Origin of the sequence: Aquimarina atlantica (assembly GCF_000626715.1) — a bacterium.
GTDB lineage: Bacteria > Bacteroidota > Bacteroidia > Flavobacteriales > Flavobacteriaceae > Aquimarina > Aquimarina atlantica.
Genome location: NZ_AQRA01000009.1, coordinates 230,687 through 288,357, shown reverse-complemented (window position 1 = coordinate 288,357; position 57,671 = coordinate 230,687). Strand labels below are relative to the sequence as shown.

At 33.8% G+C, this 57,671-nt stretch carries 38 protein-coding genes (2 of these 38 running past the window's edge); 12 read left to right on the top strand and 26 right to left on the bottom strand.

Translation table 11 applies throughout. The features are described from left to right. The 11 genes from ATO12_RS20560 to ATO12_RS20510 form a co-directional block, all read right to left on the bottom strand. Window positions 1-105, bottom strand: the 5' end (the start) of a protein-coding gene (locus tag ATO12_RS20560) for an OmpH family outer membrane protein (protein WP_165583427.1). The gene continues 402 nt to the left of window position 1, outside the view; only the first 105 of its 507 coding nucleotides appear in the window; the start codon lies at window positions 103-105; its stop codon lies off the left edge, out of view. Window positions 106-698: 593 nt separating this feature from the next. Continuing rightward, a complete protein-coding gene (locus ATO12_RS20555; RefSeq protein ID WP_034245922.1) occupies window positions 699-1,199 on the bottom strand; it encodes a hypothetical protein in 501 nt (166 codons plus the stop codon). A 134-nt stretch (window positions 1,200-1,333) separates the two neighbouring features. Next, window positions 1,334-1,792, bottom strand: a complete 459-nt coding sequence (locus ATO12_RS20550) for a COG2426 family protein (protein ID WP_034245919.1) — start codon at window positions 1,790-1,792, stop codon at window positions 1,334-1,336. Window positions 1,793-1,910: 118 nt separating this feature from the next. Further along, window positions 1,911-3,674: a hypothetical protein gene (locus ATO12_RS20545; RefSeq protein WP_034245915.1), complete on the bottom strand. Its 1,764-nt coding sequence runs from the start codon at window positions 3,672-3,674 to the stop codon at window positions 1,911-1,913. Beyond that, window positions 3,667-5,901, bottom strand: a complete 2,235-nt coding sequence (locus tag ATO12_RS20540; protein ID WP_034245912.1) for a DUF4175 family protein — start codon at window positions 5,899-5,901, stop codon at window positions 3,667-3,669. The genes ATO12_RS20545 and ATO12_RS20540 overlap by 8 nt, the downstream gene beginning before the upstream one ends. Further along, window positions 5,898-7,202 carry a BatA domain-containing protein gene (locus tag ATO12_RS20535; protein ID WP_034245910.1) on the bottom strand — a complete coding sequence of 435 codons (1,305 nt, stop codon included), beginning with the start codon at window positions 7,200-7,202 and terminating at the stop codon, window positions 5,898-5,900. Before ATO12_RS20535 ends, ATO12_RS20540 begins: the two co-directional genes overlap by 4 nt. A gap of 1 nt (window position 7,203) precedes the next feature. Then, window positions 7,204-8,100, bottom strand: a complete 897-nt coding sequence (locus ATO12_RS20530) for a DUF58 domain-containing protein (RefSeq protein ID WP_034245907.1) — start codon at window positions 8,098-8,100, stop codon at window positions 7,204-7,206. 27 nt (window positions 8,101-8,127) lie between these two features. Beyond that, window positions 8,128-9,129 (bottom strand): AAA family ATPase, encoded by a 1,002-nt coding sequence (locus tag ATO12_RS20525; RefSeq protein WP_034245906.1) that lies wholly within the window; start codon window positions 9,127-9,129, stop codon window positions 8,128-8,130. Between the two features lie 10 nt (window positions 9,130-9,139). Beyond that, window positions 9,140-9,760 carry a DUF4159 domain-containing protein gene (locus ATO12_RS20520; RefSeq protein WP_034246018.1) on the bottom strand — a complete coding sequence of 207 codons (621 nt, stop codon included), beginning with the start codon at window positions 9,758-9,760 and terminating at the stop codon, window positions 9,140-9,142. Window positions 9,761-9,895: 135 nt separating this feature from the next. Further along, window positions 9,896-11,212, bottom strand: coding sequence for a TldD/PmbA family protein (locus tag ATO12_RS20515; protein ID WP_034245904.1), 1,317 nt, complete (start codon window positions 11,210-11,212; stop codon window positions 9,896-9,898). 32 nt (window positions 11,213-11,244) lie between these two features. After that, window positions 11,245-12,885 carry a TldD/PmbA family protein gene (locus ATO12_RS20510; protein ID WP_034245901.1) on the bottom strand — a complete coding sequence of 547 codons (1,641 nt, stop codon included), beginning with the start codon at window positions 12,883-12,885 and terminating at the stop codon, window positions 11,245-11,247. A gap of 604 nt (window positions 12,886-13,489) precedes the next feature. On the opposite strand from ATO12_RS20510, the gene ATO12_RS20505 reads away from it, so the two are divergent. The 6 genes from ATO12_RS20505 to ATO12_RS20480 all read left to right on the top strand — a co-directional run bounded on the left by ATO12_RS20505 (window position 13,490) and on the right by ATO12_RS20480 (window position 19,743). Then, window positions 13,490-13,963 carry a DUF983 domain-containing protein gene (locus ATO12_RS20505; RefSeq protein ID WP_316932938.1) on the top strand — a complete coding sequence of 158 codons (474 nt, stop codon included), beginning with the start codon at window positions 13,490-13,492 and terminating at the stop codon, window positions 13,961-13,963. After that, window positions 13,960-14,592, top strand: coding sequence for a Crp/Fnr family transcriptional regulator (locus ATO12_RS20500; RefSeq protein WP_034245898.1), 633 nt, complete (start codon window positions 13,960-13,962; stop codon window positions 14,590-14,592). Before ATO12_RS20505 ends, ATO12_RS20500 begins: the two co-directional genes overlap by 4 nt. A gap of 70 nt (window positions 14,593-14,662) precedes the next feature. Further along, a complete protein-coding gene (locus tag ATO12_RS20495; RefSeq protein ID WP_034245896.1) occupies window positions 14,663-16,402 on the top strand; it encodes a SulP family inorganic anion transporter in 1,740 nt (579 codons plus the stop codon). Window positions 16,403-16,466: 64 nt separating this feature from the next. Further along, window positions 16,467-17,882 carry an MBL fold metallo-hydrolase gene (locus ATO12_RS20490; protein ID WP_034245894.1) on the top strand — a complete coding sequence of 472 codons (1,416 nt, stop codon included), beginning with the start codon at window positions 16,467-16,469 and terminating at the stop codon, window positions 17,880-17,882. Between the two features lie 136 nt (window positions 17,883-18,018). Next, window positions 18,019-18,381 (top strand): rhodanese-like domain-containing protein, encoded by a 363-nt coding sequence (locus ATO12_RS20485; RefSeq protein WP_316932937.1) that lies wholly within the window; start codon window positions 18,019-18,021, stop codon window positions 18,379-18,381. 99 nt (window positions 18,382-18,480) lie between these two features. After that, window positions 18,481-19,743 (top strand): NAD(P)/FAD-dependent oxidoreductase, encoded by a 1,263-nt coding sequence (locus tag ATO12_RS20480; protein ID WP_034245892.1) that lies wholly within the window; start codon window positions 18,481-18,483, stop codon window positions 19,741-19,743. A 67-nt stretch (window positions 19,744-19,810) separates the two neighbouring features. On the opposite strand, the gene ATO12_RS20475 is transcribed toward ATO12_RS20480, so the two are convergent. Further along, window positions 19,811-20,122, bottom strand: a complete 312-nt coding sequence (locus tag ATO12_RS20475) for a monooxygenase (protein WP_051575986.1) — start codon at window positions 20,120-20,122, stop codon at window positions 19,811-19,813. Window positions 20,123-20,147: 25 nt separating this feature from the next. Further along, window positions 20,148-20,525, bottom strand: coding sequence for a hypothetical protein (locus ATO12_RS20470; protein WP_034245889.1), 378 nt, complete (start codon window positions 20,523-20,525; stop codon window positions 20,148-20,150). 110 nt (window positions 20,526-20,635) lie between these two features. On the opposite strand from ATO12_RS20470, the gene ATO12_RS20465 reads away from it, so the two are divergent. From ATO12_RS20465 to ATO12_RS20450, 4 genes are all read left to right on the top strand, one after another. Next, a complete protein-coding gene (locus ATO12_RS20465; protein WP_034245886.1) occupies window positions 20,636-20,995 on the top strand; it encodes a winged helix-turn-helix transcriptional regulator in 360 nt (119 codons plus the stop codon). A 135-nt stretch (window positions 20,996-21,130) separates the two neighbouring features. Then, window positions 21,131-22,336, top strand: coding sequence for an imelysin family protein (locus tag ATO12_RS20460; RefSeq protein WP_034245883.1), 1,206 nt, complete (start codon window positions 21,131-21,133; stop codon window positions 22,334-22,336). Between the two features lie 99 nt (window positions 22,337-22,435). Then, window positions 22,436-23,854, top strand: a complete 1,419-nt coding sequence (locus ATO12_RS20455; RefSeq protein WP_034245880.1) for a di-heme oxidoreductase family protein — start codon at window positions 22,436-22,438, stop codon at window positions 23,852-23,854. 2 nt (window positions 23,855-23,856) lie between these two features. Next, window positions 23,857-24,963 (top strand): imelysin family protein, encoded by a 1,107-nt coding sequence (locus ATO12_RS20450; protein WP_034245877.1) that lies wholly within the window; start codon window positions 23,857-23,859, stop codon window positions 24,961-24,963. A 96-nt stretch (window positions 24,964-25,059) separates the two neighbouring features. Here the strand turns inward: ATO12_RS20450 and ATO12_RS20445 are convergent, their stop codons facing one another. After that, window positions 25,060-25,470 (bottom strand): hypothetical protein, encoded by a 411-nt coding sequence (locus ATO12_RS20445; RefSeq protein ID WP_034245874.1) that lies wholly within the window; start codon window positions 25,468-25,470, stop codon window positions 25,060-25,062. A 353-nt stretch (window positions 25,471-25,823) separates the two neighbouring features. On the opposite strand from ATO12_RS20445, the gene ATO12_RS20440 reads away from it, so the two are divergent. After that, window positions 25,824-28,760, top strand: coding sequence for a DUF4132 domain-containing protein (locus tag ATO12_RS20440; RefSeq protein ID WP_165583426.1), 2,937 nt, complete (start codon window positions 25,824-25,826; stop codon window positions 28,758-28,760). Between the two features lie 288 nt (window positions 28,761-29,048). On the opposite strand, the gene ATO12_RS20435 is transcribed toward ATO12_RS20440, so the two are convergent. The 9 genes from ATO12_RS20435 to ATO12_RS20395 form a co-directional block, all read right to left on the bottom strand. After that, window positions 29,049-33,485, bottom strand: a complete 4,437-nt coding sequence (locus ATO12_RS20435; RefSeq protein ID WP_034245868.1) for a T9SS type A sorting domain-containing protein — start codon at window positions 33,483-33,485, stop codon at window positions 29,049-29,051. Window positions 33,486-33,494: 9 nt separating this feature from the next. Continuing rightward, entirely contained in the window at window positions 33,495-35,594 is a 2,100-nt protein-coding gene (locus tag ATO12_RS20430) for a fibronectin type III domain-containing protein (protein ID WP_131248873.1), read from the bottom strand. Further along, window positions 35,584-40,284, bottom strand: a complete 4,701-nt coding sequence (locus ATO12_RS20425; RefSeq protein ID WP_131248872.1) for a hypothetical protein — start codon at window positions 40,282-40,284, stop codon at window positions 35,584-35,586. The genes ATO12_RS20430 and ATO12_RS20425 overlap by 11 nt, the downstream gene beginning before the upstream one ends. Before the next feature lie 327 nt (window positions 40,285-40,611). After that, window positions 40,612-46,299: a fibronectin type III domain-containing protein gene (locus ATO12_RS20420; protein WP_034245852.1), complete on the bottom strand. Its 5,688-nt coding sequence runs from the start codon at window positions 46,297-46,299 to the stop codon at window positions 40,612-40,614. Between the two features lie 3 nt (window positions 46,300-46,302). Beyond that, window positions 46,303-48,843 carry a TonB-dependent receptor gene (locus ATO12_RS20415; RefSeq protein WP_051575984.1) on the bottom strand — a complete coding sequence of 847 codons (2,541 nt, stop codon included), beginning with the start codon at window positions 48,841-48,843 and terminating at the stop codon, window positions 46,303-46,305. 302 nt (window positions 48,844-49,145) lie between these two features. After that, complete coding sequence (locus ATO12_RS20410) at window positions 49,146-50,930, bottom strand: YfiR/HmsC family protein (protein WP_165583425.1); 1,785 nt, start codon at window positions 50,928-50,930, stop codon at window positions 49,146-49,148. A 41-nt stretch (window positions 50,931-50,971) separates the two neighbouring features. Beyond that, entirely contained in the window at window positions 50,972-53,680 is a 2,709-nt protein-coding gene (locus ATO12_RS20405; protein WP_051575982.1) for a TonB-dependent receptor, read from the bottom strand. Window positions 53,681-53,813: 133 nt separating this feature from the next. Next, on the bottom strand, window positions 53,814-54,248 hold the full coding sequence (locus ATO12_RS20400) for a response regulator (protein WP_051575981.1): 435 nt from the start codon (window positions 54,246-54,248) through the stop codon (window positions 53,814-53,816). Between the two features lie 2 nt (window positions 54,249-54,250). Next, window positions 54,251-54,655, bottom strand: a complete 405-nt coding sequence (locus ATO12_RS20395; protein ID WP_034245850.1) for a response regulator — start codon at window positions 54,653-54,655, stop codon at window positions 54,251-54,253. A 356-nt stretch (window positions 54,656-55,011) separates the two neighbouring features. On the opposite strand from ATO12_RS20395, the gene ATO12_RS20390 reads away from it, so the two are divergent. Next, window positions 55,012-56,025, top strand: a complete 1,014-nt coding sequence (locus ATO12_RS20390) for a metal-dependent hydrolase (RefSeq protein ID WP_034245848.1) — start codon at window positions 55,012-55,014, stop codon at window positions 56,023-56,025. 96 nt (window positions 56,026-56,121) lie between these two features. Here the strand turns inward: ATO12_RS20390 and ATO12_RS20385 are convergent, their stop codons facing one another. The 3 genes in view from ATO12_RS20385 to ATO12_RS20375 are tightly spaced (at most 31 nt apart) and all read right to left on the bottom strand, a layout consistent with a single transcriptional unit that may run on beyond the window. Continuing rightward, window positions 56,122-56,781 (bottom strand): SCO family protein, encoded by a 660-nt coding sequence (locus ATO12_RS20385; RefSeq protein ID WP_034245846.1) that lies wholly within the window; start codon window positions 56,779-56,781, stop codon window positions 56,122-56,124. Window positions 56,782-56,785: 4 nt separating this feature from the next. Beyond that, window positions 56,786-57,352 carry a toxin-antitoxin system YwqK family antitoxin gene (locus ATO12_RS20380; protein ID WP_034245844.1) on the bottom strand — a complete coding sequence of 189 codons (567 nt, stop codon included), beginning with the start codon at window positions 57,350-57,352 and terminating at the stop codon, window positions 56,786-56,788. 31 nt (window positions 57,353-57,383) lie between these two features. Beyond that, window positions 57,384-57,671 carry the end of a YHYH protein gene (locus ATO12_RS20375; protein ID WP_034245841.1) on the bottom strand. 510 nt of this gene lie beyond the right edge of the window, so 288 of the gene's 798 nt are visible here — the last part of the coding sequence; the start codon falls outside the window, past its right edge; the stop codon is at window positions 57,384-57,386.

Sequence of the window (57,671 nt, the reverse complement as noted above, 5' to 3'; positions counted from 1 at the left end):
AACGATATCATTATTAGAAGATCTGGAGAAATAAAATGTTATAAAAACTACTATCAATAACAAGACGTTACATATCAATAGAAAAATTGTGTGAATCTTTTTCAATATTGTAAATTTTTATTTTTAATGTATTAAGCTTATTTTTTTAAAAAGGGCCAAAACTACCATATATATAATAACCTGCCAATATCTATGACAAGAGATTATCTCTTGTTTTTTTTTAAAAAATGTATGTTCGAATACTGTAGTTCTTATCATAACTTTATGAGATTATAATTAAAAATCTACACATCAAACCTTTATGGTTTAGTCAAAAAATATTTATTAAATAAAAAAGCAATTTGCCTTTTCTTTTTATTGCTATATTTCTTTTAGACTTTACATAATGTTTTACATTTAATAATCTTTGACCTCTATTCTGAGTACAATATTAATAGTTCCCAGTTCCATTTTTCGGGACTGGGTAAAAAAAAATTAAAATAATTTTGAAAAAGAAAGATGAGTAGCTTTTGGGGAGTAATTAAAAATCAATAACCAATTCAATATCAGCTCAAAACATGAAAATTTTCAAAAGCCTATCATTATAAAATTAAACTCCTCTTATGGGTTATATTCCAGATCTTTCGATTTAGTCATTTCTAAAAAACTAATGGGTCCTGTTAAAAAAGAGTTTGTTTATCTACAATTGTTATATTTTTTCATCTTACCGAGTTTAATGTATTTTCCATAAAAAAATATAGCTTCTGCATTTCCTTTTTACCGGCCTGTCTTCCTAAACGACCAGCAAAGTAAAGTACAAACCAGGTTATAAGAAGAAAAAACATAGTGAGTATAGAAAATAAATACGATTTATCCAGGCGTATGTTAACATACATCCAAACCAGAGCACCAATAAATGATGTTGCCACTACAAAATGCAGAAACATAAAAAGTGTCCATACTGTAGGGCTGGGACCAAAAAGTCCTTTAAGCTTTGGTTGGTTTTCACCTACTTCATAAATTTCGAGATGAAGTTGTGGTGACCAGAAGTGTTGTTCTTTTTTAGGAATTCGTATAAAAACATGATGGTCTACCCGACTTACTTTAAAATCCTGACAAGTCTTTCCTGTTTTTTTAAAAGCTTCAAGCGCTTTTTCTGAAGGTATATCTAAATCCTGAAAAAACCGGGGACGTAAAACAATATCATTTGAGATTTCCATAGACGCATTTAAGTATCAATGTTACTATATTTTTTAATTTCTATTACTGATTTTTATCAGTTTTAGAAAACTCAATATGAATCTATTAGCACTATAACATAAAAATCCAGATGGTATGATTGTAATATAACCGTTTAAGAGATTCCTTTCATAGTGAGTAATGTCGTTACCCAAACAATAACAGAAGAGAAAAATATACCTACGCTATTCGCAATAAAAGCTTTTCGTTTTTTAACTTTAAATAAATACGTAGCAATACTTCCTGCGTACACACCTGTACCAGGAATTGGAATCATAACAAATAAAAGAAGTCCCCAAAACCCATGTTTTTGAATTTTACTCCCTGATCCTAACTTAGCTCTTCGTGCTACATATATCGCAGCTTTTTTATAAGATGTCCATCTCAATAAATAGGTATTCATCCTTTCTAAAAAAAACATCATTAAAGGAAATACCAATACATTGGATAAAAAACATAATACAAATACCAAATAGATATTTAATCCACTAAGCATACCATAAGGAATCCCAACCTTAGCTTCGCCAAAAGGGGAAATACTCCACAAAACAGCTATAACAATATCCTTAATCACAAACAATTTTTCTTACAGCCTGCAAAGGTAACGTTCTAAATGGTTTGTACCATAATTTTAAATCTTAAAAAAGGTCTAAATTAGCATTATAGTCCTAATTTTAACAATAAAGCTCTTTTTACGGTTTCAATAGCTTGGGTTCCAACCATAAATACCCGGTACATAATAAAAATAGAATATAAAAACCTAAAAGTGGTATCGGTCGTATTGTATGATTCTGGAGTATTTTATTCTTCGATGATTTTTTATAACGCCTCTTATTTTCTTCAATTGTTTTATATAACATTAGTGACTTCCAACTAGAGGTATCCGCTACAAAATATTTAAACACTTTTGTTGTATCCTGTTCTACAAATTGGGTATTCCATCCAAAATCTCTTGGATAAGTAATCCCTTTCCAGAGGTTTACTATATCAATATCACTACGCATCGAAATACTGTATTCCTTACTGGTTTTGACTATTGGTTTTGGTATTGATGTCCTTACCTCAAAATTAAAAGGGTGGTCTTTATACGCAATTATTGATGTTGTTCCCCACTCTATCTGTGGAGTTTCTTTTCTACTTAAATTAGTAATGAGTTTAGACCATATTTGTTGATAAGCAGTGGTATGACCATCTAATACTAGCTCATATGTATTTTCTAATACTGTAGTTCCAACTCTACCCTTTCCGATGTATTTGTATCCGGATATGATTTTGGTATTAGGTTTAGTATGAATATGCTGCAACAGAAATTCATCTTTAAAAACAAAAGCATGTTTAGAAAGCTTAAGTTTTGTTTCATCGTCTAATCGGGTTTCTGTGTTTTTTTCTGAAGTAAAATTAAAAGCCCCGAAACCTTTTGAAGTTCTAAAAAAATTAGAATCTGGCTGAATAAAAATACCCAGGCCATTTTCTTTTACCGAACTCTCTAAAGCAGTACGTGATGCTCTTCCCAGGTTTCTTAATGAATTGGCATCAATAATAACAAGATCAAAAGATTCTAAATTCTTTTTAGAAAAAGCTCCCATAGGCATTCTTTCCATATTAAAATACTCGAACTTATATCTTCCTTTGGTGATCTGACTCCTTACTAGTACTTGGTGTCCCATTTCTGCCAGATAATTTTTAAGATACTTAGTTTCAAAAGTGGGAAAACCATTTACCACTACTATTTTTAAGGGAGTAGAATGCTCTACAATTAAAGGTATAGGGTCTGTAGATAAAATTTTCCCTAAACTATCTTTTTCGATCAGTGAAAAGAGATAGTCTCCTGTTACATTAAGATTCGTTGTGAATTCAAATTTTTGTTGTTCTGCATATCGTAAAGAAACAGAATCTAAACCTGCTCCTCCCGGCCCTTCTAATATAAGTCTATTTCCTTTTTGAGGATTAGCATATAATCCTCTAAACACCTGTTGTTTACCAACCGTATTTTTATAATCATAGGTAAACCTAATTATCCCAGAAGGAGTCCTTCTTCCCAAGTAATTAACATTATAATTATCTAATTGCCATAGATCATAAGGTTTCACACCATACCCCAATACAAAAACAGAATCCAGAGTGCCTGCACCTTCAAAAATAGGATGATTAGCCTGGTACTTATATGATTTTAGTTTTTTATGAATTCTAGTTAGGCTATCTAATTGTTCTTTATCATAGCCTTCGGTAAGCAAAACCATTTTAGCAGTTGTAGTATTAGCAGTAGAAGTTGCAGGTTTTAATGCTATGATAGCAAGCGAGATAATTGCCAAAAGGGCTATTGCTATTTTTATCCAAAATCTAGGTTTCCCAACCTGAGGCCATTCTTTCCATATAAAAACAAACCACAGTATTATCCCACCAATACCGATTTGCCATATCCAGTTCTCATTCAAAAAAGTTACTTGATCAATCATGAATTTGAAGCTCTTTTAGTAGTAATTCATTAATCTCTCCTGTTAATACTTTCTTTTTAGATGGATTGGGTTGCAACTCGGGAAGCGCATAAAATAAACCTCTTTGTACTTCGATCAAAATTGAAGTTGGTATAACTCTATCTTCGGTAATCTGTTTTAACCGTTGTAAGGTTTTTAAATATTTCCCCGGGTCTTCAATAGCTTTGGCGGCCAATTCATTTCCTGCTTGTTTAAAAAGGAGCCTATCTTCATCTGTTAGTATTGTTTTATTAGATATCAATTGCTCAAGCCTCAAAACAGTTTTATATATAAACGGATATAATTCTGGGAGTCGTAATTCTTCTTTTTTTCTGAAATTGGATACTTCGTCAATTTTACCTGTAAGTCTTTTATCTTCTTTAATTGGTGGAGGATCAAAACCAATACGGTGTACATAGACTCGGGCGCTATTTTTAATTTCCTGAATCAATTTAAGCGCTTTGTATTGATATGGTAAAGATTTTTCTGGAGTATACAATCGTAAATATAACTCGGCGTCCCACATTTCATTTAGTGCTTGTCGTAACTTACTTTTTAAAGATTGTGTAAAAAGTGTTGACTCTTCGGGATCATCATGGTTATGCAAATATTCGTGTAAAGGATCATTTCCTTTTTCATCCTCTTCTTCTTCATGAGGTACCAGATTATGTTCATTTTCATGATCATGATCATGTGTATATGCTGCTAATGGATCGTTTTCTTTTTCATGATCTTCATCGTCATGTTCATGTTCCTCCTCAGGAATTGCTGTATTTTCCTGTGTTGCTGGTCCAAATTCTGATTCATCTCCCATAAATTCTCCGTATTTCAGGCGTAATACTTTCTGATCAAACCCTAATTCATTACTTTTAAATTTGAAGTCTTTTTCTGATAATTTTGATTTATCCTTAATTAATTTTTCTGTATCAATAATCAATTGGCGCTGACTTCTGAAATAATCCGGCATTAAGTCTACCCCCATTGTCCCCTCTACGGCAAATTCATCAGAAATTGTGTCTTTTATAACCGCAAAAAAGGTTTCACTTCTAGAAATGTTAGGCCTGGGGTGTTTAAGATCCAGTGCTTCAATATAAAAATAAAGTTCATCCCCTGGTTCCATATTCATTTGATCCAGGTCTATATTTTTTGACAAGCTTAGGTCTTTCTGTCCCCTAGAAAATTTGCTATCAAAACTTAATTTTTCCTCTCTAAACTTAACAGATTCACCAGATCCTTTACTTACCGTCACTATGATATATGCTTCAGCAATACCAAAATCATCGGTAACAGAGGTTGTGAATGCTATTCTTTTCTTTTCATCATAAGAAAAAGAAGTGAATTGTTTTAAATCAGTAATTTTTATATCCGGCTTTTTATCTTTTACAACTTCAATCGAATACAATTCAGAAGTATACGAAGTTTCCAGCATATCTGTAAATTTGAAATTGTAGAATCCCGATGTATTTAAAACTGAAGTTCTTACATATCCATTATCAGTCAATTTCATAGGATGGCTATTTCCCATACTTTCCATAAATACATTTTTAACTTCAGTATCAAATGTTATTTGCCATGATAATCGTGATCCTTCTACTGCTTTTATTTCCATTTTTGAAGTTTCAACAGAAGGTTTTCCTGTATAAGCAGGGTATTGTATAGTCAATAATTGACTTTCTAATTTAGGTTGTTGGGTAGTTGTTGTAGAATCTATAGGTTTAAAAATTATGGTATCTGGGCGTACTTCCTTATGCTGCGGCCATTGTAAATGATCAAGAATATGATATCTATACCCCATAAAACCAACCAGCGCACATAAAATCATTACTATACAAGCTCTGGATAAATGATGAGGAGGTTTGATCGTTTTTAATTTTTCGACGAGTTCTTTTCCTATCCTATATTGTTGCAATTTAGCCAAATCTGATAGTTGTTCTTTAGGTAGTAGCAAAAGACCTGTACTATACTCTGCAACATCGAGATGTTGATCAATATAACTACTCACCGTTTTTAAATCAGGTTTCCAGGGTTTCACAAAAATTACAATCAGTAAAGCAACTAATATCAAAGTAGCAATTGAAAAAATGAGATTAAAGAACAAAAAATATATAAGAATAGCGGGGCCTAATGCATAGAGTAAAACCTCTAACCAAAGCATGAGTTGCCAATGCTTTTTAAACCTGATCAATATTTTACCACCAGATACTATCACTGTTTTCTATATTTTGCTACGATGCGTTCTGTGATGAGAAATAGTATACATAAAAACCATAACCATTTAGATATTTCTAAAGCAGTAGGGTTCTTTTTATTTTTCTTAACATCTGTAGCTATAACTGGAAGTAGTTCTTCTATATGTATAACTCGTTTATCATACGATTTAATTTTTTCTTCGAGACCTTCATTATGATTAAGTATTGCTAACAAATGTTCTGCAAAATACTCACTTACGATACGTTCTGCATTAAGAGATTTTGTAAGATAGAAGACTTCTTTTGAAGATCCTTTTTCTATGATCTTATGAGATAAATCATCTGGTTTATACAAGAGTAGTGTCGAAAAAGTTTGCGGAGTTTCATTTTTACTTAACCATATTACTGTATTAAAAGTGTCTAGGTGTATCGTATCTATATTCTGTACGGCACGAACATCAATAGGCCTGTTAAGGTATTTTGATATGGCGCGATAGGAAGCTTCAATATATGTTTTTTCTGTAGACAAACTATCGTCATAAAACACCAAAATATCAATAGGTGATTCGGTAATCAGAGGATGTTGCTCTTGATTTCCGTTTACCGAAAGAACGATACTATCCTTTGCTTTATTAAATTCGATTTGAGCACTCCCTATAGGAACAAGCTCTTTCTCAAAAGACAAATGTTGATCATCACCTGATACAGAAAGCAACTGTATTGCATCCTCCTTTTTAATAGCACTAAGCATATTCTTAGTCGGTTTTCCTGGATCTAGAATTACCCATGATATATTTTTATGAAGCTTTGGCCTTTTTCCTTTTATACCCGATATAAATCCATTCGTTATAACAACAATACTATCAGTTTCTAATGTTTCCATTTCTTTGACCAATTGCCAATACCCCGGAGTTACTGTAGGAGTTTCTTCATATGTTGACTCGTTTTGATACTCTGGAAAACCAGCTTGCAAAAGCCGTATTGGTGCTTCGGTTTCTATAGTATCCAGAATTGCATTTACCTCTTCGTATTCGAGTAAAGAAGGTTCTACAATATAAGTAATGGGTACTGCAGTAACTTTTCCTTTTACCTGTGGTTCTGCTATGATCATAACAAGTGTGCTAATCAATAGCAATCGTAAAAGCAATAACCACAATTCATTGATTTGAATACTACTCGTTTGTTTTGAATCTGACTCATCTAGTAATTGAATACTTCCTATCTTAATTGTTTTTCCTTCTTTTTTACTCCACAGGTGTATTGCAATAGGAACAATACCTCCTAATAAAGCCCATAAATATGTAGGGTTAAGAAAAAACATATTAAATTAATCTATTTCGTTTCTTTAGAAATACCTGTAAGGCCTCTCCGATATTCTCATTTAGTTTAAATAAATGGTAACCAATATCATTAGCCAGTAGGGTATTTTTTGTGTTACTCATCATTTCTTCTAATGCGGTGAGATATTGTTTTTTTGCTGTCTTAGCATCTATTTTGCGCCTAACTCCTGTTTCTAAATCTTCAAATGTAATGGTGCCTTTATAATCAAATTCCAGTTCGTTTTTACCCATCAAATGGAATACTACGACTTCGTTTTTAGGTGTTTTTAATCGTTTAACGAAAGAAGTTAGCTCTTCACTATGTTCATACAAATCGGTAATAAAGAAAATCAATTCTTTATGGTTACGATCATGAAGGTTTTTTGATGCTCCAGGATCCTCTGGCCATTTTCCTTCATTCTTAATATTAATCAATTCTAATAACAGACGATTATAATGCTTTTTCTGAATTTTGGGATATACGCTATGTAATTGATGATCGTTAAGTGCAAAAAGACCTACAGCATCTCCTTGATTTTGGGATAAGTATGCCAACGAAGCCACTAATACTCTAACATAATCCATTTTAGAAAGATCTTCTTCCTTATGAAGCATCGACATACTGGCATCGACAATAAATTTTACCGCAATATTGCTTTTTATCTCTGATTGCCTAATATAGTATCTACCTGATCTGGCAAGCATTTTCCAATCCAGGAGTCTTAAATCATCACCTGGTTGATAATTACGAAATTGACTAAACTCCATTCCCGGACCTACACTTCTACTGTGATTATGTCCCGACAAATATCCATCAACTATTACACGTGCAATAAGTGCTAATCCAGACACTTTTTTTATAAGTTCTGGTTTTAATAGTTGATGATAGTCTTGTTTCATACCAATTTAACTTTAAAATATCGCATATCAACTATTTACCCGAATAGCATTTAACAATTGATGAGTAACATCATCAGATGTTATACCTTCGGATTCTGCTCTGAAGTTTACAATAACTCTATGGCGAAGTACCGGGATAGCCACATGTTGTATATCTTCTAACGTAACCGATAAACGTCCTTTCATCAAAGCACGAGCTTTGGCTGTTAATATCATGGCCTGACCTGCTCTTGGTCCTGCCCCCCAATTTACCCACTCTTTTACATATGCATTTGTAGTAGTTTCTGGCCTTGTTGCTCGTATTAACTTACTTACAAATGTGATGAGATCATCACTTATAGGTACTTCTCTTACCAGATTCTGTAATCTTAATATATCATCACCGGTAATCACTTTATGAAGTGTTTCTTTTTTGGTACCTGTTGTATTTTTTAAAATGGTGGTCTCTTCTAATTCGGTAGGGTATCCAATTTTTATATATAAAAGAAAACGATCTTGTTGTGCTTCTGGTAACATAAAGGTACCGGATTGCTCAATGGGGTTTTGAGTAGCGAGAATAAAAAATGGTTTATCCAGCGTATAGGTTTTACCAGAATACGTTACTTCAAATTCCTGCATAGCTTCCAACAGCGCTGCCTGAGTCTTTGGTGGCGTTCGATTAATCTCATCTGCCAGTATAATATTAGCAAAAATAGGTCCTTTATTAAATTTAAAAAACTTCTTTCCGGTGCTATAATCTTCTTCAAGTATTTCGGTACCTATAATATCAGAAGGCATTAGATCGGGAGTAAATTGTATTCTTTTAAACTTTAAATCAATGGCTTGCGCTAATGTTCGTATCATTAACGTTTTTGCCAACCCGGGAACTCCTTCTAATAATGCATGCCCGCCTGCCAGAAAAGTAATTAGTAATTGTTCTACGGTTTCCTCCTGCCCTGTGATTACTTTACCAATTTCTTTCTTTAAACTGGTAAGTTTTTCGGTAAGTACATTCACCTCTTGTTCAATACTTGCTAAATTTTTATCCATACATCTTCTTTTATGATGTTAAAGCATACATCACTATATTTACTCCAAAACGGGTATTGTCTATTTTATACCATCGTTTATTTCTAAAATCATAGTCCCATTCGCAACCATAATCTTTGTTACTAAACAAGACTCCTATCCTTCCATTAATTTCAATAGCTTTTAGATAATCATGTACAATATCATCTCCCCATCCGTTAAGTTCTTGTGATGTGGTGGGCGGGCCATCTTCAAATTCGAAGAAAACCTTATATATCTCATGAGTATTAGGGATTTTTTTTAACTGTCGAGGGCCAAAGATATCCTCCATTTGTCGTTCAAATGATTTTGAAAACAAACCATCTATATCGTGATTACAATCATCTGCAAAGACAAAACCTCCGTTCCTGACATATTTCTCAAAATTCTCCCTTTCTTTCTTTGTAAACTGTACTAGTTTATGCCCGGATATATAGCAAAACGGACTTTTAAATATTTCATCGCTACTAAGGGCTATAATTCTTTCTTGCGTATCTACTTTTAGGGTAGTATACTCTACCAGAGAATTTAAAAGGTTTGAAGGCATTCTTTGATCTACATCCCAATCTCCCGACTCATATTGCAATCTTGTAAAGAAAAACTTGTTACTCAATGCAGTTATTATTTTAGCTTTCAAAAATAGACTACCCTACAAAACTGTTGCTATTAATGGTTAAAACAGTTTCGAAAGAAAAAACTGGCCATAATGAAGCTAATTAAAATGACCAGTTTATATTATGAATTATACTTATACCGCATCAGACAAGCTGGTAAAGGTGAAATCTCTTACCTTCATGTAAGGTACCAAATTACCATTGATCCTAACTTGTTTACCAAGTGTTTCGAGATTATTAAGCATAATAATCGGACTCTCATTAAATCTAAAGTTCTTTACCGGATGCTTTATTTTTCCATTTTCGATATAGAATGTTCCATCCCGGGTAAGACCAGTATATAGTAGAGTTTGAGGGTCTACATTTCTGATATACCATAATCTGGTAACCAAAATTCCTTTTTTGGTTCCTTTAATAAGCTCTTCTAAAGAGGCATCTCCTCCTTGCATAATAAAATTAGATGGAAAAGGTACGGGATCGACTCCTTTCTTCTCTGCCCAATAACGGCTATATGCCAAATTTTTCACTACTCCATTCTCTATCCAGCTCATCTTCTTTAAGGGCTGTCCTGCTCCATTCCATGTGCTTGTAGGTACATCTGGGTTTAAAGGATCTGACCAAATATTTACACGTTCGTCTACAATCTTCTCTCCTAGTTTAGTGCCTCCTCCTTCTTTAGACATAAAGCTTCGCCCTTCGTCTGCAGTTCGTGCACTAAGAGCACTACCAATATTTTGTAGTAACCCAACTGATGCTGCAGGTTCAAGAATTACAGTATACTTTCCTGGTTCAATAGCTTTGGCTTCTCTTGATGTTACTGCTTTATCTATTGCTATATTAGAAGCTTTTGCCGCATCAAACTTGCTTATATCATTAAAATCACGAGATACCCATCCAGATCCGGTACCATCATTAGTTCTCATAGTAACGGTAAAATTAGAATCTGTAGATTGGTTGTAAGCAAAAAGACCATTAGAATTCATCATTGCACTAAACCCATAAGAATCGTTAAAGAACCCTGCAGCGGTAACATCTTTTGCTGCCGCCGGCTCAATACTACTACTTGCTACAGTAGCACGATACTCTGGTGAGATATTAGCCGATGCTTTGTTATAGGTTATTGATTCATCATAGGTTTGAGGTCCCAAAGGCTCCATAAATTCTGGATTCTCTGGCGAAAGTTTTGCTAATTCTTCTGCTCTTTTAACTACTTTTTTTAAGGATTCATCATCAAACTCATCAATCGTAGCCGTACCCGATTTTTTTCCGAAATTAGATTGTACTACCAGGTTTTGATTAGATCGATGACCAGCAGTAGAAACCGTATTACGCGCATAGCGGATATTTCCGCTTTCGCTTCCACTCATATTTATTTCACAAGCATCAGCAGTAGAAAAGCTCAGTGCTTTTTCCATAATTTGCTTTGCTTCTTCTTTTGTATATATTGCCATGATATTTTTATTATTTGTTGGAAAAAGATGTTTTAAATAGTTCTACCTGTATTGATCACATTTACATTATTAAATCTGGTAGTAGAACTTCCGTGTGATACAGCACTTATCTGAGAAGGCTGTCCTTTACCATCAAAGAACGATCCGAATAATCTATAGTCATCTTTGTCACATATTTTGGCACAAGAATTCCAAAACTCCTGTGTATTAGATTGATAAGCAACATCATCTAACATCCCCACAATCGCTCCGTTTTTAATTTCGTAGAAAGCAGTACCGCCAAACTGGAAATTATATCGTTGCTGGTCGATAGAGTACGAACCTCTACCAGCAATATAAATTCCTTTTTCTACATCTTTTATCATGTCATTAACACTATATTTTTCTTTACCTGGTTCTAACGAAACATTAGGCATACGCTGAAATTGAACATCGTTCCAACTTTGCGAATAACAACAACCATGTGATTCCTTCTGATCTATCATATGAACCTGATCTCTGATTGCCTGATAATTGGTTAATACACCATTACGTACAAGATCCCATTGTTTTGTCTTTACTCCTTCGTCATCGTATCCTACAGCTCCCAGAGATCCTACTTGCGTTTTATCTGCTACCAGGTTAACAATATCACTACCATACTTGAAGTTTTTGGTTTTCCATTTATCAAGAGTAGCGAAACTTGTTCCTGCATAATTGGCTTCATATCCCAGTACACGATCCAACTCGAGAGGGTGCCCTACAGATTCGTGAATCGTGAGTCCCAGGTGATTTGGTTCTAATACCAAATCATACTTACCTGCTTCTACCGATTTAGCACTAAGTCTTTCTTTGGCTTGCTTGGCTGCCATAATAGCATCTTCTACCATATCGTAGCTTCCTCTATATAATTTCATTCCAGCCGGCCCATCTAATTTTTCAGAATCTAAACCATCCATATATTCATATCCCATTCCCATAGGAGCACTCATTGCCTGGCGTGATTTAAATTTATTATTAGCACGATCAATAGCTGTAACTGTAAATGTTGGCCATATACGATGAACATCCTGATCTATATACGACCCATCGGTAGATGCAAAATATTTTTGCTCATTTACCATAAAAAGACCAGAATTCACAAAATTAGCTCCATTCTTCATGGCAGCTGCATTAGCACTAAGTAATAAATCTACTTTTTCTGAAATAGGTACTTTTTTGAAATCTTTTTTAATAGGGGTCTTCCAGGTAACTTCTCCATGAGATTTTACCGGAGCCAGTTTTACAGGCACTTTCTGAATTTTTGAATTTGCTTTTGCAATTGCAACCGCTTGTTCTGTTGCTTTTTTAATCCCTTTTTCGGTTACATTATTGGTAGAAGCAAATCCCCAGGTACCATTGGTAATAACGCGTATACCAATTCCAAAAGATTCTGTATTTACTACATTCTGAACCTTGTCTTCTCTGGTAAATACATATTGATTTAGATATCTTCCTATTCTTGCATCGGCATAAGATGCTCCCAAAGTTTTGGCAGTATTTAATGCTATGTCTGCAAGGCTTTTCTTAATTGCGACATCCATACCGGGATTTAGCAAAGCTTCTGCGGAAATATTATTTCCCATAAGCAGGGATGGCATCATTAATGCGCCAGATCCTAATCCAGCGTATTTAACAAAATCTCTTCGTTTCATATAAACCTCCTTTTTTGATTGAATGAATATTTATTTAGTTATGGTGTTTTAGTTTTCAATGTATACTAATGCAAAATTTAGAAATTTAACTCTATAGTATATATCATTTTTTGTAAGAGGAAATATGATTGTCATTATCTAAAAAAGCTTAAAAATATACAAGCTTTTTTTATTCTTTTAAGACCCCCAAAGTTAAAATCATATGATACCAAAAAGAAGCTAATTATGTCTACTTTTTATTTTTAGTACAGCACTAAAAGTAGAAAATTTATGCCAAATAACAATAATGCCCAAAAATGTTAAAAAAAGGGTAAGAATTTTCGTATGAGGACATGTATAAAATCCACAAAAACACGCAAAACACTAAAAATCAATTGATTATAAAAATCAAAATAATCTAATATACAATCAAAAATTTATCAATAAAATGCCTGAATCACTGGATTTGAACGGATTTAAAATTTTGTTAAACTTTTATATTTTTAACGTAACTGTTATCAAAATCATAAAATATCTTTAGGAGAATTGCTCTTTTACAACATAAAACAGTATGTATTAACATAGATAAGGAGCTATAACCCCACCCTACCCTGTAGCGCAAAAAATGATCTTTGTGTGTGTAACCAATGTTACTGATAAATACTTTTTGGTGTATTATTTTTATCCAAAATTCAACAACATGTTTGGTAGAGGTTCAAAATTATACAGCATATTGTTTCTAAAATGTCCGCGGTGTCATGGTGGAGCATTTTTAGAAGCTAACCCATATCACTTAAAACGTTTCAATAAAGTAAAAAAAAGATGTCCTTCGTGCCAATTAAAATACAGTATAGAGCCCAGTTTTTACTATGGTTCAATGTATGTTTCATATGCAGTTGGTATAGCGATAAGTGCAGCTGTTTTTATCTTAATACAACTACTTGGGTTAAATCTGACCCCTATACACATCTTTATTAGTATTGTTGTTACTCTAATCCTTTTAATGCCATACATTGGAGCGGTTTCAAAATTGATTTGGGCCAATTTCTTTTTTACCTACGATCCATCTATCGCCAAAGCTAAACAAGATTCTAAATGATTCAGGAACTAAAAAACAGTTACGGGCGCCAGTTTGAAAATTCTTTGATAAACGACATACTACAAGTCGGAACTTTTAGAGAAGTTCCTGCCGGGTATAAGCTGATAGAAATTGGAGATTATATCAAAGGAATGCCATTACTCGTATCGGGAGCAATAAAAGTGCTTAGAGAAGACAAAGAAGGAGATGAATTGTTATTATATTATTTAGAACAAGGAGATACTTGTTCGATGACGATGACGTGTTGTATTGGCCAGACGCAAAGTGAAATTAGAGCAATAGCAGAAGTAGATACAAAACTTATTATGATTCCTATTCGAAAAATGGAAGAATGGACGGCCAAGTACAAATCCTGGAGGAATTTTGTTTTCGAAAGTTATCATAACCGATTAAACGAGCTTCTTATTACTTTAGATAGTATTGCTTTTGATAGAATGGATGAACGCCTGGTGAATTACCTTAAGGAAAAAGCTCGTGTTAATAACGAACAAATTATTCGTAATACACATCAGGAAATTGCACAAGAGTTACATAGTTCTAGAGTAGTGATATCCCGCTTATTAAAAAAACTGGAACAAATAGATAAAATTGAGTTACATAGAAATTACATCAAAATTCTTGATTTATAAAAGCTATGTAACCCATGTTACTGATTATAGATTTATGTTCTACTACTTTTAGTTACAAATTCACATATACATGTTAAAGCGATATTTTCCTGTTTTTCAATGGCTTCCTGATTATAAAAAAAAGTTTTTATCGGGAGACATTGCAGCGGGCTTAACTGTGGGCATAATGTTAATTCCGCAAGGCATGGCATATGCTATGATTGCAGGTCTTCCTCCTGTATTTGGGCTATACGCTGCATTGATTCCACAAGTGGTATATGCTATTATGGGTACTTCGCGGCAATTGGCAGTAGGCCCTGTAGCAATGGATTCTCTTCTTGTAGCATCGGGATTGGGTGCGCTGTCACTTTCGGGTATTGAAGAATATATAACGATGGCCATTTTCCTCTCTCTTTTCATGGGAAGTATTCAGTTTATTTTGGGAATATTAAAGATGGGGTTCTTGGTAAACTTCTTATCCAAACCGGTCATTAGTGGTTTTACCTCTGCCGCTGCAATTATTATTGGACTTAGCCAATTAAAACATGTATTAGGTACAGAAATCGAACGTAGCAATCAAGTACATATTTTGTTACACAATGCATTTAAAACCATTGATCAAACTAATTTTTTGACTCTGGGTATTGGTATTCTTGCCATTGTACTTATCAAAACCATAAAAAAAATAAATCCAAAAATTCCCGCAGCCTTAATTGTAGTTATTCTTGGAATCGTTGGTATGTATACCTCTGGCATAAATGAACTGGGAGTAAAAATTGTGGGTACAATACCAAAAGGGTTACCCGAATTGGAGGTACCTGTTGTTGAATATTCCAGAATTTCAGAACTTGTTCCTATTGCTCTTACTTTGGCTCTTATCGCATTTATGGAAGCTATTTCTGTTGCCAAAGCTGTAGAAGAAAAGCATACCGAATATGAAGTTGATCCTAATCAGGAATTAATTGCTTTAGGAGCGTCTAACATTATTGGTTCTCTATTTCAATCTTATCCGACAACAGGTGGTTTTTCAAGAACAGCAGTTAATGATCAGGCTGGTGCAAAAACAGGTATCGCACCAATCATAAGCGCAATCGTAGTAGGACTGACCTTATTATTTCTTACTCCCCTTTTTTATTTTTTGCCCAACGCAATTCTGGCGGCTATAATTATGGTAGCAGTATTTGGATTGATCGATATAAAATATCCTATCGTACTTTTTAAAAACAGAAAAGATGAATTTGGTCTTCTCATTCTCACCTTTTTGATTACTCTTATGATTGGCATTAAAGAAGGAATATTATCTGGCGTACTATTTTCTTTATTGATATTAGTATATAGAACTTCAAAACCACACATCGCAGTTTTGGGAAAAATAAAAGGCACCAATTACTTCAAAAACGTCACTCGTTTTAGTAATGATATTGAAATGCAACCGTATATTTTGATTATTCGTTTTGATGCTCAGCTATACTTCGGAAATAAAGATTATTTCAAAAAAGAACTCTATAAACAGGTTGACTTAAAAGGAAAAGAGCTTAACACCATTATACTTAATGCTGAAGCTATAAATTATATAGACAGCAGTGCTGTACATGTACTTAAGCAGATTGTCAAAGACCTAAAAAGTAAAGGGATTCAGTTTATTATTACCGGAGCCATAGGGCCTACAAGGGATATTATATTTAGCAGTGGTCTTATCAATACTATTGGTAAAGAAAATCTTTTTGTAAAAGTTTATGAAGCATATGACCACTGCAATAATGCAAGCAAAAAAACGGCTATACAAGAAAAAATTTCTCTTCAAACAAAAAAAACGCCTTCTGTAACATAAGTAACTGTAGAAGAATAACATCCATGTTATCTTTATTCTATTAAACCTTTTAAAGTATATATTTATGAAAATAGAACAGATTTATACAGGCTGCTTAGCTCACGCTGCTTATTATATAGAGAATAATGGAGAAGCTGCAGTTTTTGATCCTCTTAGAGAAGTACACCCCTATATCGATCGTGCAAAAGAAGATAACGCAACAATAAAATATGTATTCGAAACTCATTTTCATGCAGATTTTGTAAGTGGGCATCTTGACTTAAGCAAAAAAACAGGAGCAGAAATTGTTTTTGGCCCCAGTGCAAAACCTGGGTATCCTGCTACTATTGCAGAAGATGGGCAAGTTTTTGAAATTGGAGAATATAAAATAAAAGTAATTCATACTCCGGGGCATACTATGGAAAGTACCACATATTTGCTTATCGATGATCAAGGAAAAGAGCATGGGATTATTACCGGAGATACTTTATTTATTGGTGATGTAGGGCGGCCCGATCTGGCTCAACATGTTATATCTGAGTTAACAGAAGAAAAATTAGCGGGTCATTTGTATGATTCTCTTCGCAATAAGATCATGCCTCTAAGTGATGACTTGATAGTGTATCCTAATCATGGAGCCGGTTCCGCCTGTGGTAAAATGATGAGTACAGAAACTACGGATACTCTTGGACATCAGAAAAAAGTGAATTACGCTTTACGCGAAGACATGACAAAAGAAGAGTTTATTGATGCTTTACTTACTGGGTTAACCGCTCCTCCCGGATATTTTCCTCAAAATGTTTTAATGAATATCAAAGGGTATGATAGCCTTGATGAAGTAATGGATCGAGCGATACAACCTTTACTTCCCGATGCTTTCGAAGTAGTGGCCACCGAAACAGATGCATTAATGCTTGATACCCGAAATGCAGAAGATTTTACCAAAGGGTTCATTCCGAATAGTATTAATATCGGCCTGGAAGGAAGTTTTGCTCAATGGGTAGGAGAAATGATTCCCGATGTAAAACAAAAAATATTACTAATCATCTACCCAGGAAAAGAAAAAGAAGCAATCACTAGGTTATCAAGAGTTGGATATGATAATACCATAGGATATCTTGATATGGGTTTTGATGCATGGAAAGATGCTAAAAAAGAGTTCGAAACCTCAAAAAGAATTACCGCCAACGAATTTGAAAAATCCTATATCAAAGAAAAGCCTTTGGTGTTTGATATTCGTAAAAAAAGTGAGTATGATTCAGAACATATTATTGATGCAGTAAATATTCCTTTAAACGAAATTAATAAGCATTTAGCAAAGTTTCCTAAAGACAAATCCTTTGTATTATACTGTGCAGGAGGATACAGAAGCATGATAGCCTCTTCTATTTTAAAGCAAAGAGGTTGGAATCAGTTTGTTGATGTAATCGGAGGGTTTGCAGAAATTGCAAAAACTAATGTTCCGAAATCAGAATATATCTGCCCGACTACAATGCTATAATCTATAGAAATTAGAAACAAAACACCTGAATTTAAAATAAACAGATTTGGGTGTTTGTTTTAATGTATTGGTTGAATTTAAATTACTATCCAGAACAAAAGTTATTGTAAAATAACTACTTTAATATACTCCTGCTATGATGTCAATTTTTAAAACTCTTTTTAAAACACAAAATCAACAAACAGATGCCATCACCAAAATTGATGCTCTTGCTTTCAAAGAAGCTATCTCAGAAAAAAAAGATCTACAATTAGTTGATGTAAGAACATCGTATGAATATAATACCGAACATATTGATGGTGCTGTTAATATCGATTTTTTTAAACAAACAACATTTAAATCTTCGTTCAATGAATTTGATAAAGATGAGCCCTTGTATGTATACTGTAGAAGTGGAAATCGAAGTAAAAAAGCAGCCACAGCATTAGTCGAGATAGGGTTTAAAAATATCGTAGACTTAAAAGGTGGATATATCGCATGGAAAAAGTGTAAAACCTAATATCGCTAAACATTGATTTTTTTGTTTTGTGTAACCAAAGTTACCGTAATAATAAAGTATTGAAGGTACTTTTAATATTCTAACATAAAGAAGACATACATGAAATCACATTATCAAATTCTTATTATAGGTGGTGGTACTGCAGGGATTATGACGGCTGCTCGTCTACTCAAAAAAGATAGTCAATTAGATATTGCAATTATAGAACCCGCAGATACACATTACTATCAACCCGCCTGGACTTTGGTAGGTGCAGGAGCATATACCTATAAAAAAACTGCAAGGCCCATGGCATCTATAATGCCTAAAAAAGTAAATTGGATTAAGGATTTTGCCATGGCTTTTGATCCAGAAAACAATGCTGTATCTACAAAATCCAGTGGGAATATAACCTATGATTATTTGGTTGTTGCAACTGGACTAGTAATGGAACCATCAATGATAGAAGGGCTTCAGGAAGCATTAGACAAAGGTGTTGTTTGTAGTAATTATACGAATCCCAAACATACCTGGGAAGTCCTTAAAAATTTTAAAGGAGGTAATGCTATTTTTACACAGCCCACGACTCCTATTAAATGTGGAGGTGCACCTCAAAAAATTGCTTATTTGGCAGCAGATTATTTCAGAAAAAAGGGGCTTACACATACATCAAACGTAGTTTTTGCAACTCCCGGTTCTGTTATTTTTGGAGTAAAGCCCATTCGAGAAACCTTAATGAAGGTTATCGGCAGATATGGTATTCATTTTAAACCTTTCTATGCACCTCATAAAATAGATGCCGAAAATAAGTTTATCTATTTCAGACATGTAGCTCCCGAAGAAAACAAATGTGTTATTAATGAAGATACTACAATTGGAGAAGTTTCTATAGACGATACTATTATAAAGCTTCCGTTTGATATGTTGCACATTGCCCCTCCACAAGCAGCACCAAAATTTGTAAGAAACTCTTCTTTGGTTAATGATTCCGGATGGCTTGATGTAGATCATCATTCTCTTCAACATAATAAATACCCTAACATATTTGGATTAGGAGATGTGGCTGCACTTCCTACAGCAAAAACCGGTGCCGCCATACGAAAACAAGCACCAGTTGTAGCTGATAATATTTTAAAACTCATTAAACACCAAAAAGCTAATAATAAAGCATATAACGGCTACTCATCTTGCCCTTTGGTTACAGGATATGGAAAAATGACATTAGCAGAATTCGATTACGATGGTAATTTTACTCCGGATCCAAAATTAAAACGAATGTTAGTATTTAATAGTGCTAAAGAACACCGTAGGTTATATATATTTAAAAAAGTCATACTACCGTATTTATATTGGAATAAGATGTTAAAAGGAAAAGATGTATAATAGCATTTCTATAAAAATGCATTTCTTTTGGAAGAATGAAAAATAATTAGGTGTAATAAATTGTTTTTTATCCTAAAGGTGCATTATTAATTTTACTTAAGTCTTCTAACACATCAAAGATATGATCTGTTATTTCGGTGATACCAATTTTATTAAGTCTCTTAATATGCATTTCTCTATACTTCATTAAATACTCTTTATTTTTAAATAAATAAGTTGATCCAAAATGAGGTGTTCCTTCTTTATGAGTCCATATTTTCCAAATAACACCTTCTTCTTCAGCAATACTTTTTGCTAAACTTGTATTACCATCCATAAACTCTTGTGTTACCGGACCGTCATATTTTAAATGAAGGTCCCAAATCTTTAGTGTGCTCATTGTTCTTATATTTTAATTATTATTTCTATTGATTATGCTTCAACTTTACATAGCTTAGTATGGATAGTAAGGTAAAAAATGCTGGGTCTGACCAGCCAAAACCATAGAAAATGCCGGTATAAATTGCATAGAGTGTTATAAGTACTCCCAATATGTTTGTACATAATACACTCGTTAAGATTTTTCTGGCATACACACTCTTTTCTTCTACATCTCTAAATAAAAAACTAATAATTGCAATTCCTCCCAGGAAAATAGTAGTGTGCTGTGATAAAAAAACCGAATATTTATCGTTTAGTTCAAGTCCATAATTTGGCCATAATAGGTTAGGAATAAAAAACAACCCCAATCCGAAGACCGTATAAATCACTCCGTGAATTGTTAAAAATGTTTTAGTACTCATATGTATTTTTTTTTGTTATACACTACAAAATTAAAGTATATAGTTTACTTTTGATACTTATTTACAAAAAGATACTAATTTCCTTTAGGAAACTATTAAATTATTTGACAATGAAAATACAGCTGCAAGAACCATTATCAAAAGAATGTATACAACAACTAAGAGCTATTAAAGACACTATGGAATTACTGTCTGGTAAATGGAAAATACAGATAATAGGTACATTACTTCGAGGAGGAACCATGCGATTTATGGAGTTGAAAAGAACTTTAAATGGAATAGCTCCGAAAAAATTATCAAATGATTTACAAGAACTCGAATTAAATAAGTTAATCACCCGAACAGTAAAAGATACTAAACCGATTACTGTAGAATACTCTTTAACAAAACACGGAAAAACATTAGATAATTTGATAGTCGAAATTATAGATTGGGGACTTAATCACAGAAAAGAGATTATTCAAAAATAGAATATTTAGTTGCCCAATATATATTCAGTTTTGGTGTGTGTTATTTTATTTAAATTTAATCTAAATAAAATTTGTTTACTTAATTCTTAACATTTAGATTTGCCATCTATTTATAACTAGTCTAAATTAAGTGAAATGAAAGTTAATGTTAAAGTGATAGCCTTAATAACAGGTGCTATCCTAAGTATTGTAAGTTGTAGCAGTGATGATGATGCTCCAGCTAACGGTAACGAAACGGTAACAAAATCTGCGGTAATAAAAAACTACGCAAATATTGTATATCAATCTTATAAAGATTCTTACGACAGAGCTTTAGAAATGCAAACTGCTATCAATGCTTTTGTAGATAACCCCACAGAGAATGGATTTCAGGCTGCCAAAAATGCCTGGCTTGCAGCTAGAGAACCTTATGGCCAAACTGAAGCTTATCGAGAATCTAACGGACCAATAGATGAAGGAAAAACTGAAGGGCAACTTAACGCATGGCCACTTGATGAAAATTACATAGACTATGTTCGTGATAATTCTGGGGGTGTTACTTCAGAGGGGATTATCAACAATACTTCTATAACCATAGATGAGACTGCATTAATTGGTTTAAATGAAGGAGCTGGTGGTAATGGTGTACTTGATAAAAATATCAGTACAGGTTATCATGCCATAGAATTTTTACTTTGGGGTCAGGATTTTGCAGATCCGTCTAACGGGTTACCAGGACAAAGAGCTTATACCGATTATATAACAGGTAGTTCTGGTACGAATCAAAATCAAGACCGAAGAGGTACTTACCTTAAAGTAGTGACAAGTATTTTGGTTAAAGACCTTAAATCTCTTGTTGATACATGGGTAGAAGGTGGTGTATATAGAAATACATTCCTTGCATTACCAGAAGATGAAGCCTTAAAAAATATGATGGCCGGTATCTTTTTTATGACCGGAGAAGAATTATCTACAGAAAGAATGGCCGTGGCCGTAGAACAAAATCAAGAAGATGAACACTCTTGTTTTTCTGATAATACACATAGAGATATATATACCAATGCCAAAGGTGTAAACAATGTGCTTTTTGGAGAATATGGTAACATTAGTGGTCCATCACTATACGATCTGGTTAAACAAGCTGATGCGGATCAAGCAGAAAAACTTAAAGTTGCTGCAGCGTTATCAATATCCAGAATAAATACAATTCTTAGCAATATTAGTGACACCAAAAAGTTTGATCAGCTTATAGAAGAAGAAACTCTAACTTCTGGTGGTATTGTTATTCAAGCTGTTCTTGCATTAAGAGATCAAGCTAAAGAAATAAGTGCTTCGGCATCTAAATTAAACATTACATTATAAGAGCCACTCAATATTAATGCTATTGTTTTGAAAAGTGGAAAAGTCCCTCATGTGTATGCATGGGGCTTTTCTTGTTAAAAAAACCACACTACTACTTTTATGAAAAAAAAGTTTTTATATGTTACCCTTTTCAGTTTTTATCTGCTATCATTTTTTGGATGTAGTGATGATGAATACACAGACCCGACTCCAACCAATCAAGCCGTTTATGAGGACGGAGAAGAATTCTTGGCCGGTAGACTCACTATTAACTCGCAAACCAGTAATGCTTTCGGAAGAGCAATCCCCGGCCTTTCTGATGAAGAGCAAATATTTTTCGGTATAGGAAATTCTTTATTTAATCAAGCATGGGTATCTTCTCCCGCATCTACTACAGCTAGAGATGGCCTGGGTCCCACATTTAATAGCAGAGCATGTACCAGTTGTCACAGTAAAGATGGTCGAGGGCTCCCAATTACAGAAAACATTTTAGGTTCTAATGGTTTTTTAATGCGAATAAGCATGCCAGGAATAGGTGAAAACGGAGGGCCCAATCCCGTTACCAATTATGGAACTCAAATACAGGATAAAGCCAATAGTGGTATTTTGCATGAAGCAAAAATAAGGGCAACCTATGAAATTATAGAAGGGTCATATTCAGATGGAGAAACGTATACGCTTCAAAAACCTATATATGAAATCTATGATGAGCAGTTTGGATCACTACAAGATGTATTAACCTCTCCAAGAGTAGGTACTCAAACTATTGGAATGGGATTAATTGATGCTTTACCAGAAGCCTCTATTTTGGCACATGCCGATGAACATGATGCAGACAATGACGGAATCTCTGGTAAACCTAATTATGTATGGGATGTAAAAGAAAATCAATTAAGACTTGGTAAATATGGCTGGAAAGCAAATCAACCCTCTTTAGAACAACAAGTTTTTAGCGCATTTCATGGAGATATGGGACTTACAACTTCTTTTTTACCAGAAAATAATTGCCCAACTTCCCAAGTAGATTGTATGAATGCAGCTAATGGTGGAGAGCCAGAAGTAACAGATTTACAATTAGAAAGAGTTGTATTTTATCAAAGAACTTTAGGGGTTCCTATACGTCGAAACTTTAAAGATGAAAATGTATTGAAAGGTAAAGTACTTTTTAATGATTTACAATGTATATCATGCCATCAAACCAAATACATAGCAGGTAATTCGCCTTCTACCCCACTAATCGAAGGTGTTGTATTCAATCCATATTCAGATTTTTTGTTACATGATATGGGAGAAGCTTTGGCAGATAACCGATCCGATTTTAAAGCAAACGGAAGAGAATGGAGAACACAACCTCTTTGGGGCATAGGTCTAATCAAAACCATAAATAATCATACTTTTTTTCTTCATGATGGTCGTGCAAGAAATATTGAAGAAGCCATTTTATGGCACGGTGGAGAAGCCGAAAATAGCCTGAACGAATTTAAAAAATTACCTAAATCGCAAAGGCAAGAACTTATTGCATTTATAAACTCACTATAACAATGAAAATACCTATAAAAATAGTTAACACTGCCATTATCCTTCTTTCAGTTCTTGTTATTTACTCTTGTAGTAGTGATGACAAAAACACTAATGGGGATTCTGATAATAAGTTTAATACTTCACAAATGCTATCGGATATTACTTCGGGAAGTATTCTACCCTCTATAGCATCATTTAAAGATAAAGCAATAGAACTAGAAGAAAGTGTATCTAATTTTGCTTCAGATCAATCCGAAGAAAAACTATTAATTGCGCAAAATAAATGGAAAGAAGCTGCAAAATCTTATGCAAATATATATGTCTTTAATATCGGAAGGCCCAAAGAACTATTCATGCACGAACTGTTATTTAACTGGCCTACATTTACTGAAGCAATAGATAATTCGATCGCACAAAATACCGAAATAATTGCAGAGTCGATTAGTACCAGAGCCAAAGGACTTACAGGGATTGAATATTTGCTATTTGCCGATACTGGTACATCTAATGCCGATATAGTATCTCTTTTCTCTTCTACCCCAAGAAGAACCGAATACTTAACAAGTATCACAACAAATCTTAAAGAAAAAGCAATTTTACTTTCAGAAATATGGAATGAAAATGGAGAAAATTATTCGAACACTTTTATAACCAATACAGAAACTGGATTAAATGGTTCATTAAATATGATATTTAATGGTATGTTTAATGTTGCTGAAACCATTAAAAAAGCAAAATTAGGAAAACCAGCAGGCCTTGAAAACACATCAAGTACCAACCCTCAGATCCTACAGGCTTTTAGAAGTGAAATTTCTCTTGATTTGATAGAAAATAATATTAAAACCATCGAAAATGTATATTTTACCTCTTCTGGATTGGGAATTTCTGATAATGTAGAATTTATTACCAAAAATTCGACTATTAATGACCGTATTAAAGCTCAGTTTACTCTAATTCATACAGCTATAAACAAAATTACAATGCCTTTACATCTAGCTATAGACCAACAAAAACAAGCTGTAGAAGAAGTTTATAATGAAATCAAAACCCTGGTTGTATTGTTAAATAACGATGTAGGAAGTACATTATCTATTATCATTACACCTACAGATAATGATGGAGATTAATGTATATCTAATGTATAAATAGGCAGGCCCTATTCTACGTATAGAATAAGGCCTGCCAAACTCAACCCACTAACTAAACTAATAAATTACTAAAGCTTACTGCATTAGTTTCTTAGACAATTCTTGTAACTGCTCAGATTTTTTCTGCATGTAATCATTTAGTTTTTTAACATCTTCGCCAGAAAGATTCCCCATTACCTCCTGAGCTTGTTGTCCTAATTTTTGTCCTTTTTCTCCAAGAGAAGCAAAAGCCGTCATATCCTTACTTTCTACAACTTTCTTATACTCTTCGATATAAGCTTCATAAGAATTCACATACTCCTGGACTTTATCATCGCTAAAATTAGGCACTCCGTTAGCAGATTTCGAAGAAGTGTTCTCTTCTGTTTTTTCTTCAACTTTTTCTACTTCGTCTTTAGAAACTGATGTATCTGATTTGGTTTCGTTTTTACATGATACTGCTAGTATCGCTATTACTAATGAAAGATTTAAGATTACTTTTTTCATGATTTATTTATGTGTTAATTATTTATGGTTTTTATTCGTATTAACATCACAAATTTGATGCATTTAGAAGGGCTGCCAAACACCCTTTTCAGTGAAAAAAGAACACCCTGAAAACAGGGTATCCAAATAGTAGTCTTATTCTAAATTCTGAGATAGGAAAAAACAGAATTTTTAACTTCTTTTTTATTAGCTGTATTTTAAAAAATACAGTATTCACTTCTAATTAGACTTAGACTCAAAACACTAAAGTCAAACAACCGATTTAATTATTACACAGGATACGAAAGTCCTAAAACCGAATTTGATATAGATCAAATGATACATTATAATTTAGAATGATCTTTGTAAAAAAAATGAATGAAGATATAATTGAACTGGTTGCTCAAAGAAAAAAACAATGGGTTGATGTACTTCATGATTTTCGCAAAAAGATGTACAACAACTGTGATAGAGCAAATTTTGAAAACATCTTAAAGTATATTTTTGGAGGATCTGATGAGTTACCACAAATAACAAGATCAAAAACATCTATTTTTGATCGTTTACCCATTTTACTTAATCCAATACAAGAATGGAGTTTTATCGATAAACGCCTCCTTGCGTTTATATGTAATGGTACTTTTTTTTATGTAAAAGATACTCATACTGAAGGGTATTACAAGGTTTTTTTTAAAGAATGGTTTCTCCCTCAACTAAAAACAGAAAAAAAAGAAGAAGACTTCTTTGGTTTAACATTAAAAGTTTTGGATCCTTTTAATATAGATATGTGGATTTCTCTTTCTGCGTATTTAAATGCAACAGGACAAGCATCCTTCTTAAGAGAAGATAAAACTGTTAATTCTGTAGGAAAAGTAATCCTTAAACTCATCAAAGAAGATGAAACAAGAACTATACAATTATTAAAAAACGAAAACTACATAGAACCATTATTGTCATTACTGGGTACTACAGAGCAAAATTTACTTGATACACTTTTAGAAAAGCTTCCTCTATACTATACAGGAAAAGAAGCTCAAAAACATATTCGCTTTAGTTGGTTAGAAGAATTGTGTAAAATCAATCTAAAAAAATTCGAATCCTTCGTAGTAGAAAAAATGAAAGGTTCTGATTGTATCTGTTCTGTGATGCAATGTTATAGAATTTTATTTAGCAATGCCAGAAAAAAATATAGGAAACCAACTGTAGCACATATAAAAAAAGTGTTACCTTATATTGCAGAACACCAAAATTCAAGTCAAAATAATTGTACCGTTAATTGGCCTTCTACAACAGGGGCATTTAGGGATGAAATTCCTAAATTTATTGGTTGGGTATGCAAACATTTTCGAAAAGAAACAAAAACCGAATTATTCTCATTTGTAAAAAACACAAAACAGCTAAATCTTGAGGTTGTTCAGTATATTGTTGATTGTTACAAACAAGATGCAATAGAAATTGCAATAGAAGCCTTAAAAACAAACATAAAGGGTAACCATACTATTGCACATTACAGGCAAGCCTTTGCATTACTCGAAGGGTTAGATTTCTCAAAATATTACGATCTGATATGGGATATTGCATGTTCTGAATATCAGGATCTGGCAGATTTAGCTGCTTCTTTATTATCTAGATATCCAACAAATGATATTTTTTATAAAGCAAAAGAACTAACCTTATCAGAAAAAAAAGAGGAAAGAAAAGCTGGAGTTTTTGTCTTAAGTAAAATAAGATGTGAAGAAGCAATCGCTTCGTTACAACCTACAGTCGAAAAAGAGATCTTAGAAGATATACGTAATATTGCTGTGCGTTCATTTTATAGTCACAAGAATCAGAGTAAAATATCTATCGAAGATATCAAAAAACGTATTCACCTGGCATTGCAAAGAGGAAAACTAGATAACCCTATCCCAAAATGGGCTGGGACTTTACCCGAATTACAATGGCAGGATGGCACTATACTATCAATAACAGAAGTATATTATCTGTTTTACAGACAAATCAGTTCTAAAAAAATTGATGTAGATATAGAAGTAGAACCTATGTATGCACTACTCGATCAAAAAAAAGGGGCTGATTTTGCTTATGCTTTGTTTCAAAATATGGTAGAAAACACTGGCTTGAAAATGGTTACAAAACCTGGTTTTGCTATGTTAGGAAAATTGGGAGATTATCGATTGATCGTGCCTCTGCAAAATATTGCTATACATGATAAAAATGTAAACGCCTGTATTATTCTAGGAGTTTTAGGAACGCGTAGAGCTGCATTAGCATTAGATCAAATCATTCAGCACTTTTATAAGAAGCATCATAATATTCGTTATGCAGCAGAAGAAGCACTTGAATCTATAGCAGAGCAATTGGGACTCACTTATTTCGAATTGAAAGATAGTATGATTCCTGATTTTAATTTTATAAATCAGAAAAAAGTATTAAGTAACGGATATATAATATGTATAGGCCCACAGCTTAAGTTTAGTTTTAAAAATAAACAAGGAAAGCAGGTAAAATCAATTATCGAAACATCTGAAGATATCAAGAAAACGCTAAACAATTTAAATGCTATACGTAAACATACCATACACCATTTTAAGCATAGCTTAGAGAATTATCTGGTTATACAGAGGTTTTGGAAAGCAAAAAATTGGAAAAAATTATTTCTCAATCACCCCATTGCTTTTGCTTGCGGACAAACCCTGATTTGGCAGCAAAATGATGAAGACACCTTCATCATAACTGCAAATGGTAAATTAAAAAACTATAAACAAGAATCTGTAGATATTAATCATGATGATCAAATACGACTGGTACACCCTATTTTTCTGAAGTCTAACATAAAAATGAAATGGAAGAAATATTTAGAGAATCAAAAAATAATTCCAGTTATTCAACAATTAGACAGAAATATAATCCAACTTCCCAGAAAGTTATATAAGGTAACATTATCTACAAATTTTAAAGGCAGGACCTTAACTGCAGGAAAGTTTAAAACCAGAGCACAAAAAAGAGGCTGGAGAAGAGGTAGTATCGGAAATGGCGGAAGTATATTATCATATAAAAAAGCGTTTAAGGAAGGTAGAATAGAAGTTTTTGTAGAAACTAATAACTTGCAAATTCAAGGGATGTATGATGAAGAGATGGTTTTAGGAAAATGCTTTTTTACTCCCCTGGGATTTGTTCAAACTGATTGTTTTTGGTTTTCAGAACCTCGAAATGAAGCAGATCATCGTCTTATCGCATTACAGAATGTCCCCAAAATTATTTATGCTGAAGCAATGAATGATCTAGAAGAAATTATGAATGACGAAAATTAATGCAAAAAGAAGAGTTAAAAACTTAGAAAATACTAAGATGAGTACTTCTAGTCTTCTTCAAAAAGAATAATTTCTCTTACTGTTTTTAATATTTCTGGGATCCTCTTCGGTTAACGTCATTAATATTTCTTCTATACTCATAGCCAGCTATAGCTGTTCTATCTGCTTCTACCATATGAACTCATTTAATAAATATATACCCCCGGTAATTTATACCATAAAAAAACAAAGCCGCTTATTTCTATGAAACAAACAGCTCTGTTCAAACCTAATTATGTTTTTTCATTACTACTCTATCACCAATTTTCTCACCTGGCTCGCAGATGAAGTTTCTAATAGCACAAAATATATTCCTGATGGTAATATCGACATATCATAGTCGAATGTATAGGTATCATTACCTTCTCCTGATTTCGAATCGATGAGGGTATTATTAATCATATTAAAAACCTTAACATTAATAGGTTGTGATTTTTGTAGCTCTACTTCTACCTTAAACCTTCCATCTGTAGTAGGGTTTGGATATACCATGTACTCAATAAAGCTTTGGATATCCGGATTTTCTTCTCCTTCTCCTTCGTTTTCAATTTCTTTTTCTACAACAACAATTGTTTTTGTAGTCATAGCAGTACACAACCCAAGGTATGTTTGTAATGTAATTTCATATTCTCCCGGAGTTTCAAAAATCGCTTCTGCATAATTATCATCTTCATAAGTTACAACAGCTTCTTCTGGGAATTTCCACTCTACATAGTTAGGTATTGGATCGCTGTTATCTACAATTACAAACTTCTCTCCTGCAAAAACCTGAGTTGATGCAATAAAACTAGCTGAAATATTTTTTGGTAAATAATCTACAAATATACTATCTGATACAGTACACCCTTTAGCATTAGTTACTACTACTGTATAAATACTAGAATCTCTTATCTCGATGACAGGCTCTGTACTCTTATAGCCATCTACAGAAGTCCAAAGATATGTTGCATCGGGATCTGTTATCGTTGCATTTAGCACAAGACTCTGATCCACACATAATGTAGTGTCTTCTCCCAAATCCACTGTCATCTCTACAGGACTTTTTATATTGACTTCCATTGTAACCTGGCATTCATTGGCATCCGTTACTATAACCGTATACGTTCCTGCTGCCAGATTATGAAGATCTTCTGATGTCGATACAAAATCCGGATCTTCTGCTTTTGTCCAACTATATACATATGGTAAATATATTCCTTCTTCGTCCTTAGGCCCTCCTTTAACGGTAATATCAATAGTTCCTGTAGTCTCTCCGTAACAAATAATCGGGGTAGGCTCCTTTGCCAGTTCTACTTTTAACTCATCAGGTTGGGTAAAAGTTACTACCTTTTCGGCACTGGCCCCTTCAGAATCATTCACGATTACTTTATAAGTTCCCGCTTTTAAATTTTGAAGACGATCCAGAGAAAAATCCGTATTTATAGCCACATCTCCACTACTATTTACCTCATACCATCGATATTCGAAGTCTGAAGGAGTTGATATGATAGGGTATCCGCCTTCTACTACGGCTATTACTTCTTCTATAACATCACCATAACATAATATCTGAGTTTCTTCGTCAATTGTCACCTTGATCGGAAGAGGTTCACCTACTTCAAAAGTTTTTGCCACAGTACAGGAATTTTTATCTTGTATAGCAACTGTGTATTTACCTGCTGACAAATTTTTTATATCTCGTGTTGTACTGGTAAATTTTGCATCCCCTTCTTTACTCCAACTATATGTATATACTCCTACTCCCCCAACAATCTTCTCTAATATAATACTACCATTGGTCCCATTTACAGTTGTTGCATGAGTAATCGTTTCTTTTGTAATGATAATCTCATCTGGTGATCCAAGCTTTATTGATTTGGGAGTTAGTATTTCACAGCCATTATAATCTTTTAGCCATACCTTATAATCACCAGCTCCTAATCCCGTAATAGTAAAACCAGTAAGATCATCTTCTGAAATATATGTAACTTTATCGTCTATAGAAAAATAATAAGGGCGAGTACCTCCTTGAGGATATAACGTAATTTTACCGTTTTTTTCACCAAAACAAGAAGCATCAACTTTGGATACTTTAGACAAAAGCAATATATCAGGTTCCTGAAAATCTATAAAAGCCTCGGCAAAAGTAACTCCGTCTTCGACACGAACACTATACTTTCCTTTTTCAATATTAGAATAACTATCAGACTCCTCTCCAACAACTTTTTTACCATTTTTATACCATTGATATGTATACTTCAAACTCCCACCTGTTACTTTTGCAGAAAGGATACCTTCTCCATTATAGCAAGGAATCGGCGTACTCTCTTTTATACTAACCAGAAGCTCATCAGGCTCGTTTACAGTAATCTTTTTAGTAATTGGACATTTATTAGTAGCATCATTAATTGTGGCTATATACTCTCCTGCGGATAAATCTATTATTTTATCACCTATGGCAGAAAAGGGTTCTCCATCTACTCGCTCCCAATTTATTCTATAAGGAGGTTCCCCTCCTGTTATTTCTCTAATATGTATAGTTCCTTTTTTGCCTCCATAAATAATGTTATGAGTTACTGTAATGTTTTTATCGTCAATACTATCAATATTAGAATATTTTGTTATTTGTATCCTTTCTTTTTTTGCATATCCCTTTCTAAAATCTTTTACTTCTACCGTATACAATACTCCATACTCTCCCATAATAGTAGCCTCGTTAGAATAAGGAAATATTTCTCCTTCTTCATACCATATAATATCATAATTATCAAGGGCATCAGGATCTGTTGATTTTGGATACCCACCAGTTATCTTAACTGTTATTTCTCCAAGGTTATCATTAGAACAGTTTCGTTCTTCAGTAAATGTAAGTTCTATAGGTTTAGGGTCAATCAATGTACTTAATTTTATTTCTTTGGTACATTGATTTGCATCTGTATAGATTATTTTATGAGTCCCTGCCGGTAACTCTTCAATACTAAACCCATTCGTATATGCTTTAAAAGGCCCGATAGTTTTTCCTTTTTCGGTAACGAGAGTAGCATCATAATACTTTGTAACACCCTCTGTTTTGGGGTTACCACCCCATACCCTGTTTACCCGAATACTTGCATCTTCGGCTTCAGGTTTTCCCGGATGGATAATATCACCTTCTTCATGCTGGATTTGTGTAGCCTTATTTATTGTGATATCAGTCTTAGAAACTGCACAATTACCATTTTTACTTACCCACACCGTATAGGTAGCAGGAGGTAAATCCTCAATAGTAACGCCAGACTCTGTAAAACCTGTCCAGTTTGTTCCATCTAAAGAATATTGATTAGCACTGCCTGAAGTTACATTTATGACTATTTTACCTTTATCAACATAACATTTTGGATGAGTTGGTGTGGCGTCAAATTTAATTTCTGGTGGGCTGGTTATTGTAAACTCCTCAGAATTGTCATCATGACAATAGGTTACATCTTCTGGACCTATCTTCCCTCCGGTAAAGGTAACCCTGTATTCTCCTTTTTCTATATTTCCCCAAACAAATGTGGTTCCTGGCATATTGGTTTTATTAACCCCAGCAACACTGTGTGGGTCGTATTCACCTAAAGGATTTTTCTTTTCTAAAGAAAGGTTGATTCTCTCATTACTATTTAATGGTCTATTGAATGTAATCGTAAACTCTCCATCATTGGTAGTAGCACAACTAGGATTTTTTGGAGTTACCATAGTCATCTTTGGTAAATCTGGCATATAGACAATAGTAAGTATATTAGAAAGGCTTCTAGGGTTAAGACAGCCAGGATCAGCCCTAACTCTTATTCTATTATCTATTGCCTGATTTTGATCAGAAATTTTAGGGTACAAATTGCTTAACCCAAGTAAAATACTTGCTTTTCCTTGAATATTTGAATCTGGGATAGGTCTCCAACCAAAGGGTACTGTTATCCAGTTTGGTTTGGTGGGGTCATTTATGTATTCATTATACGCGGCATCGGCTTCATCATATTTTTCTTTTTCTCTAAAACATCTTCTTTCCCAATCTTTTGGATTCAGTTGTTTACATCTGTTCAAGTTTCCTAATGCTGCATTTCTCTTTTTAATCAACTCTGCTAATTCTGGAGGCCTCACCTCTTTGGTGCCAACTTCATCAAAAAAACTCCACTTATAATTTGTATTTGCACCAAAACCAGTAGTTGCTTCTATACCAACTTTACTACTTTTACAGATTTTGTATTCTTCTACAATATCATTACCTTCTTTATATGATAATTCTATCTTTGGATATATAGCTATAAATGCGTTTCCAGGTATTAAAGCATGATAAATAACGTCATTTGTATTAGTATTAAAATACATTTTACCACCGCAATAAGTATCTATATCTATTTTTTTCTGCACTCGTGTTCCTCCGCATGTCCCACCACTTTTTCTTTCAATTCTAGAATCAAACTCTATGGCTATAACTTTGTTAGACACATCGAACTCTTTTTCATATGCATAATCAGTATTCATAAATCCTATACCGTCTTTATCATGAATCGTTTCTGAAGTTCCGTTATTATAATGTAATTTTATTTTTAACAGCCCTCTATTATTTCCACAACTCTGACTACCACCAGGTTTTCCAACTTTTCCTTCGACTACAACAGTATATTTTTGGGCCTTTACATGCCCTATACAACTTAAGAGTATTAAAATAAGTATTATCTTTCTCATATCTTTTCTTTAATATTCTACTTCAATTTTTTTAATTGGGGATTTAGCCCTCGAATCGAATACTGCCTGTAATAGATAGGTGTATCTTGTATTTACGGTGAGTTGGTGATCTGTAAATTTGGTTTCTGTATTCGAAAATATCTTATATCTTGTGGGTTGTTTCCCTTCTTCTGCCTTGTATAATAAAAATTCTTTAACTCCTTTTGCAGTATATCTCCAGTTTATCCCTATTTGTCTTTCTTCACGGTTTACAACTGCAGTAAATCTATCTATTTCTGGTTTGGATTTGTTATCCGGTAAACTAATCGTTAAAGGCGTTACCGGTTCTGATTCTAATCCAGATTCATCCACAGTTACCAGAGTATATAGATAGGTTAATGCAGGTATTGCTGTAGCATCTTGATACCGATTCTGGGGGATATCAGTTTCTGATACCAACTGCCAGGAGGATTCTTTGCCTTTTTCTTTACGGTACACCAGGGTTTTTGATGCATCAACACTGCTACTGGTTATCCAATGTAATTCTATTATTCCCTTATCTGCACGAAACGATTTAAAAACCGGTTTTGTAGGTGGTATGATATCGGGTTTCTTAAGTTCTAATATTTCAGAAAACCCTGAGGGGTTATACCGCGTATCAAACGCCTGAACTTTATAATAGATTTTATTGTTCAGGGTTTTTATATTTATTGTATCTACAATAGTATTTTGGGATATGGTACGAAAAGTGATCTGTGTAAACTCTTCGTTCTCAAGATTTGCTCTAAACACACGATATCCCAAAAAATCAGGTTCGGTATTGGCATTCCACTGTAATTGTACTATTCCTGTAGAGTCAATAACTCCTGTAAGTCCAAAAGGAGTTATTGGTGGCGTATCATCCACGGGTTGTACCATCTGCGGAAAAGAAGCTCTTTTTGTACCATCTACACCAACGGCTGTTATTGTAAAGTAATTAATTACACTTAAATTTTTGAACTCAATACTTCTTGTGGTCTTAGCAATATCAGAAACCACTACCCGGTAGTTATCTTTGATGGCATCTGATCTGTTTAATTCGAAATGACTCAGGGTTTCTAATCCTTCTTCGGGGAACTCCCAGGTGATTATTGCTGTGCTATTATCTGATTGTAACTTTGCTTCTTTTATTGCTGGGTTATACGCCAAAGCTTTCTTTCCTGATCCGGAAACAACTTTTGAGGATGGACTTGTTTCTCCAAAAGGCGATATCCCTTTTATCCTGTACTGATATTCTTTATTATTTTGTGGTAAACTATCGATATAAAACATACGATCTGTAGTCTTTTCCTCTTTTTCTCCCATATTAATTATGGGTACATCGCTCAAAGACGTAAACGTGTCACCATTATCATCTGATCGTTCTATGATATAATTATTATAATAATCTGCCAGTGAAGTAGAATTCCAGCTTAGTAGTACACTTTTATCTTTAAATATCCCAACAAGGTCTCTTGGTGTGGGTAACTCGATATAGTCTACCAATCCACGATATACTCCGCCATGTGCTACAGTCATTTTTTCTTCAGGAATTGCAGTTCTTATGATGTATAGGTATTTCTCATTAGGTTTTACATCTGTATCCACATAGGCCAATCCAGAATACTTTGCGACTTCAAAATTTTGATCTGCTGCATACAGAGCAAAAGAGAAACGTTGCTCCAGGGCTTGAGACAGGTTCACAATACTCATCATATCTGTACCTCCTTCACTTAGTTCTACATCAAAGTCGTCGCCATAGATAGCCTGTGCAGCAATAGCTGCATAATCATTCTGACTGGCAAACTCTTCCCATGCTGCTATTGGTTTTGGTAATATAGGAGTTGGTGTTATTTTTTTTATTTCTTGTTCTCTAAGAATCTCTCCTGCTCTTACAATAGTTTTGCGTTCTATAGTAAACCCGTATTTGTTAGCATGTTTCCAAGCTGTAGGGGTGGTAACTGCCCATCGTAACATAATGGTTTCTTTGGTCACCCTGCTCATCACCTGTACCGATGGGGGATCTTCTCCAATAGGCTTTTGACTCCATATTGAGAACGATAATAGCAATACTACGACGCTACGCATATTTTTGATCTTATTAGTTTCCATACTCATATGATAGTACATGATTACTTCTGCTTATCTGCCCCGGTAATATATATTTCAACTCTGCCTGATAAGTTTTGTCGATTTCCATTACTGGAAATTTGCCCGTAACTAAGTTTAAATATTGTTTATCTGTTTCCCATGGGAGATCCGAATTGATCAATTGGTAGCTTAAATCTACATAGTCTCTATAATAGTACAGACTTAAATCATATCGATAGGGGTTAAACCCGATAATCTCATCCTCAAGATCATTTTCTAAATATGCTAAGTATGATGATTTAGCTTCGACACCTTCTATTGGAGGAACGCCTACCTTGCTTATATCTCTTTTTACTGTAAGACCACCTAACGGGTAATTCTCATAGAGTAAAGGCTTCACCTTTTTTCTATAATATGAATCATTAAGCCTTGCTACAGCTTTAACCAAAGGAACCCCTCCAGAATATTGGTTTCCGGTTAATTCTACCAGATCAAAAGGTTCTTGACGATTTATTTTTGATGTAAGCACTATTCCATAGGGCTTTACATCTAAGGTATATAGGTGATCACTTATATTCATTGCTTTCATCTTTTTCCTAAAAGTGGTATACTCACTTGTTTTAAAATCATAGGTCAGCAATTCTCGTTCTTCTCCCTGGGTGATCACTCCTTCGGCTTTTCGGGTTCTTATTTCGACATCATTTCCAGATTCATCATCCCCTAATTCTGTTTTAGTATAGGATTCGGCTATATTACTCGGCTTTTCCTCTTTTGGAGGAATCAATTTAATCGCCACATGATACGCTGTCTTAGTACTTATTCCTTCCGGAATAGCATAGGTGAGTTGTTTTTTGCCTTCATTATATGTGAAGTTTACAACCAATTCTTCTCCAGAATCCGTACTCATCATCATTGTTTTATTCCAGTTAGGTACTGGATCAAACAGATACTTCTGTCCTCGCTTTAGATTAACGTATCCAACATTATATTCTTCGGTAAAGAAATTCTTTTGCCCTATCACCGGATACATATATTTGATATTTTGTAATGAAATCGTTTTAGGGGCTTCTCCTGTAGTAAAATTCACTTCTTTGGTCTCTGTAGATACATTACCATTTTCTTTGATGATCTGCCATTGCCCATTTTTATATTCTTCAAAATGTAACTGTACAAATGCTTTAATTTGAGTATTTTGCGGCAATATTTCATGAGAATAGAACATTGCCACATCATTACTGTTGTTCCATTCTATTTCTCCTTGTAGGGGTTTTCCATTATCACTCACCTCAAATTTATCCATAAGGATACGATATTTCTGATCCCCTTCATCATCGGGAATTTCGAACACTTTATTGATCGGCATATTAAATACGACTTGTGGTGCTGCAAAAACATCTACATCTACCGAGCTCTCTTTTGGGGTCATATCGCCTATAACAACCATACCATCTAATACACTATCCCCTTCTATCTCACATTTTTCTCCAAATTCTACTTTAAATCTAAAGCTTCCTTTGACCATGCCTCCTAATATATTGTAACGGCCTGCCAGGTATCCTTTAAACCATGCCGGATTTGGGAATCGGGACTGCATTAATATAGCTCCTCCTCCCTGGAAAATGGATACTTTCTTTTTAAATCCAAATACTTTGATTTTCAACCCTACTTTTCCTTGCAGATAGGCATAAGATTGCCCGTTGATATACCAACCGTTCATCCCTATTTGTCCCGAAGAGCCTTTACAACGTGCTTCTCCATAATCTTTCATCATAACATCAAACCCTATCCCAGAATCAAATTGTGCGTAGAATATTAAAAACTTATGTTTTGAACTATGGCTTATACTGGATCCAAATGCCATGCCTCTACCACCACTAAGTGACCTAAGATCACGATTATCAATTTCTCTCGCATCTACTCCCAAGAGTCTTGTAACTATATCAGGTGGCGATGGTGGCCCCGGGATATTATCTCCCGACATGAAGTAGCTTTTTGTGTTCATTTTTACAAATCCCAAATCTAATGCTATACCAATAGGATCATCGGGAGTTCCTATCAAAATATGCCACTCGTTTGGATCTACGTAAAAATCCATCCATCCTGCTCGTCCATTATCTCCAACACCTTCTAGGATTCCGAAAAGGTTCACATATACCTCTGATGTAGAATGAAAAATTTTATTATTAAAATCGAATTTGGTGTATACATCTGCAGTAATTGCCCCATCAGGTACAAATGGCACCTTTACCTCCAAACCATTTGCTATATCACTTAATTGCTTATTGATTGTTTCATAAAAGTCACCAGGTATTGATGCGATAAGCCTACCTTTGCCTTTCATATAGATTTCGCCTAAACTTCCTGATTTACGGAATGTCATACCAAACTCTACCGTTGCATTAAACAGGTCTGGCGACCCTGCTGTGATAATCCCTACCGATGCTTTCATCCCTAAACCATTTTCTTTGTACGGTTCATAGATAACTCCCGATTTTGATGCTCCTATCTGAGTGTATTGTGCATCTTTCTGCTTTGTAGTCCCAGCCATATGCATGCGGTTATAGAAACCTCCTCCAAACGCATTAATCTCAAACCCGGGAAAAATAGGAATCCCTTGCGGTAAGGTCACACTGGCATCTGTATACCAATATCTAAAACTATCGGTTCTACCAAATAATGCTTTGGCTTCGACCTCTAGCTCCATTCCTGTAGTGAACTTGGCCCCTACTGCCCCGGCAAAACCGGTACCATAAGTTGGGTCGTCTTCAAAAATAAAGATGGCTCCTTTTAGCTCTATCCCCGCCACAGACATTTCCACATTGACACTATTTAAATCTATGCCATCATATTTCCAACGATCTCTACCTTCACTTTGATCTAAGAGCGCATTAATTTTTAATTCGGCTCCTCCACCATTAGCCCCATCTCTTTCTGAGGTAAGATTGATATTAAAATTAAAAACAAGTGCTGCTTTATTATCAGAAGAGGCTTCTAATCTTATTTCATTCACCGTTAAAGGGAAATTAGCAATTTTCATTTTTCCTCTATACCCAAAAGAACCAACCGAAAATTTTGGAGATTCGGTTTGTATGACCATTTCCTTAAATACAATTCCCTTAAAATCGACAGTCTTATCTTTTTTAGTATCTGTTGATGTACTTTCTTCTTTTTTTAACCCAGATGCAATATTTATAGACCCGTTTAAGCTTGCTTTGGGCCTAAACTTGTCATCCTTAACCTTTAGTTCTATATAAGATTCTGGTGTTAAGGTTACTTCTGCATTCCATACATCAAAATTGATATCTTCGGTATTAGATACACTAAGAGTATATTCATCGGGTTGGATTATTGCGATATAATTTACCTTATCGACTTCGGATACAGGTAATATGATCTGTCCCTCAAATTCTCCTCCTTTTAACTTATTTACTTCAATATCCAGTAAAAAGTGATCTAACGAAAATGCCCATCCCGAAGCTGATCCTTCATCAAGTGTAAGAATATTATCTCCTGTAAATTTACCGGTTACTCCCTGGCCATCGATAATCAGGTTTCGAGCACCAAAAGCAACTCTTTCATCATTATTTTGTTTCTCGAATGCTTTGGGTAAAACAACTTCTAAATCTTGTACGTATACTCCTCTCCACAAATTGGGGTTCTCACGATAATATGTATTTAAATATCCTGATGGCATCGACTCGTCATTATTCAAATCACTAAAATCCAGTACTGCATTTTTTAGTTTAAAAGTAGTACCTTCTGCTGCTCCTGTGACTCCAAATTCGGGTAATGATATGTTAACTATCATATCATTCCAGTCTTCTGCTACTATTTTAAAATCACTATTAACATAGCCCGTTTTCTTTTTACCGTTTTCATCTACCGGAAACAATAATCCATCGGTGAATTTGATATTGGCATCTATCCCCAGTTTTTTAAAACCAAAACAGTCGATTACTGCATAGGTGCCTGGGTTTTCAAAACTTCCTTTTAGTGTAAGTAAGATGGCACCACTATTAAGATTCATCGTATATTGTGAAATTAGATGTAGTCTGGCATCTCCATCTATCCCGCCATCATGGGATAGTTTGATATTAGATGCTCCTAAAATCAATACATCTTTTTTATTTTTTGTCGTCGTAGTTGTTCCTTCTGCTGTGGTTGTTGAAGTAGTTGTGGTTTCTGGTAATTCTACCCTAAGAAAAACTGTAAGCTCTGTATGTGCTGGTTTAAAAACAGCTTTGGCGATCCCAACGGTATAGGTTACATTACTAATAGTAACCGGTTCTATCGCAACAGGTAACTCTTTTAACTCATCATTAGTAAGTTCTTCGATGTACCTTTTTGTATTATCAATCTTTTCAAATACATCATTCGCTATATCAAGCCAATTCTTGTCTTGTTCGGCATTAAGCCCATTAAATTGGTAGCCTTCTGCAATCCCAAAATCAGATATTTTTTCTTTTACTACGGGAGTATCAAATTTCTCGAGAGATTTAAATTCTCTAAAGGTTTTAACTGGTTGTGCCGGTGCTATTTTGGTATGGGTAACCGTGGTATTGTTATGTAAACTATCCTTAACCGGTTCTGCTTTTTCGCTTTTAGTATCTTCTGTTTTTTTCTCTGTAGCATATAACATCTCATTTGCCAACAAACTTGTTGTAGATAAACAAAGGCATAATACTAATGCGAATCGTAGTACTTTATTCATAGGCTCTGGGGCAAAATTATCTTTTAAAAAAAATGTATGTTTACAGGCTTTTTGATTGCTAACCCATTGTTAAAAAACATAGTTATTTTTATAAGTTGATTAACATTATGCAAGTTTATTAATAAGCCATATGGGAAATATCACGGTTTTCAGGGGTTTTACGTTTTTACCTTACTTTTCTTACAAAAAATCACAATTAAACACCTGATTATCAGACTAAAAAATGGCATAACTTAGGAATAACATATTTCTTTACCAGAGCAAAAAAAAGCTCTTATATAGAGCTTTTTATAAAATTAAATTTTGATAATCGGTACAAACAAAACTTTATTTATTAGGTCTTGGAGGAACATCTGTAAAACTCTTAATATTATTATCTTCAAATAATTTTTTCAGCTCATCCCAGCTTTCCTGAGTATTTTTTCCCCAAAGAATATATGCTTTTACTGCCAGTTTTGTTTTATCTCCTTTTTTGAAATCAGTAACCTTTGCAATAAACTTATTGTATTCTAACTTGTTATAGATAATCATTCCCTCAGTAATTTTATAATTATTAAAGCTACCGGCACTTTTTATCTTATTTGTTAAATCAACAGCTTTTTTTCCTTTACCATATATCTCCATTACTACTTCTTCTATTAATTCTACTGTACGTACCGCATTTGGATCTGCCCTTCTTAGAACCTGCCATCCATCAAATGCCTGTGCAACATGTTTCTCAAAAAGTTTAGTCACATTTGGCGGGTTTCCAGACCATAACTCACTAGTAAGTATTATCAAATCTTCTTTCAACAACTTATCATTAGGGTTTGCTTTTCTAATATCTTTTATTTTTTCTATAATATCTGTTACAGAATTAGGAATACTGTACTTTTTCATTACCTCTCTTAATTTATCAGCTGCAGAGGTTTTTATAGGTCGAGCTCCTAACTTGTTATCTAATCTATTGATAAAATGACCAGTTACAGGGTTACCTTTAAGTTCATTCCAACTACCCACAACCATGCTAAACATCTGTAAGTCTGATCGTAATGCTGGACTTATATCATCTTCATTTAATAAAGTTGCTATTGCACCTAATCCTGATGATGTTACATCTGCAACTATAGTTGCTTTAGTTATCATTCCTCCTACTTTGAAAGCGAGTTTTAATTCTCCTATACCTACTGCAAAGGAGAGAACATCAAGAGCTAACCATGCAGACTCCTTAGTCAATTCCTTATCTATCTGTCTTGATATAGCAAAAGCTTGAATCGCTGGTATGTTAAGCACATCTCCTTTTTTAAATTGATGTCCTAAAAACTTGAATGAGCCTGATACATATACCAAAACCATTTGATTATAAGGAATAGCAGGTTGTTCATTAATTTTAATACTTACTCTATTTGCAAATTCAACAGATAAAAGGTCTGTTTCTAACATATCTGCTTCTAATTTTAAAGGAATAGAACTTGGTTTTTCTAGGTATTTTTCAACCTCTGATGGTTTTAATTTTATCTGTTTTTTTGCTTTAACTACAGCTTCACCTGCCAGCATCAAAAACTTACTTAATCTATCTCCCGATAATTTTCGATATATGTTGTTATATCCAATTTGTTCGAGATGTTTAACCAAAGCGATTGGCTGGCAACTAAGTGCTAACTTAACCAAAGCATCATTTTCTATTCCTTTAAATACAGGGTCTATATCTCCTGCATCTGGATCTTCTTCTATTATTCTTGTGATTACAGCCAGCTTTTTAGATACAGAAACTGATCGTAATGATTTTTTATTCTCTTTATTATTAATATAAGATAATATCTGTTTCAATTTTACATCTGAAATCTCTTCTGGTTTTTCAGAAACAGTATTCCAAAAGCTATTATCTGACTTATAATCTGATAGATAAGTATCATACCGAGTGATAAATTTTTCTAAGAATGCTCTTGCACCTATTGTTTCATATTCAGTATTATATTTAGCCCAATAATATGGCATATCTATAGGATAATCTCCTGTTGCGGATTTCATTGTAATTTTATGAGGTGGTAAAACCCAAGATGTTCCTATAGTCTCTACTTCTTTAAATAGTACTGATTCTTTGTATTCCTGACGGCGTTCTATACGTGTATAATTTGCAAATGCCTCTCTATTCTCGCTTCTCTTAGCAGCAATATTAAAAACAATCTTATAATCTTCTATATCCGAGCAATGCTGAGAAATAAACATTTCATTAAAAAAAGCAGCTATCATTGGCATCTTTTCTCCATACTTTTGATTGTCTTTCAAAAACATCAATATTTTTGTAATCGCTTTTTTCTCAATATCACTAATATTAATATCATTATTTAACTTACGATCACGTTTTTTGCCTCTGTTTATTATACTATTAATAATATTCCATTTTTTGGTATCTGTATTTAATTGAGAAGCAATAGTCGGTAATATATCTAAAAAATAATCATAGTTATCATCATTTAAGAATTGGATAGTATAATTTTCTAATTCAACTAATAACTTATCCAAAACGGTTCTTTGATTGTCTTTAATCATTAAAACATTTGTATAAAACTTATTCAAATTTTCAACTTTTATACTGTTAATTAGTTTTACTATAGTCTCTTCAACATTACTATCATAGTCTTCTCCTTCAATAAGTATTTTTAAAAATCTTTCTTGGTGTTCTTCATAATGTAATCCTTTGACAAGACATAACCATTTGCCTTCTAACGCTTCTACAATTTCAGTTTTATCGATAGGCTTGTTTTCCTGAATTTTCGTAAGAATTGCTCCTAGTTTTAGAGCAAAGTCCCTTCCTTGCTTATTTAACTCGGCAACATCTGACCCCTGACAATTATCTGTATAGTTATTACTATCTGGCACAAAATCATCTGGACATCCCAAAGGCTTTACATATGTTACAGCATCTTCTTTAATAACATCTCTAATCCTAAAACCTTCTTTATTTTTATTATAAAAGCCCCAAGTAGTTTTGTATATCACATCCTGATCACAAGAAAGACCATACCAATATAGATATAACTTATCCCCTGGGTTTACCAGCACCTTACCATTAACTTCAGGCTGTAAAGCGATTCCAGATAGTATCGTTTCTTCATTAAAATAAGATCGTTTATCTTCATTCCATGTATATTCTATACCTCCATTTCTTATCTTGTATATAGCTCCATTAATTTGTGTTACTTTATCTGGTCTTATATATGTTAAGCCCTCAGCAACAAACAACCGTCCATCTGGTTGTAATAATAATTTTCTATTAGGAACATTAGATTCCCCATCTTCATCTCCTTGAAACCAATACAATTTAAATCCTGGAGCAAAGATGTTTTTCCAATCCATATGGTTAAAGGCTGTACCTCCTTTATAGTCCATCATAAAATGGGTAGTTGCTTCTTCGGTACCATATTCCGCGAACGGATGTTCTAATCCAAATACCCCATGCCCCAGCTCGTGAGCTATAGTTCGGGCGTCATCTGTAGCACTTTGAAATATATACCCAAACTGACTTTTGAGCGGCATAAACCCTTCTATCTCCCTGTTTTCATTAGAGTTTACTCCTTTAAGGTCGGTGACAAAAACATAGTATGCATCTTGCCTATACTCACTAGTAGTTTTAAAATAGGCATTGATCGCCGCTTCCTCTGCGCTGTAATGAGATAATAGTCCACTATCTCCTGCATTAAGTACACCATACGGTTCTTCTTTATCCCAGATATTTTCTGGTACCTGAAATCGTTGTCCTACAGTAATATTTAAATTAACACCTACCTTACTATAGATCTTTTTAATTTCTGCTTCGACACGGTTTACCTTAGCTTTATTTACAGGAATCAGTACAATATTAACATCGGTAAATGCTTTACTACCCAAATGCACTACATTAAGAACCCCTGCAATCGTACTTTTTTCGCCTTTGCCTTTTTTTACAGTTGCCAGTACTTTGGTTATTGCATAATCATAAGATTTTTTAAGAGTTAATGTTGCTACATTTTGATCCCAGCTAGCCGGAATTTCTACACCGCTTTTTGTTTTAAATACAATATCTTCGTTAGTAATCGAATCATCACTAAAATCTGCTACGGCTTTAACAAAATCATTTCCGCTTATATTAGATATTGCTTTAAAAGCCGGAGTATACGTTCCTCCTCCCACTACAGGAATAGAAGGATAGAATTCTTCTGTGTCTAATTTGTCCTTGGCACTATCGGGTAGTGCATCAAAATTATAGTATCCCGATTCTATAAATGTAATCAAGACTCCTGTTTCTGAGATTTGCATAATCTCATTGTCTTCTACTCCTTCTGTATTATCATCTGTAGCTGGCCCATCTTCTGCCATCACGCCATCTAGTGCTCTTACTGTACCGTTTTCCTCTACTTTCCAGACCTTACCATCGCTACCAGAAATCTGTAAATCTCTCCCTCCGGGTACCAGAGCTTCCTCGCCATTGGCTCCTGTAATTATTACAGCTCCATTCTCATCAACAGTAATACTCTCTATAACAAATCCAACCTCTACCTGGCTAGTTTCTCCTTCATCACCGGTAATAATTTCTACTACATCGGTATTGATATCCACGGTCATGGTTTCACTTTCTCCATACACCGGATCATATAAGGTTACAATCTCCCCTGCTGCCAATTGATTCTCGGTATTGATAAGAATGTTATCAAATTTTACTCCATAGTGGGTTGATCTCAAATATGGTATCCCTACATAACCTCTTCCAGTAATACGACCATCAGCCTGATTATCAATTTCTACTATTCGAACAATAAAATCTCCTGCGGTAATTCTGTCTCCAATCTTTAGACCTGGATGTCCTACTTGATTGGCAATAGCAATAGGGTCTGGTGTAATCCCACAATCATAATTTGCAGTTTCATCTTGTGTTGTATCGGTAGTAACCTCTTGCACATCAGAATATTCTCCATACTGATATTTACATTTTGCCTTTACTTTATATTCGTATGTGGTACCAGGTTTAAGATCCCATATCGTAGTCCACCCGCTATTGGTACGTTTGGTAAACCAATATGCATTAGGCCTGTTGGCTTCTCGGTATGCAATAGTATATTCACTATATTCTGAAGGATCTTCACCCCAAAAAACATTGATTTTTGAAATACCTTTGGGTGTTGCAGATACATTATCTAGCGTACTACATGGTGACGTTTTAGAGAACCAAAAAATCTCACTATTTCCTTCATTCTTAAAGAGACCAATCTCTTCAATACCTTGTAATGCTTTTGCTTTTACCCGCCATGCATATCGCTTTTCTGGTAACAACTGCGGTTGTGCAGGACCATATACAAATGAGGTAGATGTGGTCGTAGTTTCAAAAACAGGGGGTTGAGATAAAAATGCAGTTTGTGGATCTACCTGGTCATCCCAAATCTCTACGATACTAAGTTCATACTTTATATTGCTTACATTAATATGTCTTGGAGTCCACTGAAAAACAATATTCTCTACTTCTGTAGGTTCTATATTGGTCCCTTTAAAAGGTAGATTTAGTAATGGAGGTTCATTATTGTATATAAAAGCACTTGCACATGTCTTTGATGATAAACGGTTACCTGTAGAAAAATCAAAAACTTCAAAACAAAATTGATAGCTCCCTTCGGGAATAGTGCTACCATAGATATTCGAGTTGATCCCCTTTATATTTTGAAATTCGAAATACGGGGCTAATACCGTATTGGTTAGTACCAAAGGAACTCCACCGTCAATAAATAACGAGGAAGCACCTATAACAACATCCCTGCTTTCGAAAGCAATCCCATTACCTTCAAAATATACTTTTAATCGAATTTGCTCATTAGAAATAGTGATATCGCTAAGTAGCAATTGCACTCGCAATGGGCTGTTGATTGTAGTTTGATCGGCATAATTATAAAAATTTACAGGAGCCGGCGGGTTTACTTGTGGAACAACTGTGATAGGAAATCGTTGTGCCATCATTTGACCAAAACCATACAATATAATAAACAGGGTAAGTATCAGTTTTCTCATAGGTTAGTTCTTTTCTATATATTTTAAATCAAACTTATCCGGATCGGTATAATTCAGGGATTTTTTCAAGTAAAAATCGATGATCTGTGTAATCATATATAATTTTATTTTCTGATCACCTTCCTCTTTATCTACCATACGGAATATATTATCTTTTTCCTGCTCCATTACCTCTTTAAGGAACGCATCAGGATGTTCTACTTTTTCTATAGTATTGTAATTTTTTATGATAGGGAGTGTCCATCGATGTCCTATCAATCGAGCCAGAGCGGTTTCAGAATTTTGTTGTAATTCTTTGTATCTATTTTTTAATTCCTGTGAAGATTTCTGGCGTTGTTCTTCTGTTCTTTTGTGCATACTATGGTTATCTACTGCAATTTTTGCTCTTACAAAAGCTTTTTCGAACGCATAGTCAAGACGTAGCATATCTTTTCTTAATTCTATAAGGATTTCAAAAACCAATTGATTATACCCCGCAAGAAAGTCTTCGTATTTGTATAACTCTTTTAGGAAATTAATTGCTTCTGGCTTATACTCTTTTGCCTTTCTTACATCGGCTACTACCAATCGTAACATCGTAAGTTCTTCTTTTTTATATTCGGGGATATGGTTAAAATGAGGATGATTTTGAACATTCTCTAAAAGGATGTCTATCTCATCCATCGTACCGTGATACAAAGAGTCTCTATATCTAAAATCGAGTATCTCCTGTCCTCTTGATTTTCTACGCCTTTTTAACTTAGCTGCTTTTTGTTTTCTTTTTCTCTTAGGTAATTTTATTTGAGGGTTAAACTTGCCAAAAGTATAATTATAACCAAAGGTTACTGTAAAATCTCTACCCGATGTTGCAGCATTTCTAAACTGAGTTAAGATGTTAAGGTTAAAATTATGTCTCTTTAGATACGTATAATTCCCTCCCATTCTTATATTGATAACTTCTCCCTGCTTTTCTCCGTTGCTATTACTTTGATTATAACTTGCCGAAGCTGTCGTTCTTAGTTTTTTGTCAAAGTATTTTTTGGTTGCAGATAATGTAGGGCCATAAGTAAGGCTATTATCCACTCCTATTGTATTATAACTAACATTAACTGCAGCAGAAATGTTTAAATCGGTATTGGGATATCCAAGGGTATACGATGCATTTCCGTTATAGAAATTAGAATCTCCATTTTCTACGGTTTGACCACCTTGCTTGTTTGTAGCATTTTGAAAAGATAATCCAACATTAATATTTTGTTTTTGATCTTCGGTATCCTTTAAAAGATAATTTACATTAAGATTTGCATTTTGTGAGATTTGCTGAAAATCTAATGTATCCAGATTATCAGTTTGGGAGACTTCATTGATATAATCAAACTGATTCTTAATATTAGTATAAGATTGAAAGTTAGAATACCCTCCTGTTATATTTAGTTTTTCTGAAGGAGTATACCCAATAGTAACTGCACTTACTACTCTCTGCAATTGTGTACTCTTCTTATTATCAAGATCATCTCTTTGAAGACCTGCGTTAAAAGCGATGTTAACCTTATTTTCGAATACATTCTGGGTAGCATTAAGTGTAATGTTTTCGAGATCATTATTAAAAAAATAAGCGCCTAATGTTTTATATTCGGGATCTATATATTCATATCCAATACCTACTGCACCTTGTCCTACAGGATAAGAGAAATTAGCATTATATGCCTTATAATGCTGGGTAGTAATGTTATTATCTATTAATGCAGATAACACAAATGGGGTCCCTTCTTCTCCTTTTGCATTTATATCTTCGGTTATTGCAGATGAAGCTACTTCTGCATGAATCTCTCCCTTGCCAAAAAGTTTTACTTTTCCTTCTAAACTTACAACTACATTATCTTTGGGTTGTAACTCATATTCTATCGGTACAGGCTTCTCTATAGAATTTTTATCATCAGAAGCTTTGAAAAAGATTGCTCCAATAGAAAATTTTTCAAAATCATAGGAGGCTTTTATTCCGTACCCAATCCTTTTATATGCAGGTTGAGATTGTGGATCATCTGGATTATATTCTGATTCTTTAAGCAATCGTCCATACATTGCACTAATCTTAAAGGGTCCTTCTGGAGTAAGATCTACCCCCAACCCTGTAAATTGATGTCCACTTAAAGTATATGGTGAAAATGTCATATTTACATCTCCAATATGTGTTGTCACCCATTTATATGATGGGTGTATACTTAATCTATTAAAAGAAAAAGGATTACTGCTCTGAAACTTTTGATTAGAATATGAAAATGAAAAAGGGATATTGTAGATCCCGCTAATATTTAAATTAACATTACCGGTAAGGAAATACGTAAATGGTTCCCTACTAGATTGTCCATCATAAAAGATTGCATTTGCTGCCACGCCTCCGGTTAGTTTAAATAATTTTGCTTTTCCTATTTGACCTAAATCCTGGCCAAATGCAATAGTTGAGAAGCAAAATAAAAAAGCAAAACAGAGTATTTTGGGGACCAAATAACAATATTTTCCTAATAAAAAACCTACGACATTATCCTTTTTCAATGGGGTATCCAAAAAGCTAAAATACTTTTAGTAAAACTTCTTAAAACTATTCATATCCATAGTACACCACCAATTAACCATTTTATAATCATGTAATTACACATAAAATTTCACTTGATTAGACATATTGTTCAACTGTGTAAGCATATATCTTATTAACAAGTTATTATTTTAGATGATGGTTTACCATACTATGTATATGGTTCAAAAATACTTTGGAATGTTTAAGAAAAACTCACGGTTTTCAGGGGTATTAATATTTTGGCATAATCCCCTCTAACCTTCTGAATATAAAAAAGGTATTGTTTTTATTTTTAAAACGGAATTGTGAAATAGAAAGTACTTCCACTTTTTTCTTTGGATGTAAGCCAGATTTTACCTCCGTGGGATTCTACAATTTTTTTACAATGCGCCAGACCAATACCTGTACCTTCATACTTATCCCTGGAGTGTAACCTTTGAAAAATCGCAAATATTCGTTCCTGGTGCTCTTCTGGTATCCCGATACCATTATCTTTTATAGAGAATTGCCAAAAACCTTTTGATGCGTCTTCTGGGTCATTGTTTTTGACACATGCAATATCTATCTCAGGAATAGTATCTGGAGCGCTAAATTTAATACCATTACTAATAAGATTTTGAAACAATAACCGAAGTTCTATTGCTGAACCTTTAACTACAGGTAGATCCTTTACTCTAATTTTTGCTCCTGTTTTTTCGAGAACAACCTTTAAATCCTTTTTTAACTCTTCAATAAGAGTATTACAATCAACAGTATTGTAGTCTTTACTTCTTCCTAATCTTGAATATTCTAATAATGCGTCAATCAATTTTTTCATTCGCACACTGGCGTCCTGAATAAAAGTCATACTCTCTTTTCCAGCTTCATCAAAGTTTTCTCCATAATCTTCGGCTAATAATCCAATAAAACTCGATATTGTATTTAGAGGCTCCTGAAGATCATGACTTGCTATATACGCAAATTGTTCTAATTCTTTATTTTTTGCCTCTAGTTCGACAGATTGCTTGTATATTTCCTGGTTTTTATGCTTCAGTTCTTGATTATACTTTTTCTTAGCCCGATAATTCCTATACATAAAAAAGCTAATAACAAGAGTTAGGAGTACCAGAGCAATAAGTAATATGTTTACTTTTTTATGAGTATAAAGTTCTGAAGCTTGTTGGTTTAATATGTTCTCTTGTTCTTTGATCTTTTCTTTCTGTTCTGCCAGAAACTCATTTTGCATACTAATTTCCTGGTTGCTTTGTATAATTTTTTCTTCCTGACTTTTTATAAAAGCAACTTGTTCCTGGATATTTTTTTCGAGCTCTCTTTCGATTACAACTTTTTCATTATATTTTTTTTGTTGTATTTCATTCTCAGAATAAAGATTCTCTATCTTTTTATTTCTCCTGTTAATTTCTACCTCTTTACTATCAATTTTTTCTAATTGATCTGTTATTTTTTCTTCCTGAGATTGTATTTGTTTTTCTTTGTCTTTTAATATGGCTTCTTGTTTATTTTTATCCTCTTGTACCTTATTTAGAGTTCTTTCTGTTTTTCGATATAAACGTTTCCATTTTTCTGAAGAAGTGATAGCGTGTTTTCCTAATGTAGGGGCTATAGTAAATCCTTCTTTTTCTATTCGGCTTTCATTAATCTCATATTCAAAAGAGTCTCCTACATTAACCATATTAATCATAGAAGCATTAAAGTTATAATCCTCCCCGACAAGCATTATATTTTTTCCTGAAATCTTCCTAAGAATATAGTGCATATCATAGTTATACTTATGATTTACATATAATAGCTGAATATCTTTTACATTCTTAACAAATTGAAAACGAACAATCTCTACTGGTTTACCATGGATCTTACGCCTTAGTGACATTGCCTTTAAATCTAGTATTGTTCGATCAGGTCCAAGTACGCCTATTTTAAAACTTGGTTGCTCTTCTATAGTTGGCCAACCTATCTGCTGCGCAAAGTTAAAAACAAATATAGCGCGCTGTAATCTTTTTACTTCTTCATTACTTGTTTCCTGAGCCTTTATTTTTGGAGAAAAACTTGTGATAAGAATACATAAAAGTATAGCCATTACATTAGTATATGCGGTCGATATATATTGACGCCTATACATCATAATCGAAGTAATAGTCTTACATAATAATTCGATCCGTTCACACCAAACTGCTGTACTCTCCTGCTGTACATAAAATTTCCATCTTCTGTATTAGCAGCATGTTTATGCTTATCTGGATAGACATTAAAAACATTATTCCCTCCCAGAGTGCACTTTATATAATCATTAACCTGATACGATATAGCCATATCTGTTACAAGTTTAGGAGAGAATACCTGATCTCTGGATTCTATATTTCCTGTAAAATCATTTACTACCCAATTTAGAGAATCTCCATCATTTGGGTGAATAAATTTAACCTTACCAAAAAGTGTATTTACCACCTGAAATCCAAACTGCTCAAAGTCATAAGAAAGCAGTGAATTTATTTTGTAATTAGGCTGTGCAAATTCTACCCTGGCAATTTCTTCTCTATTAAACAATACTTCTTCTTGCCCAACTAATGCTTGCGAAACATTAATTGGTCCTTTTACTTTGGTTTTTGTAAAATTACCTCCCAAAGAAGCATTAAATTCTCCTGTACCTAAGGTTGTTTTAAAAAACAGCGATAGATCAGCACCAGATGTTTTAGAGTCTATTGCATTGGTAAAAAATTGAGCCGCACCAACATTAAAAGGTTCTAGTATTTCCTCATATCCTTCTGCAAATCTTCCCGAAAGAACAATTCTATCTCGTATATTAATTAAGTAATAATCGAAGCTAAACGTAATATTATCGTTTAGTTTTCCGCTAAAACCAGTATTAAAATGACTTGACAATTCAGGTTTTAAGTCTCCGATATCAAAAGCTTCTGTCGCAACAGCACTTTCGTTATTAAAGGTACCTACCTGTACACTTTCCCCATTAATAAATTGCGTACTTATATTCTGGAAAAAAACCTGATGAAGAGAAGGTGCTCTAAACCCGGTAGAAAATCCTGCTCTAACACTAATTTCATCCCTAACTCTATATCTACCAGATAGTTTCCATATGGCCTGGCCTCCAAAATCATTATATGCTTCATATCTGGCTGCTCCTCTAACTAACAATTTATCTGTAATATTTGCTTCGATATCCAGATATCCAGAACTATTTGTTCTAAAACGATTTAATGCATTTTCTGGCTGAAAACCAGGAAAAACCTGTGCTCCAACAATTCTGGGTAATTCTACTCCAGAAGCATTGATATACGTACTTCCCCCATCAACATAAGAAGCTTCTTCTCCTGCAACGATCTCATAATTCTCTACTCGCAGCTCTGCTCCAAAGGCTACATTTACACCACTTAACCAATCAAATGTTCTTGAAATATCGAGGTTTGTCGTATTTTGCTTATAGATAAACCCTCCTGCGTAAAATGTTCTTGGTGATGTTACCCCTAAGGAGGCATTATTAGAATTATTTACAGTATAATCTAATCTATTAACCCCAATAGAATGGCTAAAATCTACATTCCATTCGTTTTTAATTCCTCGTATTCCTCCTGTAATTGCATCATCCTGAATATCAGTAAGAATTTCTGGAGAAAAACCATTTGGAAACAACTCCAAAACTACTCTGTTCTCATCTTTAGGAAAGCGATAGAATCCTTTTGAGGTTCCTTCTCTGTAATTTCTCCCTCCATGCATATAAAATGTCGCATAGTCAGACATTACTATTTCTCCATTAAATGATAGTGCAAGATTTTGGGTTTCTGCACTTCCGATCTCCATTACTCGTCTACCTGAATATCCTGTCTGCCTAAAAAAATTATTTTCCTCGATTAGTGCCTGATCGGTTGAAATGTCATTAGAATATACTGTCCCTGTATAATCTCCAGACCTGTTAATAGACTCTCTATCCCTATATTCTGCTGTAACATTTATATACCCTTCTTTTCCTATTTTTAATCCAAAATTTGCAGAAGAATATACATTAAGTCCATCTCCTTCGGTATTTATTGCAACTCTATTATCGAGTTGAATAATTTCTGTTTGCTTTTTTAAAATAATATTAATTACTCCCGCAATAGCATCAGAACCATATTGAGAGGTGGCCCCGTCTCTTAATATTTCAATGCGTTCTATAGATGCTATGGGTATTGCATTAAAATCGGTACCTACCGATCCTCTACCCACAGTACCGTTAACATTTAATAAAGAACTATTATGCCTGCGTTTCCCATTTACCAATACTAGTACCTGATCTGGCCCTAATCCTCTTAGTGTAGCCGGATCTATATGATCTGTACCATCTGCTATCGTTTGATGTGTAGAATGAAAAGAAGGAATTAAATAATGAAGAATATGACTCAATTCTACCTGAGATGAATTCGTTAATTGTTGCGGTGAAATAATATCTACAGCTGCAGTATTTTTTAAGATTGATTTTGGTTTAGCTCTTGATCCCAAAGAAACGGGTTGATCAATAGAGAATCCCGTTTCTAAGATAAAATCTACCTTTGCAGTATCTCCGACCTTAACCAATATTGTTTTAGAAACAGAAGTATACATCACAAATTCTGAAGTAACTATATACTCTCCCTCATCAACATCAAAGCTATAATTACCATTAACATCTGTTGTCGTATTTTTATCTGTACCTTCTATAACTACTCTTGCTCCTGGCAGATTGCCAAATTGATCAGAGACATTACCTGATATTACTGCTCTCGATTGAGAAAATGCCCCAGAAACAAAACAAAGAAATAGTATACCAGTAAGGTATAACCTATACTGAACTAACACAATAGGAGGTTTTTTTTTAGTGCGTGTCTTAATATGTTTACTTATTTAGATTTTAAATAGATTGTTTTGTGTGCATCCAAAACTATCATAAGTTCATTCAAAATACAAATATATATGGGGGCAATATCTGAAGTTATAGTATCTTTTTATATGATTCTGAGCAAGAATCTAACTCTGACGATTTAAAATATTTTGTCACAATCTTGCAAACAATCTCTTTGGTTAACATTTTTTGTGCGTATTCTTTTATTTCTAAAATACGCTCTGCTTTTTCCTGATCTTCTTTACTTAATTCTGTTCCCAGCATAAGTATTATAATAGATCCTTTATATCTATCTTCTAATTTCTGGTATTCGGTAATAAACTCCCAACCATCCATGACAGGCATATTGATATCCAAAAAAATAATTTCAGGAACAATTTCGGATTGGATATGCTCTAGTGCTTGTTTTCCATTTTCGGCAATAAAAACCTCTTCTACACATTGTACTTTTTCAATAATTGTTTTATTAAAAAAGTTAGTTGCTTTACTATCATCAATGAGAAGAAAACGTTTTAATTTTTTCATCATCAAAAATGGTTTTTTAGCACATCATCCAATAAATCCATAGATAATGGTTTGTTTATAAAATCATCAACCGAATGATTTTTGGCAGATGCTCTTACATCATCTGGGTTAGAAGATGTTGATAATAAGATCACTTTAATACCATCTGTTATTTTTTGATCCAGTTTAGAAAACTCGGTCAAAAACTCCCACCCATTCATTGCTGGCATATTGATATCCAAAAAAATAAGATCAGGCTTTGTTGCTGTATTATTCTCTACAGCATTAAGATAATCTAGAGCTGCCATACCACTTTGTACAGTATTAACCTGATAAAAGTCTTCGTGTTTGGTAACAACTCTTTCGTTAAAGAAATTCGTGGCCTTGTCATCATCTATTAACAAGACACAATTCACCAATGTATTCATTTAATTTCCCAATTACGCTCAAAGGAAATAAACTTATTTGATATGACCATAACAAAACTAAATTTTATGAAATAGTTTTCGTTTAACAACACAAATTTAACGGTAAAATGTATTTTCTAAAATTACTTTTCTGAAATAAAGGAATTTATGCTTTAAAAAAATCCTAATTATCTTATCCAATATCAGTTTTGACATACTTTTAATAAAGACTACTAAAAATAGATGTAAATTTGAAAACACATTCAATTGATGGTTTTAGATGTCAAACGTACCTGATTACAAATAAACTTTTAATTGAATTGATTTTTCCTAGCGAATATGAAATCAGAAACTCTTTATAAACTTCAATTAGATTAATGGATTCATTAACTCAAATCGTACTAGGAGCTGCCGTAGGAGAAGCTGCTTTGGGTAGAAAAGTAGGTAATAAAGCTATGCTTTGGGGTGCTATTGCAGGGACTATTCCTGATCTGGACGTGCTATCCAAAATTTTTGTTGATCCTGTTACGGCAAATGAATTGCATCGTGGGTTTTCACACTCCCTACTCTTTAGCATACTTGCTGCTCCAATATTTGGTTGGATGATCTCTAAACTTTATCGTAATAATGAAGCAGACTGGAAAGATTGGTCAAGGCTAATGTTTCTAGGACTTTTCACACATCCTATACTAGATGCATTTACCACATGGGGAACTCAGCTATTCTGGCCTTTTGACTATAAAATTTCTTTTAAAAATATTTTTGTTGTAGACCCTTTATATACTGTACCATTTTTAATGTTTGTGATCCTGGCAATGTTTTATAAGCGTACACACCCTAAAAGAAGAAAATTCAACACCCTTGGATTATACATTAGTAGTATTTATATGTGTATAACTCTAGGACTAAAATGGTATACGTATGGAGTGTTTCAAACCAATCTCGAAAACCAACATATTCGATATAAAGAGATTCAAACAAAACCAACTCCTCTCAATAGTATTCTATGGACAGCTAATATAGAAACCGAAGATTCTTTTTTAATAGCATACTATTCTCTATTAGAAAAAGAAGATATCATCACATTTTCAGAATTTCCAAAGAATCATCATCTATTGGGCAAAATGAAAGATGATCCTCTGATCCCCAGATTAATTAAATTATCAGAAGGTTGGTATACTATCGAAAAAATTAATGACAAACTGTTTTTTAATGACCTCAGATTCGGGCAAATGGGAGTAGGCGAAGATGCAAATAAATTTGTATTTAGTTATGAATTATTTTATGACGATAATGGTGTTCTCAATGCCAAAGAAAGAGAAAGAAATATGGATGATGCTTCTCCCTTACTAAAAAAATTGTTTAGCAGAGTATTAGGAAATAAATCATAAAACGAACGTATAAAATATTCCTGTTATATAGTCATATAGTCTTCGATAAACAACAAGAGAATACCTATGATTATCAAATTCTCGTTACTATAGCTGCTACGGCCTTTCTTTTTTCAAAATTTCTATATGACGTATTAATCGCTTTACATCTATGGGTATAGTCCCATTATAGACTCCCCTGATATATCCTTGTGTATCAACAAGGATAAAGTTTTCTGTATGTATAAAGCTATTCTCATCCTGAGTCTTTACAAAATCTTCGTCTGCAAAATATCCTTTGCGAGCAATAGTATAGATCTCTTCTTTATCCCCGGTTACCAGGTTCCATTTTCTATCATCTATCGTATTCTTTATTGCATATTCTTTTAAAACAGGAACCGAATCATGCCATGGCATTACGGTGTGTGACAATAACTTAATATCATTATCATTTTTATATGTATCCTGAATTAAATTCATGTTTTTGGTTAGCTTAGGGCAAATTCCCGGGCAAATAGTAAAGAAAAAATCAGCAACATATATCTTATCTTTATAGGTATCATTAGTAATCGTATCCCCATTTTGGTTGGTAAATGAAAATGAAGGTATTTTATGTTTTCCTTCAAGGTCAGAAACTGTAAGCCACTGTGGTGTAAAATCAGATGCAATAAAATACGGTAACTTATCTACCGTTGGTTTTACAGTAGTCTTGTCTTCTTGTTTTTTACATGAAAACACAAGAATCACACTCATAAATAATGATAAAAATAACCTCATTTTTTTAATATATTTTTGTAGAATCTTTCTTTATGGTATAGCACTTTTTTAATCCAATAAGACCAAATCGTTCGCCTTTAATCACTTCGTAGTTTGCTCTAATAGTACCATCAGATCTAAATAATTGTTGTTTGCCTTCCTCTTTTCCGTGGTTAAACCGAAAAGATTTTAAAAGTTGTCCATTAGCATACCATTCCATTACACTACCATGATATTTTCCTTCTTCGTCAAAATGATACACAAATTTATGATGATTATCGGGCCACCATCCTTGATGAGTGCCTACTTTTATTCCTTTTTCATAAAAACGTTTTGTTCTAAGCACTCCATTTTCATAAAAAGACTGTTCTTCTCCTTCTTTTCTTCCATCAACATAAATTACCGTTGATTTTACCTGATCATTTTTATAATAATCGATCAAAACTCCCGAAAACAGTTTGGTTTTATAAAACAACTCACCATTATCGAGATGTATATTAGTATCGGTTGTTAAAACAATACGATCAGTATCTTCAGAAGTACAACTTGCCAGTATTGCTAATATGATGATAAAACTCAATAGCTTTTTCACATTTTTATTTTTTTAATACTCGTTCTATTTCCTAATTTGTAATGTTTCCGGGAGTGCCAAAAAACCCATTTCCATTAATGTAAGGGTCTTCAGAAGTAATATGGTAATGGTAAATTCCGTTGGGAAAATCAGTAGTAGCACTCGTATGACCATGATACTCATCCAGATCTGCATTACTCACTTCTTCTCCATTCTCTATGGGGCCATATACAGGAAAACCATCGGCCAATATGCCCAGGAATGTATCTTCTCCAAACTTACTGGTAAGATATTTTGGTTCTTGATGATAATGATATCCTCCTTGCTGTTGAGGATGCCC

Excerpts from the sequence above, each read along its gene's own strand:
- ATO12_RS20555 (WP_034245922.1), bottom strand. The coding sequence starts at position 1,199 with ATGGAAATCTCAAATGATATTGTTTTACGTCCCCGGTTTTTTCAGGAT.
- ATO12_RS20545 (WP_034245915.1), bottom strand. The coding sequence starts at position 3,674 with ATGATTGATCAAGTAACTTTTTTGAATGAGAACTGGATATGGCAAATC.
- ATO12_RS20535 (WP_034245910.1), bottom strand. The coding sequence starts at position 7,202 with ATGTTTTTTCTTAACCCTACATATTTATGGGCTTTATTAGGAGGTATT.
- ATO12_RS20530 (WP_034245907.1), bottom strand. The coding sequence starts at position 8,100 with ATGAAACAAGACTATCATCAACTATTAAAACCAGAACTTATAAAAAAA.
- ATO12_RS20525 (WP_034245906.1), bottom strand. The coding sequence starts at position 9,129 with ATGGATAAAAATTTAGCAAGTATTGAACAAGAGGTGAATGTACTTACC.
- ATO12_RS20515 (WP_034245904.1), bottom strand. The coding sequence starts at position 11,212 with ATGGCAATATATACAAAAGAAGAAGCAAAGCAAATTATGGAAAAAGCA.
- ATO12_RS20510 (WP_034245901.1), bottom strand. The coding sequence starts at position 12,885 with ATGAAACGAAGAGATTTTGTTAAATACGCTGGATTAGGATCTGGCGCA.
- ATO12_RS20505 (WP_316932938.1), top strand. The coding sequence starts at position 13,490 with ATGATCTTTGTGTGTGTAACCAATGTTACTGATAAATACTTTTTGGTG.
- ATO12_RS20500 (WP_034245898.1), top strand. The coding sequence starts at position 13,960 with ATGATTCAGGAACTAAAAAACAGTTACGGGCGCCAGTTTGAAAATTCT.
- ATO12_RS20495 (WP_034245896.1), top strand. The coding sequence starts at position 14,663 with ATGTTAAAGCGATATTTTCCTGTTTTTCAATGGCTTCCTGATTATAAA.
- ATO12_RS20490 (WP_034245894.1), top strand. The coding sequence starts at position 16,467 with ATGAAAATAGAACAGATTTATACAGGCTGCTTAGCTCACGCTGCTTAT.
- ATO12_RS20485 (WP_316932937.1), top strand. The coding sequence starts at position 18,019 with ATGATGTCAATTTTTAAAACTCTTTTTAAAACACAAAATCAACAAACA.
- ATO12_RS20480 (WP_034245892.1), top strand. The coding sequence starts at position 18,481 with ATGAAATCACATTATCAAATTCTTATTATAGGTGGTGGTACTGCAGGG.
- ATO12_RS20475 (WP_051575986.1), bottom strand. The coding sequence starts at position 20,122 with ATGAGCACACTAAAGATTTGGGACCTTCATTTAAAATATGACGGTCCG.
- ATO12_RS20470 (WP_034245889.1), bottom strand. The coding sequence starts at position 20,525 with ATGAGTACTAAAACATTTTTAACAATTCACGGAGTGATTTATACGGTC.
- ATO12_RS20465 (WP_034245886.1), top strand. The coding sequence starts at position 20,636 with ATGAAAATACAGCTGCAAGAACCATTATCAAAAGAATGTATACAACAA.
- ATO12_RS20460 (WP_034245883.1), top strand. The coding sequence starts at position 21,131 with ATGAAAGTTAATGTTAAAGTGATAGCCTTAATAACAGGTGCTATCCTA.
- ATO12_RS20455 (WP_034245880.1), top strand. The coding sequence starts at position 22,436 with ATGAAAAAAAAGTTTTTATATGTTACCCTTTTCAGTTTTTATCTGCTA.
- ATO12_RS20450 (WP_034245877.1), top strand. The coding sequence starts at position 23,857 with ATGAAAATACCTATAAAAATAGTTAACACTGCCATTATCCTTCTTTCA.
- ATO12_RS20445 (WP_034245874.1), bottom strand. The coding sequence starts at position 25,470 with ATGAAAAAAGTAATCTTAAATCTTTCATTAGTAATAGCGATACTAGCA.
- ATO12_RS20440 (WP_165583426.1), top strand. The coding sequence starts at position 25,824 with ATGAATGAAGATATAATTGAACTGGTTGCTCAAAGAAAAAAACAATGG.
- ATO12_RS20435 (WP_034245868.1), bottom strand. The coding sequence starts at position 33,485 with ATGAGAAAGATAATACTTATTTTAATACTCTTAAGTTGTATAGGGCAT.
- ATO12_RS20430 (WP_131248873.1), bottom strand. The coding sequence starts at position 35,594 with ATGGAAACTAATAAGATCAAAAATATGCGTAGCGTCGTAGTATTGCTA.
- ATO12_RS20425 (WP_131248872.1), bottom strand. The coding sequence starts at position 40,284 with ATGAATAAAGTACTACGATTCGCATTAGTATTATGCCTTTGTTTATCT.
- ATO12_RS20420 (WP_034245852.1), bottom strand. The coding sequence starts at position 46,299 with ATGAGAAAACTGATACTTACCCTGTTTATTATATTGTATGGTTTTGGT.
- ATO12_RS20410 (WP_165583425.1), bottom strand. The coding sequence starts at position 50,930 with ATGGCTATACTTTTATGTATTCTTATCACAAGTTTTTCTCCAAAAATA.
- ATO12_RS20400 (WP_051575981.1), bottom strand. The coding sequence starts at position 54,248 with ATGAAAAAATTAAAACGTTTTCTTCTCATTGATGATAGTAAAGCAACT.
- ATO12_RS20395 (WP_034245850.1), bottom strand. The coding sequence starts at position 54,655 with ATGAATACATTGGTGAATTGTGTCTTGTTAATAGATGATGACAAGGCC.
- ATO12_RS20390 (WP_034245848.1), top strand. The coding sequence starts at position 55,012 with ATGGATTCATTAACTCAAATCGTACTAGGAGCTGCCGTAGGAGAAGCT.
- ATO12_RS20385 (WP_034245846.1), bottom strand. The coding sequence starts at position 56,781 with ATGAGGTTATTTTTATCATTATTTATGAGTGTGATTCTTGTGTTTTCA.